59 protein-coding genes and 1 pseudogene (2 of these 60 running past the window's edge) are annotated in these 57671 nt (G+C 35.4%); 54 read left to right on the top strand and 6 right to left on the bottom strand.

Annotated elements, in window-relative coordinates:
- The 7 genes in view from spoIIIAB to CQ058_RS10395 are tightly spaced (at most 23 nt apart) and all read left to right on the top strand, a layout consistent with a single transcriptional unit that may run on beyond the window.
- Positions 1 to 286 carry the 3' portion of a stage III sporulation protein SpoIIIAB gene (spoIIIAB, locus tag CQ058_RS10425; protein WP_002088574.1) on the top strand. The gene continues 230 nt to the left of window position 1, outside the view, so only the last 286 of its 516 coding nucleotides appear in the window; its start codon lies beyond the left edge, outside the window; its stop codon occupies positions 284 to 286.
- A 14-nt stretch (positions 287 to 300) separates the two neighbouring features.
- The gene (gene spoIIIAC, locus CQ058_RS10420) at positions 301 to 504 is read left to right on the top strand and encodes a stage III sporulation protein AC (RefSeq protein ID WP_000020914.1); all 204 of its coding nucleotides are present in this window, start codon (positions 301 to 303) and stop codon (positions 502 to 504) included.
- 23 nt (positions 505 to 527) lie between these two features.
- Entirely contained in the window at positions 528 to 911 is a 384-nt protein-coding gene (spoIIIAD, locus tag CQ058_RS10415; protein WP_105589691.1) for a stage III sporulation protein AD, read from the top strand.
- 10 nt (positions 912 to 921) lie between these two features.
- Positions 922 to 2094, top strand: coding sequence for a stage III sporulation protein AE (gene spoIIIAE / locus CQ058_RS10410; protein WP_002067101.1), 1173 nt, complete (start codon positions 922 to 924; stop codon positions 2092 to 2094).
- A gap of 12 nt (positions 2095 to 2106) precedes the next feature.
- On the top strand, positions 2107 to 2739 hold the full coding sequence (gene spoIIIAF / locus CQ058_RS10405; RefSeq protein WP_002015059.1) for a stage III sporulation protein AF: 633 nt from the start codon (positions 2107 to 2109) through the stop codon (positions 2737 to 2739).
- Positions 2729 to 3391: a stage III sporulation protein AG gene (gene spoIIIAG, locus CQ058_RS10400; RefSeq protein ID WP_002088572.1), complete on the top strand. Its 663-nt coding sequence runs from the start codon at positions 2729 to 2731 to the stop codon at positions 3389 to 3391. The genes spoIIIAF and spoIIIAG overlap by 11 nt, the downstream gene beginning before the upstream one ends.
- A gap of 15 nt (positions 3392 to 3406) precedes the next feature.
- Complete coding sequence (locus CQ058_RS10395; protein ID WP_002015062.1) at positions 3407 to 4063, top strand: SpoIIIAH-like family protein; 657 nt, start codon at positions 3407 to 3409, stop codon at positions 4061 to 4063.
- 58 nt (positions 4064 to 4121) lie between these two features.
- Here the strand turns inward: CQ058_RS10395 and CQ058_RS10390 are convergent, their stop codons facing one another.
- A complete protein-coding gene (locus tag CQ058_RS10390) occupies positions 4122 to 4319 on the bottom strand; it encodes a DNA recombination protein RecO (RefSeq protein WP_105589690.1) in 198 nt (65 codons plus the stop codon).
- A gap of 471 nt (positions 4320 to 4790) precedes the next feature.
- Between CQ058_RS10390 and accB the strand changes: the two genes are divergently transcribed.
- From accB to CQ058_RS10285, 20 genes are all read left to right on the top strand, one after another.
- On the top strand, positions 4791 to 5279 hold the full coding sequence (gene accB / locus CQ058_RS10385) for an acetyl-CoA carboxylase biotin carboxyl carrier protein (RefSeq protein ID WP_002015063.1): 489 nt from the start codon (positions 4791 to 4793) through the stop codon (positions 5277 to 5279).
- A 16-nt stretch (positions 5280 to 5295) separates the two neighbouring features.
- Positions 5296 to 6648: an acetyl-CoA carboxylase biotin carboxylase subunit gene (gene accC, locus CQ058_RS10380; RefSeq protein WP_002015065.1), complete on the top strand. Its 1353-nt coding sequence runs from the start codon at positions 5296 to 5298 to the stop codon at positions 6646 to 6648.
- A gap of 22 nt (positions 6649 to 6670) precedes the next feature.
- On the top strand, positions 6671 to 7063 hold the full coding sequence (locus CQ058_RS10375) for an Asp23/Gls24 family envelope stress response protein (RefSeq protein WP_000807630.1): 393 nt from the start codon (positions 6671 to 6673) through the stop codon (positions 7061 to 7063).
- Between the two features lie 348 nt (positions 7064 to 7411).
- The gene (gene nusB / locus CQ058_RS10370; RefSeq protein ID WP_002067080.1) at positions 7412 to 7804 is read left to right on the top strand and encodes a N utilization substance protein NusB; all 393 of its coding nucleotides are present in this window, start codon (positions 7412 to 7414) and stop codon (positions 7802 to 7804) included.
- Positions 7805 to 7827: 23 nt separating this feature from the next.
- Positions 7828 to 8688: a bifunctional methylenetetrahydrofolate dehydrogenase/methenyltetrahydrofolate cyclohydrolase FolD gene (folD, locus tag CQ058_RS10365; RefSeq protein WP_105589689.1), complete on the top strand. Its 861-nt coding sequence runs from the start codon at positions 7828 to 7830 to the stop codon at positions 8686 to 8688.
- A 26-nt stretch (positions 8689 to 8714) separates the two neighbouring features.
- Positions 8715 to 10073, top strand: a complete 1359-nt coding sequence (gene xseA, locus CQ058_RS10360) for an exodeoxyribonuclease VII large subunit (RefSeq protein WP_002015068.1) — start codon at positions 8715 to 8717, stop codon at positions 10071 to 10073.
- A complete protein-coding gene (xseB, locus tag CQ058_RS10355; protein ID WP_105589688.1) occupies positions 10063 to 10293 on the top strand; it encodes an exodeoxyribonuclease VII small subunit in 231 nt (76 codons plus the stop codon). The genes xseA and xseB overlap by 11 nt, the downstream gene beginning before the upstream one ends.
- Complete coding sequence (gene ispA / locus CQ058_RS10350; RefSeq protein ID WP_002015072.1) at positions 10293 to 11186, top strand: (2E,6E)-farnesyl diphosphate synthase; 894 nt, start codon at positions 10293 to 10295, stop codon at positions 11184 to 11186. The genes xseB and ispA overlap by 1 nt, the downstream gene beginning before the upstream one ends.
- A gap of 307 nt (positions 11187 to 11493) precedes the next feature.
- Positions 11494 to 13386 carry a 1-deoxy-D-xylulose-5-phosphate synthase gene (gene dxs, locus CQ058_RS10345; RefSeq protein WP_002088566.1) on the top strand — a complete coding sequence of 631 codons (1893 nt, stop codon included), beginning with the start codon at positions 11494 to 11496 and terminating at the stop codon, positions 13384 to 13386.
- 3 nt (positions 13387 to 13389) lie between these two features.
- The gene (locus tag CQ058_RS10340; protein ID WP_105589687.1) at positions 13390 to 14229 is read left to right on the top strand and encodes a TlyA family RNA methyltransferase; all 840 of its coding nucleotides are present in this window, start codon (positions 13390 to 13392) and stop codon (positions 14227 to 14229) included.
- Positions 14230 to 14371: 142 nt separating this feature from the next.
- Entirely contained in the window at positions 14372 to 14821 is a 450-nt protein-coding gene (argR, locus tag CQ058_RS10335) for an arginine repressor ArgR (protein ID WP_002015076.1), read from the top strand.
- Positions 14822 to 15091: 270 nt separating this feature from the next.
- Complete coding sequence (recN, locus tag CQ058_RS10330; RefSeq protein ID WP_002088564.1) at positions 15092 to 16831, top strand: DNA repair protein RecN; 1740 nt, start codon at positions 15092 to 15094, stop codon at positions 16829 to 16831.
- A 119-nt stretch (positions 16832 to 16950) separates the two neighbouring features.
- Complete coding sequence (gene spoIVB / locus CQ058_RS10325; protein ID WP_002015079.1) at positions 16951 to 18243, top strand: SpoIVB peptidase; 1293 nt, start codon at positions 16951 to 16953, stop codon at positions 18241 to 18243.
- A 286-nt stretch (positions 18244 to 18529) separates the two neighbouring features.
- A complete protein-coding gene (spo0A, locus tag CQ058_RS10315; RefSeq protein WP_002015081.1) occupies positions 18530 to 19324 on the top strand; it encodes a sporulation transcription factor Spo0A in 795 nt (264 codons plus the stop codon).
- A gap of 146 nt (positions 19325 to 19470) precedes the next feature.
- Positions 19471 to 20451, top strand: coding sequence for a tyrosine-type recombinase/integrase (locus CQ058_RS10310; protein WP_105589686.1), 981 nt, complete (start codon positions 19471 to 19473; stop codon positions 20449 to 20451).
- A 124-nt stretch (positions 20452 to 20575) separates the two neighbouring features.
- The gene (locus CQ058_RS10305; protein ID WP_105589685.1) at positions 20576 to 21292 is read left to right on the top strand and encodes a hypothetical protein; all 717 of its coding nucleotides are present in this window, start codon (positions 20576 to 20578) and stop codon (positions 21290 to 21292) included.
- 479 nt (positions 21293 to 21771) lie between these two features.
- A complete protein-coding gene (locus CQ058_RS10300; RefSeq protein ID WP_219845057.1) occupies positions 21772 to 23889 on the top strand; it encodes a type I restriction-modification system subunit M in 2118 nt (705 codons plus the stop codon).
- Entirely contained in the window at positions 23889 to 25262 is a 1374-nt protein-coding gene (locus CQ058_RS10295; protein ID WP_105589683.1) for a restriction endonuclease subunit S, read from the top strand. Before CQ058_RS10300 ends, CQ058_RS10295 begins: the two co-directional genes overlap by 1 nt.
- A 42-nt stretch (positions 25263 to 25304) precedes the next feature.
- Positions 25305 to 28292, top strand: coding sequence for a type I restriction endonuclease subunit R (locus tag CQ058_RS10290; protein WP_105589682.1), 2988 nt, complete (start codon positions 25305 to 25307; stop codon positions 28290 to 28292).
- 165 nt (positions 28293 to 28457) lie between these two features.
- On the top strand, positions 28458 to 29396 hold the full coding sequence (locus CQ058_RS10285) for a restriction endonuclease (protein WP_105589681.1): 939 nt from the start codon (positions 28458 to 28460) through the stop codon (positions 29394 to 29396).
- A 445-nt stretch (positions 29397 to 29841) separates the two neighbouring features.
- On the opposite strand, the gene CQ058_RS10280 is transcribed toward CQ058_RS10285, so the two are convergent.
- The gene (locus CQ058_RS10280; protein WP_105589680.1) at positions 29842 to 30513 is read right to left on the bottom strand and encodes a DnaB-like helicase N-terminal domain-containing protein; all 672 of its coding nucleotides are present in this window, start codon (positions 30511 to 30513) and stop codon (positions 29842 to 29844) included.
- A gap of 110 nt (positions 30514 to 30623) precedes the next feature.
- On the bottom strand, positions 30624 to 32372 hold the full coding sequence (locus CQ058_RS10275; protein ID WP_105589703.1) for a DEAD/DEAH box helicase family protein: 1749 nt from the start codon (positions 32370 to 32372) through the stop codon (positions 30624 to 30626).
- Positions 32373 to 32626: 254 nt separating this feature from the next.
- Here CQ058_RS10275 and CQ058_RS10270 point away from each other — a divergent pair, with 254 nt between their 5' ends.
- The 3 genes from CQ058_RS10270 (at position 32627) to CQ058_RS10260 (ending at position 33601) form a co-directional block, all read left to right on the top strand.
- Positions 32627 to 32902 carry a hypothetical protein gene (locus tag CQ058_RS10270; RefSeq protein WP_258169457.1) on the top strand — a complete coding sequence of 92 codons (276 nt, stop codon included), beginning with the start codon at positions 32627 to 32629 and terminating at the stop codon, positions 32900 to 32902.
- Positions 32889 to 33089, top strand: coding sequence for a hypothetical protein (locus tag CQ058_RS32865; RefSeq protein ID WP_105589679.1), 201 nt, complete (start codon positions 32889 to 32891; stop codon positions 33087 to 33089). Before CQ058_RS10270 ends, CQ058_RS32865 begins: the two co-directional genes overlap by 14 nt.
- Before the next feature lie 86 nt (positions 33090 to 33175).
- Positions 33176 to 33601: a hypothetical protein gene (locus CQ058_RS10260; RefSeq protein WP_105589678.1), complete on the top strand. Its 426-nt coding sequence runs from the start codon at positions 33176 to 33178 to the stop codon at positions 33599 to 33601.
- Between the two features lie 31 nt (positions 33602 to 33632).
- On the opposite strand, the gene CQ058_RS10255 is transcribed toward CQ058_RS10260, so the two are convergent.
- Complete coding sequence (locus tag CQ058_RS10255) at positions 33633 to 34388, bottom strand: hypothetical protein (protein ID WP_105589677.1); 756 nt, start codon at positions 34386 to 34388, stop codon at positions 33633 to 33635.
- A gap of 355 nt (positions 34389 to 34743) precedes the next feature.
- Here CQ058_RS10255 and CQ058_RS10245 point away from each other — a divergent pair, with 355 nt between their 5' ends.
- The 5 genes and pseudogenes from CQ058_RS10245 to CQ058_RS10215 all read left to right on the top strand — a co-directional run.
- Positions 34744 to 35337 carry a hypothetical protein gene (locus CQ058_RS10245; RefSeq protein WP_105589675.1) on the top strand — a complete coding sequence of 198 codons (594 nt, stop codon included), beginning with the start codon at positions 34744 to 34746 and terminating at the stop codon, positions 35335 to 35337.
- 103 nt (positions 35338 to 35440) lie between these two features.
- Complete coding sequence (locus tag CQ058_RS10240; protein WP_105589674.1) at positions 35441 to 35893, top strand: hypothetical protein; 453 nt, start codon at positions 35441 to 35443, stop codon at positions 35891 to 35893.
- A 202-nt stretch (positions 35894 to 36095) separates the two neighbouring features.
- On the top strand, positions 36096 to 36512 hold the full coding sequence (locus CQ058_RS10235; RefSeq protein WP_105589673.1) for a hypothetical protein: 417 nt from the start codon (positions 36096 to 36098) through the stop codon (positions 36510 to 36512).
- A gap of 706 nt (positions 36513 to 37218) precedes the next feature.
- Positions 37219 to 37692 (top strand): SMI1/KNR4 family protein, encoded by a 474-nt coding sequence (locus CQ058_RS10225; protein WP_002190644.1) that lies wholly within the window; start codon positions 37219 to 37221, stop codon positions 37690 to 37692.
- A 204-nt stretch (positions 37693 to 37896) separates the two neighbouring features.
- Positions 37897 to 38100, top strand: a pseudogene (locus CQ058_RS10215) (YrhA family protein); the annotation flags it as partial.
- 38 nt (positions 38101 to 38138) lie between these two features.
- Here CQ058_RS10215 and CQ058_RS10210 read toward each other — a convergent pair.
- On the bottom strand, positions 38139 to 38285 hold the full coding sequence (locus tag CQ058_RS10210) for a YycC family protein (RefSeq protein ID WP_001247671.1): 147 nt from the start codon (positions 38283 to 38285) through the stop codon (positions 38139 to 38141).
- A gap of 50 nt (positions 38286 to 38335) precedes the next feature.
- Here CQ058_RS10210 and CQ058_RS10205 point away from each other — a divergent pair, with 50 nt between their 5' ends.
- Positions 38336 to 39064, top strand: coding sequence for a glycerophosphodiester phosphodiesterase (locus CQ058_RS10205; protein WP_002033957.1), 729 nt, complete (start codon positions 38336 to 38338; stop codon positions 39062 to 39064).
- Positions 39065 to 39115: 51 nt separating this feature from the next.
- Here the strand turns inward: CQ058_RS10205 and CQ058_RS10200 are convergent, their stop codons facing one another.
- Entirely contained in the window at positions 39116 to 39349 is a 234-nt protein-coding gene (locus tag CQ058_RS10200) for a DUF2627 domain-containing protein (protein ID WP_001190193.1), read from the bottom strand.
- Positions 39350 to 39486: 137 nt separating this feature from the next.
- Here CQ058_RS10200 and CQ058_RS10195 point away from each other — a divergent pair, with 137 nt between their 5' ends.
- From CQ058_RS10195 to CQ058_RS10095, 18 genes are all read left to right on the top strand, one after another.
- Positions 39487 to 41559 carry a sigma 54-interacting transcriptional regulator gene (locus tag CQ058_RS10195; protein ID WP_105589672.1) on the top strand — a complete coding sequence of 691 codons (2073 nt, stop codon included), beginning with the start codon at positions 39487 to 39489 and terminating at the stop codon, positions 41557 to 41559.
- Between the two features lie 195 nt (positions 41560 to 41754).
- Positions 41755 to 42654, top strand: a complete 900-nt coding sequence (gene yqiS / locus CQ058_RS10185) for a phosphate butyryltransferase (protein WP_002190640.1) — start codon at positions 41755 to 41757, stop codon at positions 42652 to 42654.
- A gap of 35 nt (positions 42655 to 42689) precedes the next feature.
- Positions 42690 to 43790 carry a leucine dehydrogenase gene (locus CQ058_RS10180; RefSeq protein WP_002015088.1) on the top strand — a complete coding sequence of 367 codons (1101 nt, stop codon included), beginning with the start codon at positions 42690 to 42692 and terminating at the stop codon, positions 43788 to 43790.
- An 87-nt stretch (positions 43791 to 43877) separates the two neighbouring features.
- Positions 43878 to 44981 carry a butyrate kinase gene (buk, locus tag CQ058_RS10175; RefSeq protein ID WP_002088555.1) on the top strand — a complete coding sequence of 368 codons (1104 nt, stop codon included), beginning with the start codon at positions 43878 to 43880 and terminating at the stop codon, positions 44979 to 44981.
- A gap of 4 nt (positions 44982 to 44985) precedes the next feature.
- Positions 44986 to 46407: a dihydrolipoyl dehydrogenase gene (gene lpdA, locus CQ058_RS10170; protein ID WP_002015090.1), complete on the top strand. Its 1422-nt coding sequence runs from the start codon at positions 44986 to 44988 to the stop codon at positions 46405 to 46407.
- Between the two features lie 27 nt (positions 46408 to 46434).
- Positions 46435 to 47436: a 3-methyl-2-oxobutanoate dehydrogenase subunit alpha gene (bfmBAA, locus tag CQ058_RS10165; RefSeq protein ID WP_000852549.1), complete on the top strand. Its 1002-nt coding sequence runs from the start codon at positions 46435 to 46437 to the stop codon at positions 47434 to 47436.
- A 13-nt stretch (positions 47437 to 47449) separates the two neighbouring features.
- Positions 47450 to 48433: a 3-methyl-2-oxobutanoate dehydrogenase subunit beta gene (gene bfmBAB / locus CQ058_RS10160; protein ID WP_000290070.1), complete on the top strand. Its 984-nt coding sequence runs from the start codon at positions 47450 to 47452 to the stop codon at positions 48431 to 48433.
- A gap of 15 nt (positions 48434 to 48448) precedes the next feature.
- On the top strand, positions 48449 to 49765 hold the full coding sequence (locus CQ058_RS10155; RefSeq protein ID WP_002184993.1) for a dihydrolipoamide acetyltransferase family protein: 1317 nt from the start codon (positions 48449 to 48451) through the stop codon (positions 49763 to 49765).
- Positions 49766 to 50105: 340 nt separating this feature from the next.
- Positions 50106 to 51284, top strand: coding sequence for an FtsW/RodA/SpoVE family cell cycle protein (locus CQ058_RS10145; RefSeq protein ID WP_002129028.1), 1179 nt, complete (start codon positions 50106 to 50108; stop codon positions 51282 to 51284).
- A 104-nt stretch (positions 51285 to 51388) separates the two neighbouring features.
- Positions 51389 to 52093 (top strand): DUF421 domain-containing protein, encoded by a 705-nt coding sequence (locus CQ058_RS10140; RefSeq protein ID WP_002190638.1) that lies wholly within the window; start codon positions 51389 to 51391, stop codon positions 52091 to 52093.
- Positions 52094 to 52166: 73 nt separating this feature from the next.
- Positions 52167 to 52631, top strand: a complete 465-nt coding sequence (locus tag CQ058_RS10135; RefSeq protein ID WP_002190637.1) for an NUDIX hydrolase — start codon at positions 52167 to 52169, stop codon at positions 52629 to 52631.
- Between the two features lie 123 nt (positions 52632 to 52754).
- The gene (locus tag CQ058_RS10130) at positions 52755 to 53162 is read left to right on the top strand and encodes a YjdF family protein (protein WP_002190636.1); all 408 of its coding nucleotides are present in this window, start codon (positions 52755 to 52757) and stop codon (positions 53160 to 53162) included.
- 143 nt (positions 53163 to 53305) lie between these two features.
- Complete coding sequence (locus tag CQ058_RS10125; RefSeq protein WP_002008492.1) at positions 53306 to 53719, top strand: BrxA/BrxB family bacilliredoxin; 414 nt, start codon at positions 53306 to 53308, stop codon at positions 53717 to 53719.
- Between the two features lie 251 nt (positions 53720 to 53970).
- Positions 53971 to 54750, top strand: coding sequence for a transporter substrate-binding domain-containing protein (locus CQ058_RS10115; protein ID WP_002129023.1), 780 nt, complete (start codon positions 53971 to 53973; stop codon positions 54748 to 54750).
- 36 nt (positions 54751 to 54786) lie between these two features.
- Positions 54787 to 55446: an amino acid ABC transporter permease gene (locus CQ058_RS10110; RefSeq protein WP_002067073.1), complete on the top strand. Its 660-nt coding sequence runs from the start codon at positions 54787 to 54789 to the stop codon at positions 55444 to 55446.
- Positions 55439 to 56161, top strand: coding sequence for an amino acid ABC transporter ATP-binding protein (locus tag CQ058_RS10105; protein WP_002088545.1), 723 nt, complete (start codon positions 55439 to 55441; stop codon positions 56159 to 56161). Before CQ058_RS10110 ends, CQ058_RS10105 begins: the two co-directional genes overlap by 8 nt.
- Before the next feature lie 100 nt (positions 56162 to 56261).
- Positions 56262 to 57230, top strand: a complete 969-nt coding sequence (locus CQ058_RS10100; RefSeq protein ID WP_105589670.1) for an aromatic acid exporter family protein — start codon at positions 56262 to 56264, stop codon at positions 57228 to 57230.
- A gap of 16 nt (positions 57231 to 57246) precedes the next feature.
- Positions 57247 to 57671 carry the 5' portion of a L,D-transpeptidase gene (locus tag CQ058_RS10095; RefSeq protein WP_002015103.1) on the top strand. The gene runs 136 nt beyond the window's last position, so the window shows 425 of its 561 coding nt (coding positions 1–425); it begins with the start codon at positions 57247 to 57249; its stop codon lies beyond the right edge, outside the window.

Here is a 57671-nt window from a genome sequence, read left to right as displayed (position 1 = left end):
ACGGCTAGAGGACGGGGAGCAAACAGTTAGAGAAGCTTGGATTGATAGTTTGAAGGAGAACTGGACGTTAACGGCGTTTAAACAAACCGAGTATGAAATCTTACAACAATTTGGTGAAACACTTGGACAACATGATCGTGAATCACAGCAAAAACATATTCGCTTATGTATTACACATTTGGAGAGAGAAGAAGGAGAAGCGAAAGCATTACAACTACAATATGAAAAAATGATAAAGAGTTTAGGGGTACTAGCAGGGCTACTTATCGTAATTTTACTGCTATAGGGGGGAGAAAGGCGATGTCCATTGATGTTGGATTAATATTTCAAATCGCCGGAATCGGCATTGTTTTAGCTTTCATTCATACTGTACTAAAAGAATTAAAGCGAGAGGATATTGCAAATTGGGTTATCCTTGTCGGTTTTGTCGTTATTTTGTTTCATGTTGCATTTTTAATTAATACTCTATTCGACAAGATTAAAAGTGTCTTTCTCTTCCAGTAAAGGAGGCGGTTCGAATCGAAATTATACAAATTGTCGGATTAGGCCTCGTTGCTACATTTTTAGCTGCTGTTTTAAATCAGCATAAGTCTAGTATTACATCGTTATTTATTGTGTTCATTGGTAGCATGATGTTTCTTCTCTTAATCGATCAAATTCATTCTATTTTACAAATGATTGAGAGAGTGGCGAGTGAAGCGAAGGTTAGCAACGTATATGTAGAAACGTTATTGAAAATTATAGGGATTGCTTATGTCGCTGAGTTTGGTGCGCAAATTACAAAGGATGCTGGTCAAGGTGCAATCGCTTCGAAAATTGAATTAGCTGGGAAAATCTTAATTCTCGTCATGGCAATTCCTATTTTGACGGTTGTAATTGAAACAATTCTCGGTTTTTTACCTACGGGATAAGGGGGAGTGAATGTTGAGGAAGTTTGGAGCTAAGCTATTATTTGCTTGCTTCCTTTTCTTTTCTTTACCGATTGTTGTACAAGCTTCTCCTATAGAAACAAACGTCGTTGATCAACAATTGGATAAGCTCGGAATTGAAGATGTGAAGCAATTTTGGGACGGGCTTGTTACAAAGTATGGAGGCTATTTACCAGAGAGTCAAAAAGGAAGCTTTATGGAGTTTGTAAAGGGAGAAAAAGAGTTCTCCATAAAAGAGTGGATGATAGGTCTACTAAAATATTTATTTCATGAGCTTGTTGCAAATGGAAAGTTACTCGGAACGCTCATTATGCTCACGATTTTCAGTGCATTGTTGCAATCGTTGCAATCTGCTTTTTCAAAGAGTAGCGTGAGTAAAATCGCTGATGCAGTCGTATACATGGTACTTATTATTTTCGCTTTAAATAGTTTTTATGTCGTTATGACATATGCAAGAGAGACGATACAAACAATGGTAGATTTTATACTAGCGTTATTACCAATTTTACTTGCACTCGTAGCAACAGGCGGCGGTGTTGTTTCTGTATCATTTTTCCATCCAATCATCATTTTCTTAATGAATACGAGTGGGCTTCTTATGAACTATATCGTTCTACCACTTTTATTACTTGCAACTATATTAAGTATTGTAAGCACGATGAGTGATCAATATAAAGTTACGAAATTGTCCAAGCTTTTGCAAAACGTTAGTGTTGGGATTATTGGTATCTTTTTGACGGTTTTTTTAGGCGTATTATCTGTACAGGGAACAGCGTCAGCCGTTGCTGATGGTATAGCTGTGAAAACGGCTAAATTTGTAACAGGAAATTTCATTCCTGTAGTAGGAAGGATGTTTACTGAGGCGGCGGATACTGTTATTAGTGCATCTGGATTATTAAAAAACACAGTCGGAATTATCGGGCTCGTTATTTTATGCTTAATTGTCGCTTTCCCAGCGATTCAAATTTTTTGTATCGCGTTTATTTATAAATTCGCAGCAGCAGTATTGCAACCAGTAGGCGGAGGAGCAATTATTCAATGTTTAGATATCATTGGACGAAGTATCATTTACGTATTTGCTTGCTTAGCTATCGTATCATTTATGTTCTTTTTAAGTATCACAATTATTATTGCTGCCGGGAACATTACTCTCATGATGCGGTAGGAGGTGAAGAGTATGCAATTTGTTACAGAGTGGATTAGAAATATTATCGTTTTTTTACTCTTAGCGACAATGCTTCATCTTATTCTTCCAAATTCAAATTTGCAAAAGTACGTTAAATTCGTTGTAAGTCTATTGTTAGTCGTATTAATTTTAACGCCTCTATTTAAGTTGTTACAAACAGATGTAAATGAAGTTATCGCAAATTTCAATGAGGAAAAGTACGTAGCAGATGGATCTGTAAAAAATTCGATAGATTCGAAGAAAAAAGAAATACAAGCTCTAACACGTGCATATAGTTTAGAAGAGATGGCTACCAAAATGAAAAAAGACGTAGGAAAAGAGTTTGAGAAAAAGTATGGTATGACAGTCTCTGAAATACAAATAGTCGCAGTGGAACATGCAGAAGAAGTAAAGTCAGCGAAAGATATTCAATCTGTTGTTGTGACGTTGAAAGAAAAAGAACGTAGTAAAAATGATGCAATCGAAACAGTAAAGCCAATTGAAATTAATATGAAAGAACCTCCAAAAAAAATAGAAGAAACGAATGTAGAAATGAAAGATTTCTTTTCAAGCAGGTGGCAACTAGAGGATAAACAAATCCAAGTTCAGATGGAAGGGAGGACAGGTAGCGTAAATGGACAATAAAGATAAAAATTCGAGGTTCTCATTTTTTCGAAACCTATTAAATGGGGATGGAAAAGAAAGTAATGAGAAGGGGAAAAAGGTAACACCTAAGTTTTTGCTTGTCCTACTCATACTTGGGATTGCGCTTATGTTTTCTAGTAATTTCTTATCACCTAAAAAAGAAGAAGTGCCTGTGTTTAAAGAAAAGACAAGTCAAAGCCAAGATAAAGATGTACCAACTTTCGGTCAAAAAAACAATGATAATATGTCAAATGTAGAAAAATACGAAAAAGCGTATGAACAAGAATTGAAAGCTTCTTTAGAAGAGATAGCCGGAGTAAAAGATGTAACTATTAAAGTGAACTTAGATTCATCTGAAGAAAAAATACTCGAGAAAAATACAGTAAAACGTTCACAAACGACAGGTGAAACTGATAAAGCAGGCGGGAAAAGGGAAGTAGAAGACGAGTCTCTTGATGAAAAGACAGTCATTATACGTGAAGGTGATAAAGAAACTCCAATTGTTTTGCGAACAGAGAAACCGAAAGTACGAGGTGTTCTGGTCGTAGCAAAGGGAGTGGATAATATACAAATAAAAGCAATGGTAAAAGAAGCTGTGACGCGATTATTAGATGTACCAGCTCATCGCGTTTCAGTATCACCGAAAAATTGATAGGGAGGAAATAAAGTGTTAAAAAAACAAACGGTTTGGCTATTAACGATGTTAAGTTTAGTGGTTGTACTATCTGTTTATTACGTAACAACTCCTGATAAAATGAATACAGCAGCACCGGCAACGGGTGAAAAGATGGGACAAGAAAAGCAAGGTGTTGATAAAGCAGTTACAAAAGAAACAACGAAAGAAACTACCAATAAAGAGACAACAAAAGAAAATACAAGCAAGGAAACTACAAATAAAGAAACAGACAAGAAAGAGAATGACAAAAAAGAAACAAGTAAAAAAGAGGCTAGCGTAACAGTTCAATCAAGCGATGAGAATTTTACAGCGCTACGTATGCAAATGGAAGATCAGCGTAGTGTAGAGAAAGAAAAGTTACAAAATGTAATGAAGTCATCAAAATCTTCAGCAGAAGAAAAGAGTAAAGCGAAAGATAATCTTGATGCAATCACTACGATGGAAACGAAGCAACAATTACTTGAGACAGTGATTAAATCTCAAGGCGGATATAAGGATGCTCTTGTAAGAGCTGATGGAACAGACATTAAAGTAACAGTTAAATCGGCAAAGCATTCACAAAAAGAAGCGAATAAAATTATTCAGCTCGTAAGAAGTGAAGGTGGTTCAAAAGATGTAGGTGTGAAATTTGATCCATCAGTAAAATAAATTGAAATTATAATAGGTGTTGCTGCTTCAAATTAGATAAAAGAATAATAGAAAAAAGCTATCGTTTTCGATAGCTTTTTTCTATTTCATCTTTGCAGTTGTATTTAGTATTTTCAATTGGAAACGGGGAAATACGCTGTGAGTAAAAGATTAATGGTTCCTGATGATGTTGATTAGTTTTTCCAGATTTGACGTGAATGAAGAGGACCAATGTCCAAATCACTACGGCAGGCAAGAACAGGATGAGCCATATCATATGTCCGCACCTCACTACAATAAATTTGCTACACTTTGAACATACTATTCTTTTATGAAGGAAGAATGAACGGCGCGTAAACAAAAAAATAATATTTGGTAAAAATATGTTTTTTTACCGTGGATAAAATGAAGAATGCTGAGGGAATTACGTTTTTACACTTTGCAGTTTTGAAAAAGTAAAGAATGTTTTTTAGGAAGTGGTCTTGCCAATTTTGTGTGAAACTTGGTATTATTACTAGGTAATAATTTTTTGGTGGAATAATATTTTTACAGGAGTTTCGATTTATAATAAAGAAATATAAATTGGAATGTTTAAAAAATTTAGCGTAAGATGGGAATAGTAAATATTTCTATTAGTAAATGTCATAGGAATAAATTTTCTAATAGAATACATCGTATTTTTACAGTAAATCAGTTTGATGCCAATCTGTAAAAACGGGACAAACAAGAGTATGGGAGTGGATTTTACATGTTTAAAATTCAAGAAGTTCGTGAATTAATTAAATTAATTGATAGCTCTAATATTGATGAATTTGAATACAAAAAAGACGGTACAACAATCAAAATGAAAAAACGTGGTAATGAAATAGTTACTGTGCAAGCACCGGTAACGAAACAGGTAGTACAGCCAGCAGCATCTGTCGAAGTAGAAACAGCAGTAGCGGCAGCGCAAGTAGAAGCGCCAAAACAAGAAGAGAAGAAAGTTGTTCAAGATGAAAACCTGCATAAAATCACATCACCGATGGTAGGGACATTTTATTCCTCTTCTTCGCCTGATACACCTCAATATGTAAGTGTTGGGGACAGAGTATCGAAAGATTCTATCGTATGTATTGTTGAAGCTATGAAATTATTTAACGAAATTGACGCAGATGTAGAGGGCGAAATTGTTGAGATTCTTGTTAATAACGGACAGCTTGTTGAGTATGGACAACCGCTATTTCTTGTAAAAGCGTAATAAGGGAGTCTTTGTGATGATAAAAAAAGTATTAATAGCCAATCGTGGGGAAATTGCTGTACGAATTATTCGTGCTTGTAAAGAAATGGATATTGAAACAGTTGCAATTTATTCAGAAGCAGACAAAGAGTCACTTCATGTGCAAATTGCAGATGAAGCGTATTGTGTTGGACCAACGATTTCAAAAGAAAGCTATTTAAATTTGACGAACATTATTAGTGTTGCGAAATTAACAGGTTGTGATGCAATTCATCCGGGATATGGATTTTTAGCAGAGAATGCAGATTTTGCAGAATTATGCCGTGAGTGTAACTTGATTTTTATCGGTCCAAGCCCAGAAGCCATTTCAAAGATGGGCACAAAAGACGTTGCACGTGATACAATGAAAGAAGCAGGGGTTCCGATTGTACCAGGTTCACAAGGGATTATTAAAAATACCGAAGAAGCGATCGAGCTTGCTAATCAACTTGGATATCCAGTTATCATTAAAGCGACTGCAGGTGGCGGCGGAAAAGGTATTCGTGTTGCGCGCCATGAAGAAGAGCTTGTAAAAGGAATTCAAATTACACAGCAAGAAGCCAGTACCGCTTTTGGGAACCCTGGTGTATACTTGGAGAAGTACGTTGAAGATTTCCGCCATGTTGAGATTCAAATAATGGCAGATACACATGGAAATGCCATTCATTTAGGAGAGCGTGATTGTACAATTCAGCGCCGTCTGCAAAAACTATTAGAAGAAAGTCCATCACCTGCACTTGATGAGAATATTCGCAAGCAAATGGGTGAGGCAGCAGTTAAAGCGGCGGTAGCGGTTGATTATACAGGTGCTGGTACGGTTGAGTTTATTTATGAATATAAAACGAAAAGCTTTTATTTCATGGAGATGAATACGAGAATCCAAGTTGAACATCCAGTTACTGAAATGGTAACAGGGATGGATTTAATTAAAGAACAAATTCTTGTTGCTTCTGGAGAAAAGTTATCGTTACAGCAAGAAGAAGTACAATTTAATGGTTGGGCAATGGAATGTCGAATTAATGCGGAAAACCCTGCCAAAAAATTTATGCCATCTCCAGGTAAAGTAGAAATGTACTTACCACCAGGCGGATTTGGTATTCGCGTCGATTCAGCTGTATATCCGGGATATTCAATACCACCTTTCTATGATTCGATGGTTGCTAAATTAATTGTTCACGGAAAAACACGTGAAGAGGCAATTGCAAAAATGAAGCGAGCGCTCAGTGAGTTTGTCATTGAAGGCGTACATACAACAATCCCGTTCCATTTGCAATTGCTAGAGCATCCTGATTTTGTAAAAGGTGAGTTTAACACGAAATTTTTGGAAGAGCATGAACTTGTGACGCAGTGATACATTAAAGGAGGTTTTTTTCATGGCTGAACATATGTTAGATATGGGTCAAGATACAACTCTTGGAAAAGTAGAAATTGCACCAGAAGTAATCGAAGTAATTGCAGGTATTGCAGCTGCTGAAGTAGAAGGTGTAGCGGCAATGCGTGGTAATTTTGCTACAGATGTTGTTGAGAAGTTAGGTAAGAAAAATCATGGTAAAGGTGTAAAGGTTGAATTAGCAAACGAAGATATTATTGTTGACCTTTATGTTGTGATGTATTTTGGTGTAGCGATTCCGGTTGTTGCACAAAAAATTCAAGACAATATTCGCCAAGCACTCTTTACAATGACAGGACTTGAGCCAAAAGAAGTGAACGTTCACATCGTTGGCGTAACATTCGAAACACAAAAAACAGAAATCGAACCAGTGTAAGAGTGGAAAAAGGTGCCTAGTAAAATAGGCATCTTTTTTATCGTTTCATTTCTTCACAAATTAAAACCCTCTAATTATTATACTATTTCAAAAAAAAAGAAAAATAAAACGGTATGTTTCATTTTTCCAAAAAACGTACATTGTGATAAGATATGGAACTTGAAGTTAATCTTTTTATTATTTTTCAGCCTTGTACCCCGTGTGTGAAACGATAAATTGTGTTATTATCATTGTATTATAAGGTTGGAAAATCAATGAAAACTGCAAGAGTAAGTGAATTGACGGCTTATAAATTATAATAATATAACAAAACATAAGGAAAGACTTGAAGTATAAAGGAGAGTTACAATGAAACGTAGGACGGCTAGAGAAAGAGCAATGCAAGCATTATACCAAATGGATATTACAGGTGAATTAGAACCGAAAGTAGCGGTGGAAAATACGCTAGATGAAGGCGAAGAAACAAATGAGTTTCTAGAATCACTTGTTGTAGGATTTGTAGACAACAAAGAAGAAATTGACGCAGCAATTCGTCAAAATTTAAAAAAGTGGAAGCTTGAGCGTATTAGTATTGTTGATCGCAGTATTTTACGTGTAGCTGTGTGTGAGATGAAATACATGGAAGAAATTCCGCACAATGTAACAATTAACGAAGCAATTGAAATCGCAAAAACATTTGGGGATGAGGAATCTCGTCGTTTTATTAACGGCGTTTTATCTAATATAAAAGATACACTGTAATTTCTTTAAGGGGGAAACTTAAAATGGTAGCAGTAATCATCAAAGGAAATGAAGTTGCGGAGAAAAAACGAGCACAATTAAAAGAAAAAGTTGTGAAGTTAAAAGAGCAAGGGATTGTACCAGGATTAGCAGTTATTTTAGTTGGAGAAGATCCAGCATCTCGTTCTTATGTAAAAGGAAAAGAAAAAGGCTGTGAGCAAGTAGGAATCTATTCAGAGCTAATTGAACTTCCTGAAACGATTACTGAGGAGCGTTTGCTTGCTGAAATCGATCGCTTAAATGGAGACGACCGCATTAATGGCATATTGGTACAATTACCTTTACCAAAACATATTGAAGAAAAAGCTATCATTGAAAGAATTTCACCGGAAAAGGATGTAGATGGATTTCACCCAATCAGCGTAGGACGTATGATGACGGGACAAGACACATTCCTTCCATGTACACCGCATGGCATTTTAGAATTAGTAAAAGAAACGAATCTTGATATTTCTGGAAAGCATGTTGTTGTAATTGGAAGAAGTAATATTGTTGGTAAACCAGTGGGGCAACTGTTTTTAAATGAAAATGCAACTGTCACATATTGTCATTCTAAGACGCAAAATATAAAAGAATTATCGAAGTTAGCTGATGTTTTAATCGTAGCCGTTGGACGACCGAAAATGGTAACAGCTGACTATATTAAAGAGGGTGCGGTTGTAATTGATGTTGGTGTTAACCGTTTAGAAACAGGCAAACTTTGTGGTGATGTTGATTTTGACAATGTATTAGACGTTGCAGGTTACATTACGCCTGTGCCAAAAGGAGTCGGCCCAATGACTATTACAATGCTTCTTCACAACACTGTGGAGTCTGCAAAGCGTGCAGGTGTTGTTTGTCAATAATTTGAATCGGCTATGAGGAGAGAGAAATGGAGAAACAATATTTAACCGTTACAGCATTAACACGCTATATTAAAACAAAAATAGAGTATGATCCGCATTTACAGTCTGTTTGGTTAAAAGGAGAAATTTCCAACTTTAAATATCATAGTCGTGGTCATATGTATTTTACATTGAAAGATGAAAATGCAAGAATTGCAGCGGTTATGTTTGCGGGTCATAATCGTAACATTAAATTCAGGCCGGAAAATGGAATGAAAGTACTTGTAAAAGGAAAGATTTCTGTTTACGAGGCGAGTGGTTCTTATCAAATTTATATTCAAGACATGCAGCCTGACGGAATTGGAAACTTGCATTTAGCTTATGAGCAATTAAAAGTTCGTTTAGAGGAAGAGGGCTTGTTTTCTCAAGTTTATAAAAAAATAATTCCTCCGTATGCTAAAACAATAGGTGTAATCACGTCGCCAACAGGAGCAGCAATTCGCGATATTATAACAACAATTAAACGTCGTTATCCAATTGGAAATGTTATTGTGTTTCCTGTACTTGTACAAGGGGAGTCAGCAGCTCCCTCGATTGTACAAGCAATTCGTACAGCGAATGAAATGGGAGATATTGATGTTTTAATTGTTGGACGTGGTGGAGGCTCTATTGAAGAATTATGGGCCTTTAATGAGGAAGTAGTTGCAAGAGAAATTTTCACAAGTGAGATTCCGATTATTTCGGCTGTAGGCCATGAAACAGATTTTACAATCGCAGATTTTGTCGCGGATTTACGTGCACCAACACCGACTGCAGCAGCTGAGCTGGCGGTACCTAATACTATAGAGTTACAAGAAAAGGTATTACAAAGAACTCTGAGATTGCAAAGAGCAATGAGAGAGAGAGTACATAAAAAAGAAGAAAAACTGCAAGTGTTACAAAAATCTTATGCGTTCCGTTATCCAAGGCAAGTGTACGAGCAAAAAGAAGAGCAGTTAGACAGGGCTCTTGAACAACTTGTTTTAGCGAAAGAGCGTTATATAGATAAAAAAGTAAATCAATTAAAGCAACTTTCATTTTATTTAGAAAAGCACCACCCATCTCAAAAAATTATACAAACGAAAACGGCAATTGAAACGTTGCAAAAGCAGTTGCAACGTGAAATGCAAACATTACTTCAAACGAAGGAGTTCGTATTTGTGAGAGCGGCTCAAAAGCTTGAGGTATTAAGCCCGCTTAAAGTAATGATGAGAGGGTATGGGCTTGTATACGATGAAGAGAAACAAGTATTAAAAAGCGTGAAAGATGTTAGCCTTGGAGATGCTGTTTCGGTTCAATTACAAGATGGAATACTAGATTGTAGCGTATCAAGCATAGAGGAGCGTGAATTGAATAATGGAAAATAAGTTAAGCTTTGAAGAAGCAATTTCGCAGCTTGAGCATCTCGTTTCTAAGCTTGAACAAGGTGATGTACCTTTAGATGAAGCAATTTCTTATTTTAAGGAAGGCATGGAATTATCTAAGCTTTGTGATGAGAAATTGAAAGATGTACAAGAACAAATGGCAGTTATCCTTGGGGAAGATGGAGAGCTTAAACCGTTTACTGCTTTAGGAGATGAAGCATAGTGACACATATAGCTTTTGATGCTTTTTTGAAAGAGAGTAAAACTTTCGTAGAAGAAAAGCTTGTAAGCTATGCAAATGAATTACAATGTCCAAATGTGCTTCGTGAAGCGATGGCATATTCTTTGGAAGCGGGTGGGAAACGTCTCCGCCCGTTACTTTTATTTGCAACGTTACAAGCGTTTGGGAAAGAAAGAAATCTTGGAGTGGGTGCAGCTTGTGCCCTTGAAATGATTCATACATATTCGTTAATTCATGATGATTTACCTTGTATGGATGATGATGATCTAAGACGAGGAAAGCCTACAAATCATAAAGTATTTGGTGAAGCAATGGCAGTTTTAGCGGGAGATGGTTTGTTGACATATGCTTTTCAAGTTATTATGGCATATGAGCAAAAAGAAATCTCTGCTGAAAAAAAAGTAAGACTTGTACTTGAGCTTGCGAAAGCAGCAGGACCTGAAGGAATGGTTGCTGGACAAGTGGCAGATATGGAAGCTGAAGGAAAACGACTTACAATTAATGAATTAGAGTACATTCATAATCATAAGACAGGTAAACTGCTTGAGTTTGCTGTACTTGCAGGCGCGATACTTTCTGATGCTACAGAAGAGCAAGAAGAGAAGTTACTTGCATTTGCGAAATATATCGGTCTAGCTTTCCAAATTAGAGATGATATTTTGGATGTAGAAGGAACAGAAGAAGAGATTGGAAAACCGATTGGTAGTGATGCTTCCAACGAGAAGAGCACATATACGACGTTATTTACTGTAGATAGAGCAAAATCTATTTTAGAGGAGAAAATTGCGAAAGCAAAAGATTCTATTAGCTCCTTACAATTACAAGATGAATATTTACTATCTATTTGTGATTTAATCGCAAAACGTAATAACTAATATAACAGCGTTTCCATTTGTTGAGTCATTCATCATTTTATGATATAAATGTAGGAAAGGTTTTTCTTTTCTTGTTATTGGCAAAAATATATGTAGATTACATTGCCGTTATCACTTCGTGTTAGCGGCTATTTTTTTCATCACGTAAAGAAATATGATGTATAATATGATAAGTGAAAAAATGGAAGTGTTTTCTGAAAGCAGGACAAGATAAAAAGAATAGAAAAGATAATTTCTTGTGTTGTGTAAATGTTTCTTATAATATTTGACATGTTGACAGATTATGAAATGAAAGTGAGTGATCCATGTGGATCTAACGCAAATTCAAAACCCTAGTTTTTTGAAAGATATGTCTATCAGTGAACTAGAGGGGTTGAGTGAGGATATTCGTAAGTTTTTAATTGAAGAGCTCTCTCAAACAGGTGGACATATTGCACCTAATTTAGGTGTAGTAGAACTCACAATTGCTCTGCATAAATTATTTGATAGTCCGAAAGATAAGTTTTTATGGGACGTAGGACATCAATCCTATGTACATAAAATTTTAACAGGGCGTGCGAAAGAATTCGGCACATTAAGGCAATACCAAGGTCTATGTGGTTTTCCAAAACGCTGCGAGAGTGAGCATGATGTTTGGGAAACTGGTCATAGTTCGACATCGTTATCTGCTGCAATGGGAATGGCTCTAGCACGTGATTTAAAGAAAACGGAAGAATACGTTATACCAATCATTGGCGATGGTGCATTAACAGGCGGAATGGCTTTAGAGGCATTGAACCACATTGGGCATGAAAAAACGGACATGATTGTTATTTTGAATGACAATGAAATGTCAATTGCACCAAACGTCGGTGCACTTCATAATGTACTTGGTCGTTTACGTACCGCAGGGAAGTACCATTGGGTAAAAGATGAACTAGAGTATATATTGAAGAAAATCCCAGCAGTCGGCGGGAAAGTTGCTGCGACAGCAGAGAAAATAAAAGATAGTCTAAAATATTTACTAGTATCAGGCGTCTTTTTTGAAGAATTAGGCTTTACATATTTAGGTCCGGTCGATGGGCATGATTATGAAAAGTTATTCGAAACGTTGCAATATGCAAAGAAAACAAAAGGCCCAGTACTTGTTCATGTTATTACGAAAAAAGGAAAAGGTTATAAACCAGCTGAAAGTGACGTTATTGGAACTTGGCATGGAACAGGATCGTATAAAATTGAGTCAGGTGACTTCGTTAAACCGAAAGAAGTTGCACCAGCATGGAGTGCTGTTGTTAGTGAAACAGTGCTTAAGCTAGCGAGAACGGATGAACGTATCGTTGCAATTACGCCTGCAATGCCTGTTGGATCGAAACTTGAGAAATTCCAAAAAGAATTTCCGGATCGCATGATTGATGTAGGTATTGCAGAGCAGCATGCTACAACAATGGCAGCTGGTATGGCAACACAAGGGATGAAGCCGTTCTTAGCAATTTATTCAACATTTTTACAAAGAGCATATGACCAAGTTGTTCATGATATTTGTCGCCAAAATTTAAATGTTTTCATTGGAATAGATCGCTCTGGATTAGTAGGAGCAGACGGTGAAACGCATCAAGGTGTATTTGACATCGCGTTTTTACGTCACTTGCCGAATATGGTGCTTATGATGCCGAAAGATGAAAATGAAGGTCAACATTTAGTATATACAGCGATGCAATACGAAGATGGACCGATTGCTTTACGTTATGCACGCGGAAATGGACTTGGCGTTCAAATGGATGAAGAATTAAAGGCGATTCCAATCGGTACATGGGAAACGTTAAAAGAAGGCACACAAGCAGCAATTTTAACGTTTGGTACGACAATCCCGATGGCAATGGAAGCAGCTGAGCGTCTTGAACAAGCTGGAGTATCAGTGAAAGTAGTGAATGCTCGCTTTATTAAGCCGATGGACGAAGCATATTTACATGAGCTTTTAGGGAAAAATATACCGATTTTAACGATTGAAGAGGCTTGTTTAATCGGTGGCTTTGGAACGGGAGTAGTTGAATTTGCTTCTGAGAACGGATACCATAGTGCTTTAATTGAACGAATGGGTATTCCTGATCGCTTCATAGAGCATGGTAGTGTAACAAAACTGTTAGAAGAAATTGGTTTAACAACAGATGCTGTTGTAGACCGTATTCATACAATGATTCCATCAAAACAAAAAAGGGCGTAACAAATGAGCGTAAAAAAAGAAAGAGTAGATGTACTATTAGTAGAGCGAGGACTTATAGAAACGCGTGAGAAGGCTAAACGTGCTGTTATGGCAGGTCTTGTATATGCGAATGAAATGAGACTCGATAAGCCAGGGGAGAAAATCTTACAAGATACGGAGATTACGGTGAAAGGGCAAGTCATGCCGTATGTAAGCCGTGGTGGTTATAAGCTTGAAAAGGCATTAGAAACATTTCAACTTGATTTACAAGATAAGGTTATGATAGATATTGGTTCATCAACTGGTGGTTTTACAGACTGTGCGCTTCAAAATGGGGCGAAGTTATCCTACGCATTAGATGTAGGATATAATCAACTTGCGTGGAAATTGCGTCAAGATGAGCGTGTTGTTGTGATGGAACGAACGAACTTCCGTTACGTGACACCGGCAGATTTAGAGCGTGGTTTACCGCAGTTTGCAAGTATTGATGTTTCATTTATATCATTAAGGCTTATATTGCCGGTTTTAAAAACAATGCTTATGCCAAATGGTGATGTAGCTGCATTGATTAAACCTCAGTTTGAAGCTGGACGAGAACAAGTCGGGAAAAAAGGCATTGTTCGTGATAGAAAAGTACATGAAGCTGTCGTGGAAATGATTGTCGATTTTGCTCTTAAGGAAGGCTATAATATCGAAGGTTTAACATTCTCACCAATTACAGGCGGGGATGGAAATATTGAATTTTTAATTCATCTAAAGTGGCACGGTGAGCGTGAGAATGGCGAAAATCATTCTCCGGTTTCTATTGAGCAAGTTGTTACAGAAGCACATGATGTTCTAAAACAAAAAGGGAAAGGGGAATAACATATGTTGTTCCTCTTTTTGTTGTAATCGTATAATGATTGTAAAAACAATTGTGTACAAGTAATGGATTATACGGTAACATAAATAAATGAAGTATACCAATGTTTAAACTATGGTAAGAGATAGTGTGAGGTGCAAATGTATGAATAAAGGTCAGCGCCATATTAAAATCAGGGAAATTATTGCTAACAAAGAAATTGAAACACAAGATGAACTAGTTGATATTTTACGTAATGTGGGGTTTAATGTAACGCAAGCAACAGTATCGCGCGATATTAAAGAACTGCACTTAGTGAAGGTGCCATTACATGATGGCCGCTATAAATATAGCTTGCCAGCAGATCAACGATTTAATCCGTTGCAAAAATTAAAACGAAATCTAGTGGATTCATTTGTAAAATTAGACACGGCAGGACATATGCTTGTGCTAAAAACATTGCCTGGTAACGCTCATTCACTTGGGGCACTCATTGATCATTTAGAGTGGGATGAGATCGTCGGAACCATTTGTGGTGATGATACTTGCTTAATTATTTGCCGTACACCTGAAGATACAGGTGTTGTCTCTGATCGTTTCTTAAATATGCTTTAACAGAAAAATCTTGTTTACTTTCCTCTGTAAAGTGGAAAGTAAACAAGATATTTTTATTGGCGAAAAATACGGATTTTCAAATACAATACATTATTTTTTTTGAATGAAGTTAGAAAATAGGTGGATTGACCCGTAAAACGAATGTTTGGTACAATGGAGCGGGTTAGAAGAGTAATTTATACATACAAACATATAGTATAACTATTTGAATGAAGAATACTGAGAAAAGCCCTTAATAGGGGATTAGTTTATAACGAGGTGAATGGGGCATTGTTATCGGAATTATCGATCAGAAACTTTGCTATTATTGAGGCATTAAATATTTCTTTTCAAAAAGGTTTAACCGTTTTAAGTGGTGAAACAGGAGCTGGAAAATCCATTATTATTGATGCAATTAGTTTGCTTGTTGGTGGCCGTGGTTCAGCAGAATTTGTTCGATATGGAACAGAAAAGGCTGAGATAGAAGGCTTATTCTATGTAGAAGATGACAAGCATCCATGTATCGCAAAGGCAGAAGAGTTAGATATAGAAATAGAAGATGGCATGATTATTTTGAAGCGTGACATCGCTGCGAACGGAAAAAGTGTCTGTCGTGTAAATGGGAAACTTGTTACACTCAGCATATTAAAAGAGATTGGAAAAACGCTAGTTGATATTCATGGACAGCATGAAACACAAGATTTAATGAATGAAGAGCGTCATATGTTTATGCTTGATCATTTTGATGGAAATCGCATTGTTAAACAATTGGGCATATATCAAAATGTATATACAGACTATGAGAAGTTAAAAAAACAGCTGAAATCTTTAAGTGAAAATGAACAACAAATGGCCCATCGTCTAGATTTAATTCAATTCCAACATGAAGAAATTCGTAAGGCGGATTTAAAAATGGATGAAGAATATGAATTGACTGAGGAACGATTAAAAATCTCCAATTTTGAAAAGATTTATAAAGCATTAGGAGATGCGTATCGTTCGTTAAGTGGAGACGGACAGGGATTGGATCACGTAAGAAATGCAATGGGACAAATGGAGAGTATTACGCACTTAGATGAAGCGTATCAAGAAAATCATGATTCTATTGCGAATAGTTATTACTTATTAGAAGAAGTTGCATACCAGCTTAGAGAAAAATTAGATATGATGGAATATGATCCGAAACGTCTAGATGAAATTGAAACACGTTTGAATGAAATCCGTATGTTAAAGAGAAAGTATGGAAATACTGTAGAAGAGATTTTAGCGTATGCTGATAAAATTGAACAAGAAATTTTTACGATTGAAAATAAAGACGTACATATTGAAACGACGAGAAAGCAGTTAACGAAATTAGAAGGTGTTATTGTAAAAGAAGCAACGTTGTTAAGTACTATGCGTCATGAGCTTGCAGATCATCTTACAAGCGCTATTCATCAAGAATTAAAAGAACTATATATGGAAAAAACGAAATTTGAAGTGAGAATTATGAAGAGGGTAGGAAATGTAGAAGAACCTCTCGTGGAAGGAACACCGGTAAAACTTACGGCGGATGGCTACGATCATGTGGAATTTTATATTTCAACGAATCCGGGTGAACCGTTAAAGCCACTTTCAAAGGTCGCTTCTGGCGGAGAGTTATCTCGTATTATTTTAGCTTTAAAAAGCATTTTTTCTAAGCATCAAGGTGTTGCATCTGTTATTTTTGATGAAGTGGATACGGGTGTGAGTGGTCGGGTTGCACAGGCTATTGCGGAAAAAATTTATCGTGTATCAGTAAACTCGCAAGTACTTTGTATTACGCACTTACCTCAAGTAGCTTCAATGGCGGACTCTCATTTATTTATTAGAAAACAAGTGGCGAATGATCGTACGATTACATCGGTTACTGTGTTAAGTACGGATGAAAAAGTAACAGAAATTGCTCGAATGATTTCTGGTGTTGAAATTACAGATTTAACGACAGAGCATGCGAAAGAGTTACTTACGCAAGCGCATCATTTCAAACAGACAGCAGAGGCTATCCAGTAATGGATAGCTTTTTTTTCTCAAATGACGATTTCTTAATTCTTCCGGTTATAAATAAAGCGCTGCAAGGAGAGATTAAAAAGTGAAGCCAAGAGGCTGAATGTGGGGTAGGAGCGAGGAGAGTGAACAAATTGAAATTAGAAAGATTTCGAAAAATAATAGGTCTTTGTCTCCTTGTTTCTCTAGTTTTTATTGGATGTTTTAAACCGCTTCGAACGTTTATTTCATCTCCGAAGCAACTTGTTGTTTTTGAAGGACAACAATCAGAAATAGCATCATTACCAGTTTTTAAGGCTGCATCTACAAATCGTAATGTGTTTACTGTAAGTTCAAATGAACAAGAACTTATGGTAAATTCTCACCAAAATGGTGAAGCTGATATGGTGTTTCAACTTGCTGGATTTCCAGTGAAAAAAGTAAATGTGAAAGTATTAAAAGATTTTAAAGTTATTCCAGGTGGACAATCGATTGGTGTAAAATTGAACACAAAAGGTGTACTTGTTGTAGGCCATCATTTAATTCAAACTGAAAAGGGTAAAGTATCTCCTGGTGAAACAGCTGGTGTACAGATTGGAGATATGATTACTGAAATCAATGGTAAAACAATTGAAAGAATGAGTGATGTAGCACCATTTATTCATAATAGTGGAGAAACAGGTGAACCGCTTAATCTTGTTTTATTAAGAGATGGAAAATATATTCGTGCTAAGCTAACACCACAAAAAGACAATGGTGAATCCTCTTACCGAATTGGACTGTATATTCGTGATTCAGCAGCTGGTATCGGAACGATGACATTTGTACATCCAGATTCTATGAAATATGGAGCGCTTGGTCATGTAATTTCCGATAATGATACAAAAAAGCCAATTCAAGTAGAAGATGGACAAATTATGCGTTCGACAGTAACGTCTATTGAAAGAGGAAGTCACGGGAACCCGGGAGAAAAATTAGCAAGATTTTCACCGGATCGTGAAGTGATTGGTAATATTACAATAAATAGCCCGTATGGTATTTTTGGGAAATTAAACACAGATATGACAAACGGCATAATGGATAAAGCAATGCCTATCGCATTATCCCATCAAGTAAAAGAAGGGCCAGCGAAAATATTAACAGTTATTGATCAAGATAAGGTGGAAGCGTTTGATATTGAAGTTGTTAGTACGGTACCACAAAAGTTCCCGGCTACAAAAGGTATGGTTATAAAAGTGACAGATAAACGTTTACTAGCAAAAACGGGTGGTATTGTACAAGGAATGAGTGGAAGTCCGATTGTACAAAATGGGAAAGTAATTGGTGCGGTTACACATGTATTTGTAAATGATCCAACGTCAGGATACGGTGTTCATATTGAATGGATGTTACATGAGGCTGGAATTAATATTTATGATCAAGAGAAAAAAGCGAGCTAATACATATTAGCTCGCTTTTCTTTTGAAAAATTCGTTGAAATTTTGTAAAAGCTCCGCAAGAGCTGTTTTTTGTTGTAAGATATAAGCAAAGGGTTGAACGTTTCGCTGTAATTCTATGATGGAATGTGTTGCGAAAGTAAAAAAATGAACGATAAACATATTTTTTTGTGATTTTATCGGAAAGTAAGAAACTTTAAAGGGAATTTTCACACAATTGTCGAACAATTCATGTAGCCTAGAAGCTTACACATGTCGGAAGAATCGATTCGGTAAGGGAGGAAAAACTGTGGAGAAAATTAAAGTATGTCTTGTGGATGATAATAAAGAATTGGTATCGATGCTAGAGAGTTATGTTGCTGCCCAAGATGATATGGAAGTTATCGGAATTGCTTACAATGGTCAAGAATGTTTAAACTTATTGAAAGAAAAGCAGCCTGATATACTCGTTTTAGACATTATTATGCCACATTTAGATGGTCTAGCTGTGCTAGAGAAAATGCGACATATTGAAAGGTTAAGACAACCTAGCGTTATTATGTTGACAGCATTCGGACAAGAAGATGTGACGAAAAAAGCGGTTGATTTAGGGGCATCATATTTCATATTAAAACCATTTGATATGGAGAATTTAACAAGTCATATTCGTCAAGTTAGTGGTAAGGAAAGTGCTACTATTAAACGTCCATTACCATCTTTCCGATCAGCAACAACGATAGATGGAAAACCGAAAAACTTAGATGCGAGTATTACAAGTATCATTCATGAAATTGGTGTACCCGCTCATATTAAAGGGTACATGTACTTACGAGAAGCAATCTCTATGGTGTACAATGATATCGAATTACTAGGATCTATTACGAAAGTATTATATCCAGATATTGCAAAGAAATATAATACAACAGCAAGCCGTGTCGAGCGCGCAATCCGTCACGCAATTGAAGTAGCTTGGAGCCGTGGGAATATTGATTCTATTTCGTCCTTATTTGGTTATACTGTATCCATGTCAAAAGCAAAACCTACGAATTCCGAGTTCATCGCAATGGTTGCGGATAAGCTAAGACTTGAACATAAGGCTAGCTGAGATTAGTATATTCAAAGATGTAACGCTCATCTTGTAATTGGTAAAAGCCAATAAACATGATTTCAATCCAATAAATATTTTGATACATACCCAATGAATGATTTTTATTCGTTGGGTATTTTTTATTTGTGAAAAGGAGTGATTTCATGAAGTTATCGGAAACGGAATGGTATTTAAATGACTTCTTAATTTATTGTCAGAGCAAAAATCTATCACCAAAAACAATCTCATCTTACGAGCAAACCTTAAAACTATTCCTATTATGGTTAAAAAATGAACAAGACCTTGAGGAAGTTAACTATGTAAAAGCGGGACATATACGACAATATATTGCTTATGTTCAAGAGCGTGGTAAATATACGGTGGTAAGTCGTGAAGATTCAATTCACAGTAATCATCCACAAAACCGAATGGACTACAAAAAAAGCGTTAGTAACGTAACCATTAACAACTACATTCGAAATATTAAAGTATTTTTCAATTGGCTGCATGAAGAAGGCGAAATAAGGAAAAATCCTGTAGATGGTATATCGACGATAAAAACGGAACGCAAACAGAAAAAGGCGATAACAAAACAAGAGTTCCAAAAGTTGTTAGATGTGTTTGATTATACAAAATTTCACGGTTATAGAAATAAAGTAATTGTTTTGTTGCTACAAGACACAGGGTGCCGAATAGGAGAAACTTTAGCAATTAAAGTCGATGACATAGACTTCAAACATCGTATGATTTTGTTGAAACACACCAAAGCAAGACAGGAGCGATATGTATATTTTTCACAGACACTAGCACGTGAATTGAAACATTATTTGCAATTTAAAGACAGATACACGGAAACCGAGTTATTATTCCCCACAACGAAAGGAACTGAGTTGACAATACATTCCTTTGAGAAACAATTAAGACAAGCTAGTGACAAAGCTGGTGTGTCTGTACACCCACATCAACTGAGAAATAACTTCGCACGAGAATATTTGATGAATGGTGGAGATATTTACACGTTATCACGAATTTTGGGACATTCATCAGTACAAGTTACGGAACAGGCATATATGGACTTAACACGAGAAGAAATAGCGAAGAAATATCACGAACATTCGCCACTAGCGAAATGGAAAGTTAGATAAAAATAAAAAACGAGCGGATTATAGGACGGCCATCCTACCACTCGTTCTCACACAACAAATCCCAAAGGACTCGTCATGTTCATTTTAGCATGATTGTTTCCTTGAATCAAAAGGAGAATGAAACATGTTATTAAATGGAAAGCCTGAAGAATTAACACGTTATTCAAAATTGAAATATGATGCAAAGTTATTCATTCAAAAGGCTCACGAAATGTGGGAATACAGTGATTTACAGATTAGATGTGTGTACTTAATATCCGACTTAGCAAAGAAAGGTTGTGGGGTGTTCAGTATCGCATATGGCACATTTCAAAAGATGTTTGCACAACGATTTGATATGAAAATATCATTATCAACTGTTAGAAGATTTTTCGCCTTGATGGAGAAAATCGGTCTATTATCAATCAATGAGGCCAAACGAAAAAATGAGCAACAATCCGCTAATGTATACATTGTGGAGCAACAATGCGACGAACCACAACATGAACAACCTGTAGAACACCCTTCTGAACATCAAAATACTGTTTCTAAAGAAACAGAAAACGATAAACAAAAAACTTTAAATAATAATAATGTTAACAATAGCGTTATACAAAACGATGTAATACATGATGAATATGTGTTTGCGAAAAAAAATGGAATCGGCAAAAAAATGTTCTTCAAGGTGGTTGATGAAGTTAAAAATAAAAGTGGCATTAATAACATTGGTTCATATATACGTGGAGCGATTAATAACATAATCAATCACATATCATTCCGTAATGGAACACGTATATATGATAATCCTCGTAGTCAATTGTTTTATAATTGGTTAAATGATAGCGGACACGAAACGGTATAGATTTCGATAACTTATTAACTTTTGCTCGAATAGTTTCCGTCTGCTGTCCGTGAATAAGATGTTTCAAAAACTGGGGTGATGTGCCCAGTTTCAGATATCTATTCGAGGGCATAGTTGGACGTGACTTTGCGGTGTATACAAAAAAATACCCACGTACCAAATTAACGGAACATAGCTGAACAAGATTGTAAGTTAAAGGGAATTTGTTTTTTTTAGGAATTAATGTTAAATAAAAAGGTGAACGAAAACGTTTTTTCACCCCTTTCTTAATATTATTATTTTGTTTTAGTTCCATTTATAAGGATGATAAATGAGAATTTTCTTTTTATATGAGAGTTTATGCCTAATAAAATTTTCATTTTATGTGTAATTAAAAATTATACCGTTAAAGTAATGAGTTAAATTTCTACAAATGTTGCGTTTCTTATACCTTAAGATTTAAAATCTAATTATGTATGATAATAGAGGAGCGAGTAGTTTTGAAAAATTTTCAAGATAAAGTAAGTTTTATATGGACAATTGCGGAGCTTTTACGAGGCCCATACAAACCAGAGGAATATGGGAAAGTAGTACTACCATTGTGTGTGTTACGTCGATTTGACTGTATTTTAGATGTTCAATTTGAAATACCCAGTGATGCCACAAAAGCAGTAGAACAAGAATGGAAAGAAAAAATACAAAATTGGCGTAAAAAAAGCAATAAGAATGAAAGTGAACAGCCAACAGTTAAAGAAATGATTCTGGAGGAATATCAAAATTATAAGGAATTAGCGCCAGATGTACGAAATAAAATTTTACAATCTAAATTCGGATTAAGTTTTATTAATGTAAGTAACTTTGACTTTGAAAAGTTAATAACAATTGACTTTGATAGTATTGATGCTAATTTACAAGATTACATCAATGGATTTTCTAAAGATGCTTATGAAATTATCGAGTATTTTGATTTCGGTAAACAAATTGAGAAGATGGAACGTAACGGATTATTATTTTTAGTAATCCAAGCATTTAAAGGTTTGGATTTACACCCAAGTCAAGTATCAAATATTGAAATGGGATATATCTTTGAGGAACTGATTCGTCGTTTTAGTGAACAGGGTGAAGCGGGTGACCACTATACACCGCGTGAAGTCATTAAATTAATGATTAACTTATTGTTCATGGAAGACGAAGATGTACTAATAAAACCAGGAATCGTTCAATCAATTTATGATTGTTGCGCTGGAACTGGTGGGATGGGTTCTGTTGCACAAGAATATATACAAGAGTTAAATCCAACAGCAGATGTTAAGTTTTTTGCACAGGAAATTAATGAAGAATCATATGCGATTTGTAAAGCAGATATCTTGATTAAAGGACAAAGTGCTACAAATATTCGCTTCGGTAATACACTATCAGATGACCAATTCAAGGATGATGACTTCGATTATATGATAACAAATCCACCTTATGGGGTTGAATGGAAACCAGCAGAAAAAGCAGTTAAAGCAGAACACAATAAAGGTTATTTAGGTCGATTTGGTGCAGGATTACCTCGTATTAGTGATGGACAATTATTGTTCTTACAACACTTGGTATCCAAGATGAAGCCAGTTACAGAAGAAAATCCAAAAGGTTCACGTATTGCAATTATCATGAATGGTTCTCCAATGTTTACAGGAGATGCTGGAAGTGGTGAAAGTGATATTCGTAAGTATTTATTTGAAAATGATTTAGTTGAAGGTATAGTTGGACTGCCAGAACAACTTTTTTATAACACAGGAATTTCAACATATATTTGGATTTTATCAAATAAAAAATCACCTGAGCGTAAAGGAAAGGTTCAATTAGTAAATGCTGTTGATTTTTATCAGCGTATGAGAAAAAGTTTAGGAAGCAAACGTAATGAAATTTCAAAAGAACAAATCGACGAAATCATTCGTATTTATGGAAGTTATAAAGAAGGAGACTACTGTAAGATATTTGATAACGAGGATTTTGGATATAAAAAAATTGTTGTTGAGCGTCCACTACGTTTAAGCTTCCAATTTACACAAGGACGTATTGAACAATTATGGGAGCAAAAAGCATTTCAAAATCTTGCCTCATCACGTAAACAAAGTGAAGCTGGACAACAAGAAATTGAGCAAGGAAAGAAAACACAGAAAGTTATTATCGATGTGTTAACTTCATTAATTGATGATATAGTATATAAAAATCATGAAGAGTTTACAAAGTTATTAAAAAAGAAATTTAAAGAAGAAAAAATAAAAATGGGAGCTCCTGTATTAAAAGCAATACTGACAGCATTAGGTGAAAAAGATAAAACAGCAGATATTTGTTTTGATAGTAAAGGAAAGCAAGAGCCAGATACGGAATTACGTGATACAGAAAATGTACCATTAAAAGAAGATATTCAATTATATATGGAACGTGAAGTTCTTCCTCATGTTCCAGAAGGCTGGGTAGATGAAAGTAAAGCAAAGATTGGTTATGAAATTCCATTTACGAGACATTTTTATGAATATACAACATTACGTTCATCAAGTGAAATAGTACATGAAATACAAAGCTTGGAACAAATGATTTTTGAGCAACTGAAGAAGGTGATAGTGTAATGGTTTTCAAAGAACTAAAAGATATCTCACCAATAGATTGGATTGGTGAGATTCCTAATGAATGGTCACTTAAAAAGTTGAAATATTTAGTGTGTACTGTAAAGGGTTATGCGTTTAAATCTGAGTTGTTTGAAGATAATGGTGTTCCAATTATAAAAACTACAGATATAAAGAATGGTGAAGTAAAAGAATGTAATACATTTATTAATGAAGAGCTAGTAAGTGATTATGAAAATGTTCGCTTGAAAGAAAATGATATCTTGATGAGTACAGTAGGTAGTAAACCTGAGGTAGTTAATTCCGCTGTAGGTCAGATTGGAAGGGTACAAAAGAAATATGAAGGAGCCTTACTAAACCAAAATGCTGTTATTTTAAGATGTAAATCAGAAGATGTGTACAATGATTATTTATACTATTTTTTAATTAGCAATCCATATAGAAAGTATTTAGATTTGCATGCTCACGGTACAGCTAATCAAGCAAGTTTATCATTGAAAGATATTTTAGATTTTTCTATGCCATTACCACCTATAAATACTCAAATTAGTATTTCGAATTTTTTAGATGATAGACTACGTAATCTAAATTCATTGATTCATTATAAACAAAAATTAATAGCTCTTTTGCAAGAACAGCATCAATCAATCATTACAGAAGTAGTAACAAAAGGATTAAATCCTAATGTGAAAATGAAAGATTCTGGCGTGGAATGGATAGGCGACATTCCTGAGCATTGGGAAGTAAGAAAGTTGAAAAATATGGCTTTCGTACAGGCTAGTAATGTAGATAAAAAGTTGCATGAAAATGAAGAAGAAATTTTGCTGTGTAATTATGTTGATGTTTATTACAATGATGTAATTAATAAAAAAATAGAGTTTATGAAGGCCACGGCTAAAAAAGAGCAAATTGAAAAGTTTACATTAAAAGAAAATGATGTGATTATTACTAAAGATTCGGAGTCTCCATTTGATATTGCTGTACCTGCATGGGTGGAAAAAGATTTACCTGGTGTCCTATGTGGATATCATTTATCCCACATAAGACCCAATCAAGAAAAGTTGATTGGGAAGTATCTATTGTACTGTTTAAAGTCAGATTTTATCAGACAACAATTCTACTCAAGTGCAAATGGTGTCACAAGATATGGTTTATCTAAGGATAGTATTAGAAATGCATTATTTCCTATGCCACCTACAAATGAACAAATAGATATTGCTAATTATCTTCATCGACAAAATGAAGTAACGATTCAATCAGTATATTTTATAAAAGAGCAAGTCAGAAAAATGAATGAGTACAAGCAATCATTAATTGCAGAGGTAGTAACGGGTAAATTAGATGTATATGATTATGCAAATGTGGAAAAGGTGTAACTCCTTTTCCTTGTTTCTTTGATAAGAAGGTAGGGGTGAAACATGGCAATTGATTATAGTGAAAAAGGTTTTGAGAGAAACGTTGAAGAAAGTCTAATAGATAGTGGATTTGTTAAACGGAAACTTGATGGAAAAGCTCTTGATGAGTTTCGTGAGTTTGCAATTGATGTTGATGTATTTTTTCAGTTTCTTGAGGAATCGCAGCCTAAAGAATTAGCACGATTACAGAAAGCGCATGGTGAGAATTATAGAAGGAAAATCATGTATCGCTTAAATCGTGAGTTAAGCATTCGTGGTATGATTGACTGCATTCGTCATGGCATTCGTGATACGGGCGTGACACTTCGACTAGCCTATAATAGGCCGTCTAGTAATATGAACCAAACACTTATAGATTTATATGGGAAAAATATTTTTACTATATACCGACAAGTGTTCTATAGCTCAGACAATCAAAATAGCGTTGATATGATGATTTGCTTAAATGGATTGCCGATTGTTGTAATGGAACTGAAAAATCATCTAACAGGTCAAACAGTTGATGATGCTAAGCGACAGTTTATGGAAGATAGAAATCCGAATGAAGTACTATTCTCATTCAAAAAACGTACAATAGTTTATTTTGCTGTTGATACTGATGAAGTTTATATGACAACATGTTTAAACCGTCATAAAACATTCTTTTTACCATTTAACCAGGGCAATGATGGTGGGAAAGGAAACAAACCGAGTGAAGAAAGTACATATAAAACAGCGTATCTTTGGGATAAAACATTACAGAAAGATAGTTTACTAGATATTTTATTCCGTTTTGTGTATTTAAAAGTTGATGAAATAAAAGATAGTACGGGTGAGATTGTTTTAAAAGATGAGCGTTTAATTTTCCCGCGTTATCATCAATTAGATGTTGTGCGAAAACTAGAAGTAGATGCAAAAATGAACGGTGCAGGACGAAACTATTTGATTCAACATTCGGCTGGGAGTGGAAAAACAAATAGTATTTCATGGTTGGCTCACCGTTTGGCGAAATTGCAAGGGGATGATGAAAAAGCATTATTTAATAGTGTAATTGTTATTACTGATAGACGGGTATTAGATAAACAACTACAAGATGCTATTTATCAATTGGAACATCGAGCAGGTGTTGTAGAGAAAATCGATAAGGATTCAAACCAATTAGCACGAGCGTTACAAAATGGCACTAGAATTATCATTACGACATTGCAAAAATTCCCGTTTGTTATGGAAAAGGTAAGTGATTTAGGTGATGGAAAATATGCAGTTATCATTGATGAAGCTCATTCATCTCAAACTGGGAAATCAGCAACAGCATTAAAAAACATATTATCAAATCAAACATTAGAACAAGCAATGGAAGCCGATAAGGTTACAGAAGATAATATAGATGAAATTGAAGAAAAAATATTAGAAACGATTATCAAAAGTGGGAAACAAGATAATTTATCATTCTTTGCATTTACGGCTACTCCAAAAGCGAAAACATTGGAAATGTTCGGTGAGAGAGGTAAGGATGGAAAACCAAAAGCGTATCATGTTTATTCGATGCGACAAGCAATTGAAGAAGGATTCATTCTAGATGTATTGAAAAATTATATGACATATTCAACGTTTTATAAAGTTTCCAAGACTGTTTCAGAAGACCCAGAGTTAGGTGGTAAAAAGGCTACAAAAGCAATTGCACGATTTGTATCGTTACATCCTCATAATATCGCACAGAAAACTGAAATTATAATAGAACATTTTAGACAAGTCACACGACATAAAATCGGTGGCAGAGCGAAAGCAATGGTTGTAACAGGTAGTCGCTTACATGCGGTTAGATATAAGCAGGCCTTTGATAAGTATATTAAAGAAAAGGGATATACGGATTTAAAAACTCTTGTAGCGTTTTCAGGAACCGTTGATGATAATGGAACACAGTATACTGAACCTTACATGAATGGGATTGGTGAAAAAGAGCTTCCAGAGAAATTTCATACGGATGAATACAAGGTATTACTCGTTGCTGAAAAATATCAAACAGGTTTTGATGAACCACTATTACATACGATGTACGTTGATAAGAAGTTAGATGGGGTAAAAGCTGTTCAAACTTTATCACGCTTAAATAGAATATGCAAAGGTAAAAATGATACTTTTATTTTAGACTTTGTGAATGATGCTGAAGATATTCAAAAAGCATTCCAACCATATTATGAAGTGACAGGATTAGAAAGTACAACAGACCCAAATATTTTATATGATTTGCAAACAGAACTAGATATGTGTCAGGTATATACACATGAAGAAATTGACGATGTAAGCAAGATTGAATTTAAGGGCAGTCACAGAACGCATCTCGGACAAGAAAAATTAAATTCAATATTGGATAAAGCTGTTCAACGCTTTAATCATGAGTTAAATCAAGAAACACAGGATACATTTAAAGGTGCAACATCTAAATTTGTTCGTACATATGCTTTTATTTTACAAATCGCTCCTTTTGCTGATATTGAATTGCATAAGTTATATGTTTTCTTAAATTACTTGCTTCGTAAATTGCCACGCAATGTTTCGGAAAATGTGAATATTGCGGATGATGTAGCATTAGAATACTATCGTAATCAAAAAACGTTTGATGGAAGTATTTCACTAGCTAAAGAAGGTGAAGTTGATTTATCACCAACTTCATTCGGAAAGTCTGTTTCAAATGAAGAAGAAAAAGTTACTTTATCATCTATCATTGATAAGCTTAACAAAAAGTTCAGCACAGATTTTACAGATGCTGACCGACTAAGTTATGAACAAATCAAAGCTGATAGTATGAAAAGTACTGATATGGAGCAAAAAGCTAAAAATAATACAAAAGATAATTTTAAATTAAGTGTTGATGATATAGTAACTAATATTGCAGTTAATCGTATGGGTAAAAATCATAACTTCTTCTTAAAAGTAATTGAAGACCCAGAGTTCCGAAAATTATTAATTGATGAACTTGTTGACGATGTATATCAAGAGTTGAGAGGTTAATAATTTTTTATTATCCGTGTCCATTTGTCTAGCAAGATAAAAAATATGTCTTGTGGGATAAATGGGCTTTTTTATTATAAATTGAATGTTGTTTTGGCTATACTGATTATAATTACACAATGTGTTCTCAATTACATAATAAAAAATATTGAGAGGGTGTTGTAAATGAGTATTCCAAAACATCAAGATGTACGACTACCATTATTAAAAAGTCTTGAAGATGGTATTGTGCATACATTGAAAGAATGTGTTGTAGAGCTGGTAGATTATTTTCAGTTAACTAAAGAAGAACGGCATGAACTACTTCCTCAAACTAACAGAACTAAAATATATGACCGAGTGTATTGGGCAAAAACACATTTAAATATGGCAGGTTTAATTGAGTCATTAGGACGTGGGAAGTTTAGAATTACTCAAGAAGGAAACAAATTGTTGAAGCAAAACTTTTCTGAAATTGAAGATATACATTTAGAACAGTATCCTGAGTATGTAGAGTTTTTAAAAAGAAGTGGAAAGAAATTTATTAGTAAATCGGATAATAGCGTTAGTAGTTCAATTGCAGTATTAGAAAAGAATTATGAAAAAATTGAAGATACACCCAATGAGATTGTTGAACTTGCTTTTAAAGAACTGAATATAGTCATGGCAGAAGAATTATTGGAGAAATTAAAAGAAATGGATTACTTTAAGTTTGAATATGTTGTTCTGGAAGTACTTGAAAGATTGGGATACGGCCCTCATAAGCAAGTAACAAAGCGGACTGCTGATGGTGGAATTGATGGAATCATTTCTGATGTATTAGGTTTAAATAAAATTTTTGTACAAGCTAAACGTTGGTCTGATACTTCAATTAATGAAAGAGAACTCCAAAGATTTTCTGGTGCACTAGACGGTGTTGGAGGGGATAAGGGAGTATTTATTACAACATCTTTTTTTGTAGAAAATGCTCAGAGATATATTGCTAAATTACTCCCAAATAAAAAAATTGTATTAATTGATGGGCTACAATTAGCCCAATATATGATTGAAACTGGATTAGGAGTATCGGTTGCAAAGGTATATGAAATAAAGAGGTTGAATTTGGAATATTTCACAGAAGAATAATAAAATGGTAAAGCAACAGTTATACAATACTGTTGTTTTTCTTATGAAAGTACATGTGGTAATAGCAAAATTTGCAGTGTTTTTTATATAAAAGTTGTAGGTTTTTAATAAAAAACACGCAATTTTCTATAGATTTCTGCATAAAAACCACATAAAAATGACGTGAAAATCGCATGTTTTTTATTAAAGTTGGGGATGGGAATCCATCAGTGGTGCGGTTCTACGCAATTTTTCACGTCTGAAAAACGTCATTTTCTCGATTTTTCTGATTAAGGGGGGCGATTTTTTAGTTTCTCTGCACCCTTCTGTCCTTTCGTTCCCCTTAGTTTTTTTCTTTTTTGACAGGGGGCTGTTATTTATATTTTGCTATTCTTGACATTTCTATAGTTTCCGTATTTTTGATTTATACTATATGAACGAAAGAGGAACCATAGTAATCCACCAATCATTTTAATTTATCTTGCAATAACTGCAACTCTTGTTTGCGCTTCCTCAACAAGGATATATGTGAATCTATCAACTGTTGTTGGTCTAATAGTAACTGTTGCATATCACTGTTACCTGTTCCCAACGGTATCAATTCGCTTTCTAATTCTTCATAAGTTAAAGCTCTAACACGTTTATTACTTCTTGATAATAACGGTAAATCGGTTTGCAAGTAATCATGCACACTTCTTATATCAACGCCAGCGCACGCAAAGTGTTGCATTAACGTATGTTTCTTTAGTTCACGATAATGTATTTTGAATGTGTGTTTATTGGACAATTCAATTGCATTTCCCATGTAATAAATACCGTTACAATCTTCCCAAAGTTCATATAATTCTTTGTCAGTCGATAAATAATTATCAATATCAACTTCCGTTAACCGTTTAATCGAATTGTCTTTACAAACAATATCTTTAATTGCGCTGAATACCATTTGATGAAATGTTTGTACGAAATCATCCTCGCATAAAGTCATCCTTGGATTTAATAATAATTGCGGATATTTCGCTAGGATGCCTAATACTTCAAAAATGCTCCTAATCGGATTTAAATCAACCTTTGCCTCTACTGTTAAATTTGTTTTAAAACCAACCTTTAATGGTTCGCCAAACCCATGATTATGTTCCATTATAATTTCTCCTTTTATTTTCATATTTTTGTTACGGACAGTAAACGGACGTAATTCAATCAACTTATTAAAATGTCGTAAATTATTGTCCGTCTGGTGTCCGATGTGATTTATATTTTTTCAATCGTCCAGATTGTTGTTTTTTCTCCGCCAATCGTTTTACGTGTTTTGTTAATTTCAAAATCATGCTCCTGTATAAATTTGTTAATGTTCTTTAAACTTGCCAGTCGATTGCTTTTCTTCGATGCCCCAAAGTGATAACTGATTTTCTCCTCAAACTCTCGTCTTGTGTCATTCATAAGTTGTACGCCTTCAAGAGATTCCAAATACGGTTGCAATTCATTTGCTACACGATTGGTAAACTCTTGTTTCTTGTTATCGTAACTACTCGACCATTCAATTTTTGATGGACGGTCGAACAGTTTCCGCACGAGTAATTGATAATTGCGTACAATATTTTTCTTCGTAACAGTTTTGGATGCGCCTGTTTCATCTGTTGCGTCAAATTGGTCTTCCATCAGTAACGGAATGATGTACTTTCTTTGGAATATCAGTAATCCCACATAATGCTCGTTTTGTAAGTAATGGCGATTCAATTTTAACTTTGCTATCCTTTCGTACATTTCCTCGTCTTCATATCTTGCCAAGAACATTTTGTACACTTTTTCCAATGTTATCTCGTCCAATTTTTCATCGGTGTATGATGCCTGATTCATTTCAAATTCCTTTATGGTGGAATCTCTGAACATATCAAACATTTCATCATGATAATTGTTGTATTTAATGCAAATGTCGATTGAATCATTTAACTTTTTGTATGTGTTGCTTAAAATCTTTTTACTTTCAGTTGTGAACCATACTGTTAATCTGTCGTTCTCGTCGTCTACATCAAAACGCTTGCGACCTACCATTTGTTGAATTTGTATATGGTCGAATTGATTCAGAAGGATGATATGTTTCAAGTCCTTGTCCTTTAAATCAATGCCGTTATCAATCGCTTTATTTGCAATCGCTCCTTGAGTTGCAAATCGTTTATCCTGTACCAACAATCCGATTTTCCCTTGCATCTCTTCATCTTTCAGGCCACGGAATATACCATCACGTGGTTGAATCCACATAGAATGATAGTATTCTACGTCATATCCTTCTTCATTTAGCTCTTCACATAAATTTGCAATCATTCCTCGTGCCTTTACATCTTCTACAAATACCAACCATTTTTCATCTTTAGGAATGTCCTTCAGGATTTCCTTCAATGGTTTGTTGGAACAAATGAAATTCATCCTGTGTTCCCATCCCAATTCTTTGCGGTAATCCAAGAATGGACTCGGTTTAATATTTCTAAATTTGAAATGCTCGAGAATTAATTGTGGTGTTGCCGTAAATAAGATGACAGGCTTTGTTTTCGCTACTTCAATAAGTTTTGTCATGATTAATACCGTAGTAAGATTCCATGCGTCTGAAATAAAGTAATGCGATTCATCGCATATGATAATGTCCGCTTCGGCGATTGCCATGATTGTGTCTTTGGTTGTTGATACCTTTTGATAACTACTTACATCAACGCTTTTGGAATCGTACGCTTCGATTTGCTTACGAAGTTGTATTACATCATCTTCAGTCTTAATCCGTACTGCCGTCCGATTAGATAATAATAATGAATTTGCGCTTGCGTAATTATGATACTTACCAGAACCAAATGCGTGTTTAGTATTTTCAAACATTGGTTTGATTAATTCGTTGATGATAAATGTTGATTTGCCTGTTCCTGTAGGTGAGGCGATTAGACTGAACCCTGGTTGTAAAATATCTTCCACATTTTCTTTGGTGATAATGTCTGTAATGTAATTTCTTTTCATTTCAAATATCCTTTCTGTTTGTGGGACATCAAACGGCAAGTAATCGAGCACTTATATACTAGTTGTCGAACTCTTGGGCGTTTAATGTCCGAGTTGTTTAAATTTTTTTTCGTGTCGTTTTTCTCTACACGGTCATTATAGTGTGAAATTTTTTTTGTAAGGTCTGCCAACGAAATTTTAATAATTTTTATTTAAGAATCATTACAAATGTATTATAATATATAAAATGGAATAAATTAGGAGATTTATTTAAAATGAAAAGACAAAACGTATCATCAGCAATTGGAGCACTAACGACATTATTTTATGTGCATCAAGATACATACATGGGAATCAAGATGATTTACAAAAAGACGCTTGCCATGGACTTAATAAAAGCGGGTTTCGACCTTGAATATACGACACGTAATAGGAAAAACAGGAAGTATCAATGTTACGCTTTTGAGGACTCAGTTGAATTAAGAAAAAGTATTGCACGAATAAATAATCAAAGATACAAGGGATACCCAATAGGCAATGAAACGGAATAGGAAAATATTAATATCGGAGAAAGTACAAACGATATTGTTATTCGTTTCCGTAGTAGTAATGATGCTAATGTTCGCTATGACCGTGTGGGACGACTTGTTTCATAAGGATGATGAAACTATAAGGCAAGAACAGGAAAGGGAGGAACGACGACTACAACGTTTAGAAATGATTAAGAATATGAAGTAAAGATGTCCTAATGGGCATCTTTTTCATATTCAGCAAGAATTTTCATAGTATACTAATATTTGGGTATTTATATTAGGAGGATTAAAATGTTGAAGAAATCAGTATTAGCAGTTGGTTTATCGGTTGCAATGTTAGCGGCTTGCGGCGAAAAAGAAGCGGTTCAAAAGGAGCAGCCGAAAGCACAACAAACAACAGCGAAAACAGAACAACCAATAGATGAGCAAACACGAATGATGAAAAGTTTTGAACGTAGAACCAAGGAAATTAAAGAGTATTTCGGCGATACTGTTACAACGGTTGAATTAAAAAAAGAAAATAACTTGTATGTCTTATATGTTTTCGTTGACAAAACAGCATTGTCAAATGCAGACGAAGGCCTACGGGAAAATTTCGGCTACAGAACGAGAACAAAGTTAAAAGACGCCGTTGCGCAGAGTGGCTTGCAAGAATACGGCAAAACAACCATAAGATACTTCACATCAGATGGTAAAACAGAAATTGGATTTGAATAAGCACTCCTGTAGGAGTGCTATTTATTTGAAATTATACTAAACTTTCTTCTTTGCTGTAATGTATACTGATTTGGATTTTCCCCGCTTTTATTTCTCCAAGATTATAAGCTATATCTCTAATATTTCCTATATTTAATAGTATGTCGTTCTCTTGAGGCTTTTTGAGAATATAACGAAATTCTTTTTGGAATTCAAAGAATTTGCGTTTATAAAGGAGCTTTCTTGCTGGATTTGATTCTACTACTTCTAATGGTAGTGGATGGGATTCGGTTTCATCATCATAATATGTAACTTTCCCACGAGTCCTACTTAAGTTTTCTCCTTTACAGGCAACATCCATTCTTTCAATAAATTCATCCATATCTGTAAAAACAATTAAGTCTCTACCAGCAAATTGTTCAGAAAATTTTTTTACTACTTCTGACTTTAAGGTCAGTTTATTTTGTTCTTCATCTATATCAAAATCATTTTTAAAAGAGAGTATTACAAAACAGCATATTGGACAGTCTTTTAAATTACTATGTGTGTGACGAACAATACCTTTTTCAAAGTTAAGAGGCAATTCTCTTCCATCCTCAGTAATGATAAACACTTGGTCTTCTTGTGGATTCATTATTCGACTCCATACCCCTTCTCGTTTATCACCAATACCTTTATTACTTTGCTTTTCTTCCAAATCTATAAAATGTCTATTTCTAGAAAAATAAAAATTTCCATCTAACATACTTTCTGCATATTGGCTTTCTACACATTTCAATAATATAAAAATATCTTGTTCTTCAGTCAAATAACATTCCTCCTATGTATGAATATTTAATTTATTCCATTATATCACATTTTATAGAATATACGTTCTGTTTTTGTTGTGTATTTTATTTATATATGAAGAAACTTGTCTCACAGAGGATAGTGCATGTTTGTTCACAATTTCGCCGCATTTTCGACTTTACGATTAAATTCGTCTCAATATAATAGCGGTGTAGAGAAAAACAAGCATTCAAACGATACATTATATGAAGGGAAAATAAAAATAAGAAAATTCTATTTGGCTTCCTTACATAACGCAGTCAATCAATATAATAGTGGTGTGATAGACGAAATCACAAAAAATAAAATGAAAAATGAAATGGAGATAAATTAATATGAAAAACTTAGAAACGATGGAAGCAAAATTAGAAAGAAAATATGAAAGACAAATGAAAGCATTTAAAGAAATGGCATTTTTCTTGGAACTTGAAAACATGAAATATCTTGTAAGTGGTAGCCGTAATGCTTCCTTATATGTAGATGTAAATGATGAAATTGCATTTCAAATCTGGATTGAAAATGGACAATTTGTACTGGATACAGAATTTTACAGAAGTGGATTACGTGACGAAAATGGACGTCATATTGGTATAGTCGTTCTTGATAAAATTAAACGTGTGGGAGCAAAAACAATCGTAAATAACATGATTCGTATTTGCAACAACATTGATGAATTGGTGCTGGAAAAGTTGGAACAGAAAGAAATGTGGAAACGACAACGTGAAGAAAACGCTGAACGATACAAACAAAAAATCCGTGAAGAGGTAATTGCGGAATTACAAAAAGAAGCAAAATCCAAAGAACCTGCTAAAAAACGTACACGAAAAGCTGTTAAAAAGACTGAAAAAACAGAAAAATTAACGGTGATGCCTGAAGTACCACCAGTACCAATGATTGATATTGCACATGAAGATGCACCTGATTTCTAAAATACATGACCGCTGACTCGCAAAGTTGGCGGTTACTAAATCAAAATTAAACTTATAACATTTTAAAAACAAACTATATAAATATAACGGAGGAATTTTTATTATGAAAAATTTAACATTGGAATCTGCATTGAAGGTAAATTACATGAAAGAGTTGGTTATGTTAACGGAATTGGAACGACAATTAAAACGTGGTAACATTGACTACTGGATTTTCGAAGATTGTGGCAAAATAGGATTATCCGTAACAACGGAAACTTGGGAAGACATGATGGGAATAAGCATTTCAATTAAACATGAAGAAATGCAAAGCTTTTATTTAGTAGAAGCATTCGCTATAGAAAATATTGACTGGGAACTAATTGAATTAGAGACAAAAACTTTTGCAACAATGTCTGAAGCACATCAAGAAATTGAAAGAATTATACAACATCTACCAGAAGTGGTTGAGCAATCGCTCATTAAAAATGGTAATGATGTTGAATACGCAACTGTAACTCGTGAAATTTTTCAAGAGATAGTCGACGAACAACCAAAAGGAATTGCTTTCAGGTAACGATGAAATAAAGACCACCAGTAAAAAGCTGATGGTTTTATTTTCCATAAAATGTATTTGAATATTAATATTCAGAAAATTCCCCTTTACACGGTTAACATTTGTTGATACTATAGAAACATATCGGATATGACAATATTCGACAAATTACATAAACCTCCAATTACTAATGAAAAATTATAAACAAGTGGAGGAATGCAAGATGACAGTAACATTAGATGAAGAAACATATGATATGATTGACGAGTATTTACAATCGGCAATTCAAGTTGTGAAAGAAATGTATCAAGAACATGGTGAAGAAGTTTTCGACCTTTTGGAAAATGAACACTTTGACGAGTTCAGAGATAAAACATATGAACTTACTGAAGTAATTTCTGATGACATGCTAGAAGGTTTCAAAAATATGTATATCGAAGAATTGAACGAGGCACTAAATGGTGAAGTCACTCCGATTGTTACAGAAACGAAAGATGTTTTGGGTCAATTGGAATATCATTTACAGATTCATGATACTATAGTCATTCTACACAAGCGTGGTCGTAGGGTTGACGACTGGGGTTCTGATACTCCAACCGATGTTAAAAGTATCATCAATAGAATTGTGATGAGAGGTTAATGTTTCATCAAACGCCTTAAATTAACGTATATTGCGTTTTATCGAACTAACGACAAATGACATTAAAATAAATTTTAAATGCAAAGCGGACGAATCTCAACGTCCGTTTTTTTATGATTTCATTTTGAGGTTCATATTTTGGAAACTGCTTCTTGTTTCACAAACTAGAGTGATGATATAATGAGTGCAACGAAACAAATTAATGAATACATGCCAATAAACTATAAGGGTGTGTATCAAAATATTGAATTTGAAAACGTATTGTTTATGCGTTTTTACCATATAAAACGAGCGTAACAGCCCCATATCTTCCGAGTTCATCGCAATGGTTGCGGATAAGCTAAGACTTGAACATAAGGCTTCGTAAACGCTGTAATATCAAGGCGTTAAGCGTATTTCATAACAAAAATTAATAACCAACGAATTACGTATGTAGGCAATAAAGTACATAGGTAATTGGCGGTTAATTTAAAAACCTTCTATTTATTGGATTGAAATTTTAATTCCAATAGCTAGGCGGTTTTTTTGTTGTATGAATAACTTTCAGATGAATGTTGAAAACTTTTTGCTTCATATTTAGAAAGAGAATTAAAAGTTACGGATGTTGATAAGGTAAAACCTCTTCATATTCGGACGTATATTAAATATTTAAGGGAACGTGGTAAATACACATTTACATCTAATACAGCTATGGAGGGTAATATTTATGTTTAATTTCACAAATTTGGAAAAGGTATCATTTGATAGAACTGAAGCAGAACAAGTTTTAGATAAATATGAAACCGTATTTTTAAAAATATATGATGATGAAATACAAGAGGCTGAAGGAATGATAGGATTTAAATTCCCAAAGGAACTAAGATATTTTTATAAAAATGTCGGTAGTGGTTTTGTGAAAAGTAATTCTGAGTACTTTGTTAACCGTCTAATGGACCCTGAATCCGTTGCGGATTTAAGACTTAGACAAGATGTGTATGAAGAAAACCCTAGATATGATTATATTGATGATGAAGAATCATTAGCTTTCTTTGAAATTAATGAATCAAGCTTTTTAACGTTAAAATTTAAGCAGGCAAATGAATTAGCTCAATGTCCTATATATTATGGTTCAACAAAGATAGCGGATTCGTTAGAGGGATTTTTAATTAAAATGAATGAAAATCCTGACTATTATATTTAATCTTTTTAAGACTTACTTTAAGGCGTAGGATTTGAAAAATATCTAATCATGAATAAAAAGCTTATGTATAACTTGCATAAGCTTTTTTAATGTACATGAACTAGACACTTACAAGATGGAGATAGTGCAGACATAAGCTGGCCTATACCAAAATACAACATCTATCCTAAAGGAGAATAAATAAATTTAGAAAGAGGTTTTTATATGTGGAAAAATCTGATTTTAGAAATTGAAAAGGTAGAGAGAAGTTTTAATGATAAACTGAATACACCCGCAACGGATACTGAAATTGGTAAATTAAGAGAACGTGTGAAAGAGAATTTTAATGTTGACTTACCGAGTGAATATGAGGAGTTTCTTAAAACTGTAAATGGATTAGATTTTAGCGGGGAAGTCATCCATGATATAATAGATAATAATAAAAAGCCCTGCAAAACAGGACTATATTATTCTTCGTCTTTATTTTGTTTTTCTAATTCAACTAACTTTTGGATTAAAATATGCTGTGGCATATGCATAAGTTGTTCAAGTGGAACACCTAACGCTTTTGATAGGCGGACTGCAGTGTCTGGAGAAATTTGTAATGGTCTCATAGAAGTACCTCCTTTTTCGTATAGTATAGCATAAGATTGGGGGAGTGAGGATGACTCTTATATTTGCGCATCGTGGTGCGGCGGGAACGTATCCGGAAAATACAATGATTTCATTTGAAGCAGCAGAGGCTTTCGGGGCAGATGGAATTGAACTCGATGTTCAATTCACGAAAGATGGAAAAGTTGTCGTTATTCATGATGAAACGGTGGATCGGACAACAAATGGAAAAGGTGCGGTTCGAAATTATTTATATGAGGATTTATGTAAGTTGGATGCGAGTTATAAATTCGGTGACAAAGTAGGTTTTTGCAAAATACCTCTTCTAGAAGAGGTGTTAGAATGGCTCGCAAAAACGAAATTGCTACTCAATATTGAACTGAAAAATAATAAAATCCCATACAGAGGTTTAGAAGAAGAGGTTATAACACTTGTACGTAAGTTTAGTCTAGAGGATCGGATTGTGTTTTCTTCTTTTAATCACTACAGTATGAAGCGATGTCATATGATGGCTCCTGATATTCAAACAGCTATTTTGTATCGTGAAGGTTTGCATAGCCCGTGGGCATATGCAAAAAAGATGGGTGCTACTGCAGTACATCCGAATTATCGTTATCTTCAAGATGCTATCGCTGAATTAACGATGGGAAGTGGTGTGGAGGTTCGTCCTTACACGATAAATGAAGAAACGCTTATGCGTAAATATTTTGATATGAATATATCAGCGATTATTACTGATTATCCTGAAACAGCAAGAACTTTATTACCGATAAAAAAATGAGACCTAATATAATGGTCTCATTTTTTATTTATGATATGTGAAAACTTTGTTTTATCTTCTGAAGCGTGCTTGTACTTTATTTCTCTTACGATCTCTGTGTAAGACGAAGCCGCCGAAGATATAAAACCCGAGTGCGAAGCAAAGAGCGCCGATTAAAAATTGTAACCATAATATAGGGATTGGGGAGAACAAAATCCCAAATACAGTATCTCTCATTAGTTTAATACCAAGCACGGCTAATGAAATGGGGATGAGTGCTAATAATAGAGCGAGGTAACGCTGCATACATAACGCTCCTTTTCAGATTATTTTGTGTATTTTAATGATGTTATATGGAATGGGGGTTTGTCAAGAGGTTGCTGAACGAGTAAGATAAGAATGTGAAAAATTTTGCAGAGATACTTCGAGAGGAAGTGTAATGTATGAAACAAAATGTGTTAATTGTTGGAGCAGGTGAAGGTGGGAGTACACTGCTGAGTCTGTTGCAAAATTCGAATATATTTCAAATTATAGGAGTTATTGATAGTAATCCAATTGCGAAAGGATTACAAATCGCAAAGGAATATGGGGTTCCGATTGGTGATAGTGTAACTCCGTTTCTTTCTATGCATATTGATGTAATGTTTGATATGACAGGTGATTATGATTTACATAAAGTTTTATTGGGAAGCAAGCATAAAGACACCCTTCTTATACCAGGGGATATTGCAAAAATTGTTACGAGACTAGCGCATGAGAAGGAAAGCTTAATTGGAAAGCTAGAAGAACAGACGCAACAAGGGAATTTAATTTTAAATTCAACGCATGACGGTATGATTGTTATAGACCAAGAGGGACAAGTTCGTCTGTTTAATAAAAGCGCAGAGCGTATTACTGGATATAAAAAAGAGGAAGCAATAGGGAAATATATTTTAGAAGTTATTCCAACGAGTAAGTTGCTTCGTATTATACGCACGAAAAAAATAGAAGTGAATCATGAACTGACGTTAGAGAATGAAAAAAAGATTATTACAACGCGTATTCCGATATTAAAAGAAGGTGGAGAGGTTCAAGGGGCATTTGCGATTTTTAAAGACATTACAGAAGTTGTAGATTTAGCGGAAGAAGTTACAGACTTAAAAGAAATTCAAACGCTACTTGAGGCGATTATTAACTCATCTGAGGAAGCAATTTCGGTTGTTGATGAGAAAGGAAGAGGACTAGTTATAAACCCTGCTTATACGAAGTTAACGGGTTTGACTGAAGAAGAAATTATTGGGAAGCCGGCTACAACTGATATTGTGGAAGGTGAAAGTATGCATATGAAAGTACTTCGGACGCGCCGAGCGGTACGAGGAATACATATGAAGATTGGGCAAAAAAAGCGAGATGTAATTGTAAACGTAGCACCGGTTATTGTCGATGGAATATTGAAAGGGAGCGTCGGGGTAATTCGCGATGTATCAGAAATTCAAAAGTTAACAAATGAATTGAATAGGGCAAGACAAATTATTCGAACGTTAGAAGCAAAATATTCATTTGATGATATTGTTGGTGATTCAGATGAAACGACGGCAGCTATTGAACAAGCAAAACTTGGAGCGAATACACCGGCAACAGTATTACTTAGAGGGGAATCTGGTACGGGGAAAGAGTTATTTGCACACGCTATTCATAACAGTAGTAATCGAAAATACAATAAGTTTGTACGAGTAAACTGTGCTGCTATTTCTGAGACCTTATTAGAAAGTGAATTATTCGGTTATGAGGAAGGCGCGTTTTCTGGAGCGAAAAGAGGCGGGAAACGAGGATTCTTTGAAGAAGCGAATAATGGAAGTATTTTTTTAGATGAAATCGGAGAGTTATCTGCAAATACGCAAGCGAAGCTCCTTCGTGTGCTACAAGAAAAAGAAATTGTGAAAGTAGGGGGAACGAAAGCGATACCTATTAATGTCCGGGTAATTGCAGCAACGCATGTGAATTTAGAAAAGGGCATTCTAGAAGGAGAGTTCAGAGAGGACTTATATTATCGTTTAAATAAAATCCCGATTCAAATTCCTTCCCTTCGTCAGCGTAAAGGAGATATACCAGCGATTGCAGAAAGGTTAATTCAAAAAATTAATCAAGATTATGGTCGTAATGTAGAAGGACTCACCGATTCAGCCGTTTCGTATTTACAATCATATGAATGGCCAGGGAATGTTAGGGAACTTGAAAATATTTTAGGACGAGCTATTATCTTTATGAATTATAACGAAATATATATTGATGTACATCATTTACCGCCTTTACATAAAGAAGAACAAGTAGAGACGAAACAAAATAATTTATTACCTGAATTAGAAGAGAAGGCCCTTGAACACCTAGTGACAGAATTTGAGGGGAATATTATCCGTGAATATTTAGAGAAATTTGATGGGAACAAAACGAAGACTGCAAAAGCGTTAGGAATTTCAGTTCGAAACTTATATTACAAGCTAGAAAAGTATAACTGTGCAAAAAATAGCACGCAATAAATTGCGTACCGTGCAATTTATTGCGTGGTATACAAAAAGCGACAAAACGAGACAGAATATTTCGTTGTTTTCCAAAGTATTGATTTCACTGCATTTTGAATGCGTTTTCATTATTGGTAAGACCACTTTTGAAAGTTGGCACGGTATTTGCTTAATGAATAGACGAGGGACGACGGAAAGGGTTGATTACAAAATATGAAGTTAGAACACTTAATTGATCAAGCAGCAGGACAGCCTAAAAAAACTGTGGCTGTAGCAGTAGCTGAAGATCATGAAGTAATTGAAGCTGTAGCGAAAGCAATCAAGTTACAGCTAGCTCAATTTCGTCTATATGGAAATCAAGAGAAAATAATAGGGATGCTACAAGAGCATGGGTTACAAACTTCAGAACATATTGAAGTGATTGCAGCAGCGTCAAGTGCTGAGGCTGCAGAACTTTCTGTTAAATCTGTAAGCAATGGCGAAGCAGATGTGCTAATGAAGGGGAACATCCCAACAGCAAATATTTTGAAAGCTGTATTAAATAAAGAGTGGGGACTTCGTAAGGGCAGCGTGCTTTCACATGTTGCAGCGTTTGAAGTTCCAAATTACGATCGTCTTATTTTTGTTACAGACGCAGCGATGAACATTGCACCTGATGTAACACAAAAAGCTGCTATTATACAAAATACTGTAGAAGTTGCCAAGGCAATAGGAATTGATTTGCCAAAGGTAGCGCCAATTGCAGCGGTAGAGGTTGTTAATCCTGCGATGCAAGCGACAATTGATGCAGCGATGTTAACTCAAATGAATCGCCGCGGACAAATTAAAAATTGTGTCGTTGATGGACCACTTGCTTTAGATAATGCAGTATCACAAATTGCAGCAGAACATAAAGGCATAGTAAGTGATGTAGCAGGTAAGGCAGACATTTTACTCGTCCCAACGATTGAAGCTGGAAATGTGCTATATAAATCACTCGTCTATTTTGCAAATGCAAAGGTAGGAGCGATGATTGCTGGCGCTAAAGCACCGATTGTTTTAACATCACGTGCTGATTCAGCAGAAACAAAAGTATATTCATTAGCATTGGCAGTTGCGACTGCTTCAAAATAAACCAAATAGGGTAAAACAATTAGGGGGAAACGACAATGACATTAGAAATCTTCGAATACTTAGAAAAATATGATTATGAGCAAGTGGTATTTTGTCAAGATAAAGAATCTGGTTTAAAAGCAATCATTGCAATCCATGATACAACACTTGGACCAGCTCTTGGTGGAACAAGAATGTGGACATATGATTCTGAAGAAGCGGCGATTGAAGATGCATTGCGTCTTGCAAAAGGGATGACATACAAAAATGCAGCAGCTGGTTTAAACTTAGGTGGTGCAAAAACAGTAATTATCGGTGATCCACGTAAAGATAAAAGCGAAGCGATGTTCCGTGCATTAGGACGCTACATTCAAGGACTAAACGGACGTTACATTACAGCTGAAGATGTTGGTACAACAGTAGATGATATGGATATTATCCATGAGGAAACTGATTTTGTAACAGGGATTTCACCATCATTCGGTTCTTCTGGTAACCCATCTCCAGTAACTGCATACGGTGTTTACCGTGGTATGAAAGCAGCTGCAAAAGAAGCATTTGGTACAGATAACCTAGAAGGAAGAGTAATTTCTATTCAAGGTGTTGGTAACGTAGCGTATCACCTATGCAAACATTTACACGCTGAAGGAGCAAAATTAATCGTTACAGATATTAATAAAGAAGCTGTACAACGTGCAGTAGAAGAATTCGGTGCAACAGCAGTTGAGCCAAATGAAATTTACGGTGTTGAATGTGATATTTACGCACCATGTGCATTAGGCGCAACAGTTAATGATGAAACTATTCCACAACTTAAAGCAAAAGTAATCGCTGGTTCTGCAAATAACCAATTAAAAGAAGATCGTCACGGCGACCTTATTCATGAAATGGGTATTGTATACGCACCAGACTATGTTATTAATGCAGGTGGCGTAATTAACGTAGCAGACGAATTATATGGATACAATAGAGAACGTGCATTAAAACGTGTTGAGTCTATTTATGACACAATTGCAAAAGTAATCGAAATTTCAAAACGCGATGGCATAGCAACTTATGTAGCAGCAGATCGTCTAGCTGAAGAGCGCATTGCAAGCTTGAAAAACTCTCGTAGCACATACTTACGCAACGGTCACGACATTATTAGCCGTCGCTAATCATTCATATATAACTTTTACAAAAGGTGTGGTTACCTCTTATGAGGTTTCCACTTCCTTTTAAATTTATTAGTGGAGGTAGCAACATTGTCTGTAAATCGAATTCTTGTTATTAACCCAGGTAGTACATCCACAAAGATTGGTGTTTTTGATAATGAAAGACCCGTTCTAGAAGAAACTATTCGTCATGACGTAGAACAGATTGGAAAATATAAGCGAATTATCGACCAATATGAGTTTCGTAAAGAAACGATTTTAGAAGTTCTACATTCTCATGGTATTAACATTTCAAAATTAAACGCTGTTTGTGGGCGTGGTGGATTACTTCGTCCAATCGAAGGCGGTACGTATACAGTAAACGATGCGATGTTAGAAGATTTAAAAAATGGGTTTAGCGGTCATCACGCTTCAAACCTTGGAGGCATTTTAGCATATGAAATCGCTTCTGGATTAAACATTCCTGCATTCATTGTGGATCCTGTCGTTGTAGATGAGATGGAGCCAATTGCTCGTATAAGTGGTATTGCTGGTATGGAACGCAAAAGTATCTTCCATGCATTAAATCAAAAAGCAGTTGCTCGTAAAGTGGCAGATGAATTAAATCACAAATATGAGGATTTAAATTTATTAGTTACACATATGGGCGGTGGTATTACAGTTGGTGCTCATAAAAAAGGAAAAGTTATCGATGTTAATAATGGCTTAAACGGAGAAGGACCATTTAGTCCAGAGCGTGCTGGTACAGTACCAGTAGGACAATTAGTTGAAATGTGTTTTTCTGGTGAGTATTACCGAGACGAAATGGTTAAAAAACTTGTCGGACAAGGTGGACTTGTAAGTCTTATCGGTACAAACGATGCAATTAAAGTAGAACAAATGGTTGAAAAAGGTGATCCTGAAGCAACTCTTATTTATAAAGCAATGGCGTATCAAGTTGCAAAAGAGATTGGCGGAGCTAGTGCTGTACTTCACGGGAAAATCGATGCAATCGTATTAACTGGTGGACTTGCGTACAGTAAAATTCTTGTCGATGAAATAAAAGAACGTGTTCACTGGATTGCAGATGTTATCGTACATCCAGGAGAAGATGAATTACAAGCGTTAGCAGAAGGAGCACTTCGTGTATTACGTGAAGAAGAAGCTCCAAAAGAATATATTGTACGAGAAAAACAAACAGTAGCTAGGGGTTGAGATAATGGCAAGAGAATATGATTTAGTCATCGTTGGCGGCGGTACTGGTGGATATGTTGCTGCTATTCGTGCATCACAACTAGGGTTAAAAACTGCACTTGTTGAAAAAGAAAATCTTGGTGGTACTTGTTTGCACAAAGGATGTATTCCTAGTAAAGCTCTTTTACGTAGTGCGGAAGTATACGCAACTGCTAAAAAAGGAGAAGAGTTCGGAGTTATTGCAAGTAATGTAGAACTAAACTTTGCTAAAGTACAAGAGCGTAAAGAGAAGATTGTAACGCAGCTTCATAAAGGCGTTCAGCATTTAATGAAACAAGGTAAAATTGATGTGTTTGAAGGTATTGGCCGTATTCTTGGCCCATCTATTTTCTCTCCAATGCCAGGTACAATTTCAGTTGAACTTGCAAGTGGAGAAGAGAATGAAATGTTAATTCCAAAAAATGTACTTGTTGCAACAGGTTCTCGTCCAAATTCATTACCAGGATTAGAGTTAGACGGAGAGTATGTAATGTCTTCGGATCATGCCCTAAAAATGGAAACGCTTCCTAGCTCAATCATTATCGTTGGTGGCGGTGTAATTGGTATTGAGTGGGCATCTATGCTTGCTGACTTCGGTGTAGAAGTTACTGTATTAGAATATGCGAAAAACATATTACCACTAGAAGATAATGACGTTTCAAAAGAAATGCAACGTCTATTCAAGAAAAAAGGTATTAAAGTGGTAACTGGTGCAAAAGTATTACCAGAAACATTGGTAAAAGATAATGGAGTAACAATTCAAGCTGAACATAACGGTGAGAACAAAGCATTTAAAGCAGAAAAAATGCTTGTATCTGTAGGAAGACAAGCGAATACGCAAAATATGGGCTTAGAGAACACAGATATTGTTGTGGAAAAAGGATACATTCAAACAAATGAGTTTTATCAAACGAAGGAATCTCATATTTACGCAATTGGAGATGTAATCGGTGGCTTGCAACTTGCTCACGTTGCTTCTCATGAAGGAATTGTTGCAGTAGAACATATCGCTGGTAAAGAAGTTGCACCAATTGATTATTCTATGGTATCAAAATGCGTATATAGTAGTCCAGAAGTTGCTTCTGTCGGCTTAACAGAACAAGAAGCAAAAGAAAAAGGCTATAAGTTAAAAGTAGGTAAGTTCTCATTCCGTGCAATCGGAAAGGCACTTGTATACGGAGAATCAGACGGTTTTGTAAAACTTGTAGTTGATGAAGAAACAAATGACATTCTCGGTGTTCATATGATCGGACCACATGTAACAGATATGATTTCTGAAGCTGGTCTTGCAAGAGTACTTGATGCAACACCTTGGGAAGTAGCACATACAATTCATCCGCATCCATCATTATCTGAGGCGATTGGTGAAGCTGCACTTGCTGTAGATGGAAGAGCGTTACACGCATAAAAATGTGGATTTAGGAGGTTATGAAAAATGGCAGAAGTAAAAGAAAAGCGCCATGAAGAGCTTGGCTTAAGTGATGAGCAAGTATTAGAAATGTTCCGTACGATGTTACTTGCACGTAAAATTGACGAACGTATGTGGTTATTAAACCGTGCAGGTAAAATTCCATTCGTAATTTCTTGTCAAGGACAAGAGGCTGCACAAGTTGGAGCGGCGTTCGCTCTTGATAGAGAGAAAGATTATGCATTACCATACTACCGGGATATGGGTGTTGTACTAGCGTTTGGTATGACAGCTAAAGAGCTTATGTTGTCTGCTTTCGCAAAAGCTGGAGATCCAAACTCTGGTGGTCGTCAAATGCCTGGTCACTTCGGTCAAAAGAAAAATCGTATTGTTACAGGCTCATCACCAGTAACAACGCAAGTACCACATGCAGTTGGTATTGCACTAGCTGGAAAAATGGAGAAGAAAGATTTAGTAACGTTCGTTACATTCGGAGAAGGCTCTTCAAACCAAGGTGACTTCCATGAAGGAGCAAACTTTGCTGGTGTACACAAACTACCTGTTATTTTCATGTGTGAAAATAATAAATACGCAATCTCTATTCCAGTTGAAAAACAATTAGCATGTAAAAACGTATCAGACCGTGCAATTGGTTACGGTATGCCTGGATATACAATAGACGGAAACGATCCGCTTGCAGTATATAAAGCTGTAAAAGAGGCAGCAGACCGCGGCCGTCGTGGTGAAGGCCCAACTTTAATTGAAACAGTATCATATCGTTTAACAGCACATTCTAGTGACGACGATGATCGTGTTTATCGTGATAAAGAAGAAGTAGAAGAAGCAAAGAAAAAAGATTCAATTATAACATTTGCAGCTTATTTAAAAGAAGCTGGCGTGTTAACTGAGGAATTTGAAAAACAAATGTTAGACGAAATTATGCATATCGTAAATGAAGCAACAGAATATGCAGAAAATGCTCCGTATGCAGCACCTGAAGATGCATTGAAGCACGTATACGCAGAATAGGGGGGAACGTTTCATGGCTGTAATGTCTTATATTGATGCTATTACATTAGCAATGCGCGAAGAAATGGAACGCGATGAGAAAGTATTCGTTTTAGGAGAAGATGTTGGTAAAAAAGGTGGCGTGTTTAAAGCGACACACGGTTTGTATGATCAATTTGGTGAAGATCGTGCGCTTGATGCACCGCTTGCAGAATCTGCAATTGCTGGGGTAGCAATTGGTGCGGCAATGTATGGTATGCGTCCAATCGCTGAAATGCAGTTTGCTGATTTCATCATGCCAGCAGTAAACCAAATTGTTTCTGAGGCAGCAAAAATTCGTTATCGTTCTAATAACGATTGGACTTGTCCAGTTACAATTCGTGCGCCATTTGGCGGCGGTGTTCACGGTGCATTGTATCATTCACAATCTGTAGAAGCGATGTTTGCAAACCAACCAGGTTTAAAAATTGTTATCCCTTCTACACCATATGATGCAAAAGGCTTATTAAAAGCTGCAATTCGTGATGAAGATCCAGTATTATTCTTTGAGCATAAGCGTGCATATCGCTTAATTAAAGGTGAAGTGCCAGAAGATGACTATGTATTACCAATCGGAAAAGCAGATGTAAAACGCGAAGGTGATGATATTACTGTTATCACTTACGGATTATGTGTTCACTTTGCTCTTCAAGCAGCTGAAAAGTTAGCACAAGATGGAATCTCTGCACACATTCTTGATTTAAGAACGGTATATCCGTTAGATAAAGAAGCAATTATTGAAGCGGCTTCTAAAACAGGTAAAGTTCTTCTTGTAACAGAAGACAATAAAGAAGGAAGTATTATAAGTGAAGTGGCAGCTATTATCGCTGAAAACTGTCTGTTTGATTTAGATGCGCCAATCGCACGTCTTGCAGGTCCAGATGTTCCAGCAATGCCATATGCACCAACAATGGAAAAATTCTTTATGGTAAATCCAGATAAAGTTGAAAAAGCAATGCGTGAACTTGCGGAATTTTAATCGGGGGGACTATACATGGCTGTAGAAAATATCACAATGCCTCAGCTCGGGGAGAGCGTTACAGAGGGTACAATTAGTAAATGGCTCGTTAATGTTGGCGATCACGTAAACAAGTATGATCCGCTTGCAGAAGTAATGACTGATAAAGTAAATGCTGAAGTGCCATCTTCTTTCACTGGTATTGTGAAAGAATTAATCGCTGGTGAAGGTGAGACGTTAGCTGTAGGTGAAGTAGTTTGTGTTATTCAAGTAGAAGGCGCAGATGAAGTAGCAGCGACAGCTGTTGAGGAAAAAACAAAAGAAGAACCAAAGGCAGAAGTAGCTACGCCTGAAAAAGCACCGAAAGCAAAACAACCAACTGATGGAAAACCACGTTTTTCACCAGCTGTTTTAAAACTTGCAGGTGAGCATAATGTTGATTTAGATTTAGTAGAAGGTACGGGAGCAAATGGCCGTATCACTCGTAAAGATATTTTAAAGCTGGTGGAATCTGGAAATATTCCGCAAGCAGGTGCGAAGAAAGAGGAAGCGGTAGCAGCAGTAGTAGAAGCGCGTCCAGAAGCACCAAAAGCAGCGCCAGTAGCACAAAAAGTAGAAGCTGTAAAACCAGTTTCTGTACCAACAATGCCTGGCGATATCGAAATTCCAGTAACAGGTGTGCGTAAAGCAATTGCAGCGAACATGTTACGTAGTAAACACGAAGCGCCACATGCTTGGATGATGATTGAAGTAGATGTGACAAACCTTGTGTCATACCGTAATTCAATTAAAGGTGATTTCAAAAAGCGCGAAGGCTTTAATTTAACGTTCTTTGCTTTCTTCGTAAAAGCAGTAGCGCAAGCGTTAAAAGAGTATCCTCAAATCAATTCAATGTGGGCTGGCGATAAGATCGTTCAGAAGAAAGATATTAACCTTTCTATCGCTGTTGCAACAGAGGACGAACTATTTGTACCAGTAATTAAACACGCGGATGAGAAGACGATTAAAGGTATCGCTCGTGAAATTACAGAGCTTGCAGGAAAAGTACGTACGAAATCGTTAAAAGCGGACGAAATGCAAGGCGGAACATTTACAATTAATAACACAGGATCATTCGGTTCTGTTCAATCTATGGGTATTATTAATTACCCACAAGCGGCTATTTTACAAGTTGAATCAATTGTAAAACGCCCAGTAATTATGGATAACGGTATGTTCGGTGCTCGCGACATGGTTAACTTATGTTTATCACTTGACCACCGTGTACTAGATGGCCTAATTTGTGGTAAGTTCTTAGGACGTGTAAAAGAAATTCTAGAAAATACGTCAGAAAATAATACATCTGTATATTAATAAAAAGCTCGCTTATGCGAGCTTTTTATCATCTTATTTCTTCATTTGCATCCTACTATATGTACAACACTTTTCCCAGCAATCTTACAATGAACGAGTATGTATTAGAAATTTACGAAAATACATTGCTGATATATGGTATATAGATATAAAATAAGAAAAGAATAATTTTTTTGGCAAATCTTACTGACGAAACTGTAGTATAATATATTGTATTGTATGAAAAAGAGAGTTATTCTATATAAGTGTTTTATAGATAATGTGTAATCAGTCGTCAAAACATGAAGAATGTTGACTCCTGGTTTTTTATTTTGCTGTAACAATGTTTCAGGAGGATGTCATGAAAAGAAGTACCGAGTTTCTAAAAAGTTTAGATGTAAAATTAATTTTAATTTTGTGTGCATTTTGTGTTATAAGTATAACTGCTATATATAGCAGTCAGCAAACCGGACAGTATGGAGATGCAAACTTTGCTATGAAGCAGGGAGTTAACTACATAATTGGGGTTGTATTGTTACTTCTTGTTGCTAGCATCGACTTAGATCAGTTGCAAAAATTGTCTTGGCCGCTTTATATTGCTGGGTTTGCTTCACTTATTCTTTTGAAAGTATTACCACCATCAGGTTTCACACCTGAAAAGTTAGGGGCAAAAAGGTGGTTCGTTTTTCCAGTACTTGGACAAATTCAGCCATCCGAGTTTTTCAAAATCGCATTGCTTCTCGTAGTAGCAAGTATAGCAGTGAAACATAATGCACAGTATATGGCAAGGACATTCCAAACGGATTTACAATTAGTAGGTAAAATTATGCTAGTATCCCTCCCGCCTATGGCCGTTGTATATAGCCAACCGGATACAGGGATGGTGTTCTTATATGCAGCAGCTATCGCATGTATTTTATTTATGTCAGGAATTCAAAAGAAATTAATTGCGTTATGTACAGTCATTCCGGTGACCATATTGTCTACATTAATATTTATATTTGTAAAATATCCAGATTTCTTCTTTAATAAATTAGTTACTTTGTTAAAACCTCACCAACAATCACGTATTATAGGTTGGCTAAATCCATTTGAGAATGCAAATGAAGGCTATCAAACACAGCAATCGATTTTAGCTGTAGGTAGTGGAGGTATGGAAGGGAAAGGATTTGGTGAAGGGAACGTCTATATTCCAGAGAAACACACTGACTTTATTTTCGCTACAATTGCCGAAGAAGGTGGATTTATAGTAGCGGCGTTAGTTGTGTTCTTGTTCCTGTTACTACTATATCGAACAATTATTATCGGTTATTCTGCTGATAATTTATTTGGTACATTATTATGTGCTGGATCAATAGGAATACTAACGGTTCAAATATTCCAAAATATTGGTATGATCGTTGGATTAATGCCTGTAAAAGGGATTGCATTACCTTTCTTATCGTATGGGGGAAGTTCCTTATTCTCGAATATGATTATGATGGGGCTCATATTATCGGTACGGAAAACGTATAAAAAATATATGTTTTCAGTTAAGTAAAAAAGCTGGTTCGTTTTTAAACGAACCAGCTTTTTTACATATATGCTCCTAAACGTTGCAAACTAAAACAGACTAGCAGTTTGGGATGTAAGGAGTGCAAAGTGATGCATATGCATATTTTTGAAGGAGCACGGCATCTTTCTAACGGTGAATGGGTTGTTCGAGCTATTATAGCGTACACATTTTTAATATTAGTTGCGAAATCGATGGGACAAAGATCCATCGCACAACTTCGCTTTTTAGATGTTGTATTAGTGTTATTACTTGGTGGTAATATTTCTAATGCGCTATCTGATGAAAAGGTCGGATTACTCGGTTCAATGATTACAACTTTTATACTAGTTGTACTTCATATTATAAGCTCTGTTTTAATGTTGAAATGGGATAGATGGAGACGCTTTTTAGAGCCTGCACCTATTATTCTTATACACAATGGTGCCATTGATTTTAGCAATTTGAAAAAGGCGAGAATTACGGCGGAATATTTATTTTCGGAACTTCGCATGCGAAATGTGAGCGATATTCAAACGATTAAATTAGCATTATGGGAAGCAAGTGGTGTTGTTTCTATATTTCAGTATCCAGAATATGAAGCAGTTTCTCGGCTTGATCTTAAAGTGGCGGGGAAAAAATCTCCAGTTGCTTTTATTTTAGTGAAGGATGGAAGAATTCAGCAGGACGTTCTCGCTTTAGTAGGAAAAACAGAAGAGTGGGCGAGAGAATTTCTAGAGAAGAGTGCAGAAGTCGAATCCATTATGTTAGCTACAGTAGATGAAGCGCATAAAATAAATATTTTGTTAAAAAAATGAAAAATATACGCATTTTGTCGTTTCATACATATGATACAATAGTGTGGACAACGAAAAAATGGGAGGTGTTTCCATGGGATATGTAGAGGAATTACGAAAAGTAGTTGGTCATCGCCCTTTAATTTTAGTTGGTGCTGTTGTACTCGTTATAAATGAAAGTGGATATGTATTATTACAGCAAAGAACAGAGCCTTACGGAAAATGGGGGTTGCCTGGCGGGCTAATGGAGCTTGGTGAATCACCAGAAGAAACAGCTTACCGTGAAGTATATGAAGAGACAGGAATAGAAGTAAAGAACCTCCGATTAATCAATGTATTTTCTGGAGCGAACTATTTTTCAAAATTAACAAACGGTGATGAGTTTCAATCCGTAACGACAGCCTATTATACCGATGAATACGAAGGGAATTTTGTTATGAATAAAGAAGAAGCGGTTCAGCTTACATTCTTCCCACTAACAGAACTACCTGACTATATTGTAGGATCGCATAAAAAAATGATTGGTGAATATATAAAAATTATGGGAAATAAGATATAATATATAATGAAAGAGATACAAAAACACAGTTCTGGTCGGTAGTCCAGACGCATGATTTCATGTCAGTAACCTTCCCCTCCGGGATGTCCAGTATTTCTAATTTTTTTAAAGGAGGGGCTGTCAATGGATTTGACAGTATATCACGATGGTCAATTTTTCGTAGGAATTATTACGCATAAAGAAAAAGGAAAATTGTATGGAGCAAGGTATATTTTTGGAATGGAACCTTCAGATGAAGAAGTACTTATATTTGTGAATGGTCTAATGTTAGCATATTTCCAGCACGTTGCAAAATGCGGTGTGGAAGTGAAAGAAAAACAGCGTCCCAAAAATATAAAACGTACCATACGACAAGCGGCAAAAGAAGTAAATGTAAAACGTTTTACTAAGGCACAAGAAGCGATTAGTTTATCTTATGAATTGTATAAACAAGAAAAGAAAGTGCAGTCTAAAGAGAAGCGAGAAGCTGAAAAACAAAGAAGACGTTTAATTAAAGTACAAAAAGCAAAGCAAAAGCATCGTGGCCATTAAAAAAAGGTGTTAGAGCAAGGGCTCTAACACCTTTTCTATGCCTAAATACAAGTAAACTTACTTGTATTTCATAAACATTAACTGGTAAGATACAAATAGGTAGAATTAGAGGAGGGAAAAGATTGATTAACTTTAACTTTTTTATGAATGATGTTGTCCGTCAAGCGCGTGAAGAGATTGTCTCTGCGGGATATACAGAATTGACGACACCAGAAGCAGTCGAAGAAGCATTTAAAAGAAATGGTACAACACTTGTAATGGTAAACTCTGTATGTGGTTGTGCAGGTGGCATTGCTCGTCCTGCTGCTGCACATTCCGTACATTATGATAAACGCCCTAACCACCTTGTAACGGTATTTGCGGGTCAAGATAAAGAAGCAACAGCAACAGCTCGTGAATATTTTGAAGGATATCCACCTTCATCTCCATCATTTGCGTTATTGAAAGATGGAAAAATTGTAACGATGGTAGAACGTCATGAAATTGAAGGTCATGAACCAATGCAAGTTATTGCAAAACTACAATCTTATTTCGAAGAGAATTGTGAAGAACTATAAATATAAGCGAAAAGGCGGTACGTCCACAATGAAGTGGATGTACCGCCTTTTTTATTTAGTTTTTAAAATAATTAAACATGCAGGAAGTTGTTGTTTTATGCATGTTTTCATGCATTGACAACAGCTTTAATGCTGTTTTTTTATTTATTTTTATTTTAAATATTGCATAAAAATGAAAGTGCTGATACAATACAAACATCGAATAAATATTCTATTAAACTTTTAAATATACATTATTAGGGGGAATAAAGATGAAGAAGTTGTTATCAATATCGTTTGCACTTATTTTAATTGTAAGTATATTCAGTGCTTGTAGTAATGGGGAAGAAAAGGCTACTGGAAAAAATAAAAAAGTACTCGTTATGGGGACTTCAGCAGACTATAAACCGTATGAATACGTAGAAGCTTCAAAAAGTGATGAAATTATCGGCTTTGATGTTGATATTGCCAAATATATCGGAAAAGAACTTGGATACGAAGTGAAAGTGAAAGACATGGATTTCGGCGGATTATTAGCATCTCTTAATTCAGGAAAAGTTGATTTCGTTATGGCGGGTATGACGCCAACTGCAGAGCGTAAAAATAATGCTGATTTCACAGATATATATTTTGTTGCAAAAAATATGATCGTTTCAAAAAAGGGCTCTAATATTAAATCGTTAGAAGATTTAAAAGGGAAAAAAGTAGGAGTACAAACAGGATCAATTCAAGAAGAAAAGGCAAAAGAATTTCAGAAACAAGTCGATTTCAAAGCTGAGGGACGTGACCGTATACCAGAAATCGTACAAGAAATTAAAGCTGGTCGTTTTGACGCTGCAATTATAGAAGACACAGTTGCAAAAAATTATTTAGAAAAAATGAAAGAACTACAAGGAATTGAAATTCAAGAAGCACCAGAAGAAGTAGGTGCAGCAATTGCTCTTCCGAAAAATAGTGATAAAACAGAAGAATTTAATAAAGTAATTAAGAAAATGCAAGAAAATGGAGAAATGGATAAATTAGTGAAGAAATGGTTTGGTAGCGGAAAATAAGCTGCCTTTCACTTTTCTGTGAGGGGAATGAAAAGGATGAATCTAGATTTTTCGGCAATTACGCCTTCAATACCATATATATTAAAGGGATTAGAAGTTACATTGAAAATTGTAGCTGCATCAGCTGTGGTAGGATTTATTTTAGGAACGTTATTAGCACTTTGCAAAATTGCTAGAATACGAGTATTAAATATTGCAGCAGATATTTATACGTCAATATTTCGTGGCACACCGCTAGTATTACAATTAATGATTATTTATTTCGGTGTTCCGCAAATGATGGGTTATGAGATACCGGCCTTTTTAGCAGCTGTACTTGCATTTAGCTTAAATTCAGGTGCATATATGTCAGAAGTAATTCGTGCCGGCATTCAAGCAGTCGATAAAGGACAAACAGAAGCAGCAATGGCTTTAGGTATTCCGTACAGTAAAATGATGAGAAATATTATTTTTCCTCAAGCTTTAAAAAATATATTACCAGCACTTGTGAATGAGTTTGCGACACTTACGAAAGAGTCGGCTGTAGTAACCGTAATAGGAGCGACTGATTTAATGCGCCGTGCTTATATTGTAGGTGGTGAAACATTTAAATATCTTGAGCCATTACTTTTTGTTGGACTTATTTATTATATATTAGTAATTATTCTTACATTAGTCGGGAAAGCCATTGAAGGGAGAATGAAGAAAAGTGATTAAAATTGACAACCTTCATAAATCATTTGGGAAAAATGAAGTATTAAAAGGAATTACAACAACGATTGAGAAAGGAGAGGTTGTTGCAATTATTGGACCGTCTGGATCTGGAAAGTCAACGTTTTTACGCTGTATGAATGTATTAGAAGCGCCGACAGATGGTCACATTTGGATTGGAACGGAAGAAGTAACGAATCCGAAAACAAATATTATGCACGTTCGTGAAAATGTCGGAATGGTATTTCAACATTTTCACTTATTCCCTCATATGACTGTATTAGAAAATATTACGTATGCTCCTATCAATGTAAAAGAAGTAACGAAGCAAGAAGCTGAAAAAAAAGCTGAGAAACTTCTAGAAAAAGTGGGGTTATTAGATAAGAAAGATGCATATCCAAATCGTCTTTCAGGAGGACAAAAGCAACGTGTAGCAATTGCAAGAGCGTTAGCGATGGAACCGGAAGTTATGTTATTTGATGAACCTACCTCTGCGCTAGATCCAGAAATGGTGAAAGAAGTGTTAGAAGTTATGAAATCATTAGTTACGACAGGAATGACGATGGCAATCGTTACACATGAAATGGGATTTGCAAAAGAAGTAGCAGACCGTGTTCTCTTTTTAGATGGTGGAAAGCTCGTAGAAGATAGTAATCCGGAAGAGTTTTTTACAGCACCAAAAAGTGACCGTGCAAAAGAATTTTTGCAAAAGATATTGTAATATGTGAAGGGTACGTGAATAATAGGTAGAAAAGGATGACATTGCGTCATCCTTTTTTTATACTATTTTTAAATACATTTATACATATAGGAGTAATGATATGTTTAAAATTGGATATAGAACAGTGAAAACAGCGCTTGGAACGGGAGCGGCAGTTTTTATTGCTCAGTTATTAGGATTAGAATTTTATAGTTCAGCTGGTATTTTAGTCATTTTATGTGTGCAAAATACGAAACGAAAATCCGTTCAAGTATCGTTGCACCGTTTTTTAGCTTGTGTATTATCGATGGTATTTGCGTTTTGTATTTTTGAAACGATTGGTTATACACCACTAGCGATTAGCGTATTACTGCTTACCTTTATTCCAACTGCAGTTATGTGCAAAATTCAAGAAGGGATCGTCACGAGTTCGGTTATCGTTATGCATCTGTATTCATTAAAGCAAATTACATGGTCTATAGTTGGTAATGAAATTGCTATATTAACGATTGGAATTAGTGTCGCTTTATTAGTAAACATGTACATGCCAAGCAGTGAGAATAAACTGAAAGAGTATCAAGGAAAAATAGAAGAGCATTTCAGAACGATTTTGTTTGAAATGGTCGTTTATTTACGGAATCGAGATAGTAATTGGAGTGGGGCCGAATTAATTGAAACAGAAATGATGCTGAAAGAAGCGAAAGATTTATCATTTAAAAAACTTGAGAATGAATTTATGCGTGAAGATGACTATTATTATCGGTATTTTGATATGCGTATGCAACAATTTGAAATTTTGGAGCGCATGATACCATTAGCTGCATCACTATCTTGGACGTATGAACAAGCTGATATGATTGCAGACGTAATTGAAAATATAGGGAATTCTATTCGACCTGAAAGTACAGGGGTCATTTCGTTAAGACAACTTCAAGAAATGCGAGAATTATTTAGAGAAATGCCTTTACCAGTCTCGCGAAAAGAATTTGAAATACGTGCAAAACTTGTTCAACTTGTTTATGAGATGGAGCAATATTTACTCATTAAAAGTCGTTTTAAGGGAAAGGATAATATAAAAGAACTTATTTAGAAGGTAGGAAATATATATGCCGTATCTTCTTTCTTTATTATTATGTCTTTCTCTATCACCGATCTGGCCTCTTGGTGATAACCCACGTGCTGGAGATCCTTTTATAATTGTAAATAAAGCAACGAATAAACTAGCTTACATCGATGATGGGAAGATCCAAAAGGTTTTTCCAGTAGCGACAGGGAAAACAAATGAATTAACCCCAGAAGGAACTTTTGACATTGTATTGAAGGCGAAGGATCCCTATTATATTGCGAAGGATATTCCTGGGGGCTCTCCAAAAAATCCACTTGGATCGAGGTGGATGGGATTTAATGCAAGAGGAACGGATGGAAGTAAGTATGGGATACACGGGACAAACCAGCCTAGTTCAATTGGAAAATATATTTCGCAAGGATGTATAAGAATGAAGAAACATGATGTGGAATATTTGTTTGATCG

The sequence above is a fragment of the Bacillus sp. MYb56 genome (genome assembly GCF_002976445.1).
In the GTDB taxonomy this organism is placed as follows: domain Bacteria; phylum Bacillota; class Bacilli; order Bacillales; family Bacillaceae_G; genus Bacillus_A; species Bacillus_A mycoides.
This window is presented reverse-complemented; position numbering and strand designations above follow the sequence as displayed.

Coding starts and splice junctions, on each gene's coding strand:
- CQ058_RS10295 (WP_105589683.1), top strand. CDS start 23,889: ATGGTTTTCAAAGAACTAAAAGATATCTCACCAATAGATTGGATTGGT.
- CQ058_RS10155 (WP_002184993.1), top strand. CDS start 48,449: ATGGCTGTAGAAAATATCACAATGCCTCAGCTCGGGGAGAGCGTTACA.
- CQ058_RS10200 (WP_001190193.1), bottom strand. CDS start 39,349: ATGCAGCGTTACCTCGCTCTATTATTAGCACTCATCCCCATTTCATTA.
- CQ058_RS10280 (WP_105589680.1), bottom strand. CDS start 30,513: ATGGAACATAATCATGGGTTTGGCGAACCATTAAAGGTTGGTTTTAAA.
- CQ058_RS10305 (WP_105589685.1), top strand. CDS start 20,576: ATGTTATTAAATGGAAAGCCTGAAGAATTAACACGTTATTCAAAATTG.
- CQ058_RS10180 (WP_002015088.1), top strand. CDS start 42,690: ATGACATTAGAAATCTTCGAATACTTAGAAAAATATGATTATGAGCAA.
- spoIIIAE (WP_002067101.1), top strand. CDS start 922: ATGTTGAGGAAGTTTGGAGCTAAGCTATTATTTGCTTGCTTCCTTTTC.
- spoIIIAG (WP_002088572.1), top strand. CDS start 2,729: ATGGACAATAAAGATAAAAATTCGAGGTTCTCATTTTTTCGAAACCTA.
- CQ058_RS10210 (WP_001247671.1), bottom strand. CDS start 38,285: ATGAGACCATTACAAATTTCTCCAGACACTGCAGTCCGCCTATCAAAA.
- spoIIIAF (WP_002015059.1), top strand. CDS start 2,107: ATGCAATTTGTTACAGAGTGGATTAGAAATATTATCGTTTTTTTACTC.
- argR (WP_002015076.1), top strand. CDS start 14,372: ATGAATAAAGGTCAGCGCCATATTAAAATCAGGGAAATTATTGCTAAC.
- CQ058_RS10340 (WP_105589687.1), top strand. CDS start 13,390: ATGAGCGTAAAAAAAGAAAGAGTAGATGTACTATTAGTAGAGCGAGGA.
- CQ058_RS10290 (WP_105589682.1), top strand. CDS start 25,305: ATGGCAATTGATTATAGTGAAAAAGGTTTTGAGAGAAACGTTGAAGAA.
- CQ058_RS10205 (WP_002033957.1), top strand. CDS start 38,336: ATGACTCTTATATTTGCGCATCGTGGTGCGGCGGGAACGTATCCGGAA.
- CQ058_RS10130 (WP_002190636.1), top strand. CDS start 52,755: ATGGATTTGACAGTATATCACGATGGTCAATTTTTCGTAGGAATTATT.
- nusB (WP_002067080.1), top strand. CDS start 7,412: ATGAAACGTAGGACGGCTAGAGAAAGAGCAATGCAAGCATTATACCAA.
- folD (WP_105589689.1), top strand. CDS start 7,828: ATGGTAGCAGTAATCATCAAAGGAAATGAAGTTGCGGAGAAAAAACGA.
- CQ058_RS10275 (WP_105589703.1), bottom strand. CDS start 32,372: ATGAAAAGAAATTACATTACAGACATTATCACCAAAGAAAATGTGGAA.
- CQ058_RS10135 (WP_002190637.1), top strand. CDS start 52,167: ATGGGATATGTAGAGGAATTACGAAAAGTAGTTGGTCATCGCCCTTTA.
- CQ058_RS10145 (WP_002129028.1), top strand. CDS start 50,106: ATGAAAAGAAGTACCGAGTTTCTAAAAAGTTTAGATGTAAAATTAATT.
- CQ058_RS10195 (WP_105589672.1), top strand. CDS start 39,487: ATGAAACAAAATGTGTTAATTGTTGGAGCAGGTGAAGGTGGGAGTACA.
- accB (WP_002015063.1), top strand. CDS start 4,791: ATGTTTAAAATTCAAGAAGTTCGTGAATTAATTAAATTAATTGATAGC.
- CQ058_RS10110 (WP_002067073.1), top strand. CDS start 54,787: ATGAATCTAGATTTTTCGGCAATTACGCCTTCAATACCATATATATTA.
- CQ058_RS10125 (WP_002008492.1), top strand. CDS start 53,306: ATGAATGATGTTGTCCGTCAAGCGCGTGAAGAGATTGTCTCTGCGGGA.
- CQ058_RS10140 (WP_002190638.1), top strand. CDS start 51,389: ATGCATATGCATATTTTTGAAGGAGCACGGCATCTTTCTAACGGTGAA.
- CQ058_RS10225 (WP_002190644.1), top strand. CDS start 37,219: ATGTTTAATTTCACAAATTTGGAAAAGGTATCATTTGATAGAACTGAA.
- CQ058_RS10100 (WP_105589670.1), top strand. CDS start 56,262: ATGTTTAAAATTGGATATAGAACAGTGAAAACAGCGCTTGGAACGGGA.
- CQ058_RS10375 (WP_000807630.1), top strand. CDS start 6,671: ATGGCTGAACATATGTTAGATATGGGTCAAGATACAACTCTTGGAAAA.
- CQ058_RS10285 (WP_105589681.1), top strand. CDS start 28,458: ATGAGTATTCCAAAACATCAAGATGTACGACTACCATTATTAAAAAGT.
- xseB (WP_105589688.1), top strand. CDS start 10,063: ATGGAAAATAAGTTAAGCTTTGAAGAAGCAATTTCGCAGCTTGAGCAT.
- xseA (WP_002015068.1), top strand. CDS start 8,715: ATGGAGAAACAATATTTAACCGTTACAGCATTAACACGCTATATTAAA.
- CQ058_RS10270 (WP_258169457.1), top strand. CDS start 32,627: ATGAAAAGACAAAACGTATCATCAGCAATTGGAGCACTAACGACATTA.
- CQ058_RS10235 (WP_105589673.1), top strand. CDS start 36,096: ATGACAGTAACATTAGATGAAGAAACATATGATATGATTGACGAGTAT.
- CQ058_RS10245 (WP_105589675.1), top strand. CDS start 34,744: ATGAAAAACTTAGAAACGATGGAAGCAAAATTAGAAAGAAAATATGAA.
- bfmBAA (WP_000852549.1), top strand. CDS start 46,435: ATGGCAGAAGTAAAAGAAAAGCGCCATGAAGAGCTTGGCTTAAGTGAT.
- accC (WP_002015065.1), top strand. CDS start 5,296: ATGATAAAAAAAGTATTAATAGCCAATCGTGGGGAAATTGCTGTACGA.
- lpdA (WP_002015090.1), top strand. CDS start 44,986: ATGGCAAGAGAATATGATTTAGTCATCGTTGGCGGCGGTACTGGTGGA.
- bfmBAB (WP_000290070.1), top strand. CDS start 47,450: ATGGCTGTAATGTCTTATATTGATGCTATTACATTAGCAATGCGCGAA.
- CQ058_RS10115 (WP_002129023.1), top strand. CDS start 53,971: ATGAAGAAGTTGTTATCAATATCGTTTGCACTTATTTTAATTGTAAGT.
- CQ058_RS32865 (WP_105589679.1), top strand. CDS start 32,889: ATGAAACGGAATAGGAAAATATTAATATCGGAGAAAGTACAAACGATA.
- yqiS (WP_002190640.1), top strand. CDS start 41,755: ATGAAGTTAGAACACTTAATTGATCAAGCAGCAGGACAGCCTAAAAAA.
- spoIIIAC (WP_000020914.1), top strand. CDS start 301: ATGTCCATTGATGTTGGATTAATATTTCAAATCGCCGGAATCGGCATT.
- CQ058_RS10390 (WP_105589690.1), bottom strand. CDS start 4,319: ATGATATGGCTCATCCTGTTCTTGCCTGCCGTAGTGATTTGGACATTG.
- CQ058_RS10310 (WP_105589686.1), top strand. CDS start 19,471: ATGAAGTTATCGGAAACGGAATGGTATTTAAATGACTTCTTAATTTAT.
- CQ058_RS10260 (WP_105589678.1), top strand. CDS start 33,176: ATGTTGAAGAAATCAGTATTAGCAGTTGGTTTATCGGTTGCAATGTTA.
- CQ058_RS10240 (WP_105589674.1), top strand. CDS start 35,441: ATGAAAAATTTAACATTGGAATCTGCATTGAAGGTAAATTACATGAAA.